The sequence below is a fragment of the Halomonas sp. SL1 genome (assembly GCF_003030865.2).
GTDB classification, from domain to species: Bacteria; Pseudomonadota; Gammaproteobacteria; order Pseudomonadales; family Halomonadaceae; genus Halomonas; species Halomonas halophila.
This window is the reverse complement of sequence record NZ_PYUQ02000013.1, coordinates 112213-162385: the sequence shown is the minus strand read 5'-3', so window position 1 is coordinate 162385 and position 50173 is coordinate 112213. Positions and strand designations below refer to the sequence as shown.

At 68.3% G+C, this 50173-nt stretch carries 43 protein-coding genes (1 of these 43 cut by a window edge); 17 read left to right on the top strand and 26 right to left on the bottom strand.

Annotated elements, in window-relative coordinates; translation table 11 throughout:
* Window positions 1-281: 281 nt before the first annotated feature.
* The 5 genes from prpF to C9J49_RS08585 all read right to left on the bottom strand — a co-directional run bounded on the left by prpF (window position 282) and on the right by C9J49_RS08585 (window position 7128).
* Window positions 282-1451, bottom strand: a complete 1170-nt coding sequence (gene prpF / locus C9J49_RS08605; RefSeq protein WP_107182462.1) for a 2-methylaconitate cis-trans isomerase PrpF — start codon at window positions 1449-1451, stop codon at window positions 282-284.
* Window positions 1448-4084 carry a Fe/S-dependent 2-methylisocitrate dehydratase AcnD gene (gene acnD, locus C9J49_RS08600; protein ID WP_107182461.1) on the bottom strand — a complete coding sequence of 879 codons (2637 nt, stop codon included), beginning with the start codon at window positions 4082-4084 and terminating at the stop codon, window positions 1448-1450. The genes prpF and acnD overlap by 4 nt, the downstream gene beginning before the upstream one ends.
* A gap of 188 nt (window positions 4085-4272) precedes the next feature.
* On the bottom strand, window positions 4273-5400 hold the full coding sequence (gene prpC, locus C9J49_RS08595; protein ID WP_107182553.1) for a 2-methylcitrate synthase: 1128 nt from the start codon (window positions 5398-5400) through the stop codon (window positions 4273-4275).
* A gap of 85 nt (window positions 5401-5485) precedes the next feature.
* Window positions 5486-6388: a methylisocitrate lyase gene (gene prpB / locus C9J49_RS08590; protein ID WP_107182552.1), complete on the bottom strand. Its 903-nt coding sequence runs from the start codon at window positions 6386-6388 to the stop codon at window positions 5486-5488.
* A complete protein-coding gene (locus C9J49_RS08585) occupies window positions 6385-7128 on the bottom strand; it encodes a GntR family transcriptional regulator (RefSeq protein WP_035598806.1) in 744 nt (247 codons plus the stop codon). Before C9J49_RS08585 ends, prpB begins: the two co-directional genes overlap by 4 nt.
* A gap of 225 nt (window positions 7129-7353) precedes the next feature.
* Here C9J49_RS08585 and pabB point away from each other — a divergent pair, with 225 nt between their 5' ends.
* The gene (gene pabB, locus C9J49_RS08580; protein ID WP_107182551.1) at window positions 7354-8709 is read left to right on the top strand and encodes an aminodeoxychorismate synthase component I; all 1356 of its coding nucleotides are present in this window, start codon (window positions 7354-7356) and stop codon (window positions 8707-8709) included.
* 171 nt (window positions 8710-8880) lie between these two features.
* Window positions 8881-9501 carry a phosphoadenosine phosphosulfate reductase family protein gene (locus C9J49_RS08575; RefSeq protein WP_035598813.1) on the top strand — a complete coding sequence of 207 codons (621 nt, stop codon included), beginning with the start codon at window positions 8881-8883 and terminating at the stop codon, window positions 9499-9501.
* Between the two features lie 87 nt (window positions 9502-9588).
* Here the strand turns inward: C9J49_RS08575 and cysB are convergent, their stop codons facing one another.
* On the bottom strand, window positions 9589-10560 hold the full coding sequence (gene cysB / locus C9J49_RS08570) for an HTH-type transcriptional regulator CysB (protein ID WP_035598816.1): 972 nt from the start codon (window positions 10558-10560) through the stop codon (window positions 9589-9591).
* 240 nt (window positions 10561-10800) lie between these two features.
* On the opposite strand from cysB, the gene trxA reads away from it, so the two are divergent.
* Window positions 10801-11124: a thioredoxin gene (gene trxA / locus C9J49_RS08565; RefSeq protein ID WP_035598819.1), complete on the top strand. Its 324-nt coding sequence runs from the start codon at window positions 10801-10803 to the stop codon at window positions 11122-11124.
* A gap of 68 nt (window positions 11125-11192) precedes the next feature.
* On the opposite strand, the gene C9J49_RS08560 is transcribed toward trxA, so the two are convergent.
* The gene (locus C9J49_RS08560; RefSeq protein WP_046077969.1) at window positions 11193-12305 is read right to left on the bottom strand and encodes an AI-2E family transporter; all 1113 of its coding nucleotides are present in this window, start codon (window positions 12303-12305) and stop codon (window positions 11193-11195) included.
* A 171-nt stretch (window positions 12306-12476) separates the two neighbouring features.
* On the opposite strand from C9J49_RS08560, the gene C9J49_RS08555 reads away from it, so the two are divergent.
* Window positions 12477-13286: an SIMPL domain-containing protein gene (locus C9J49_RS08555; RefSeq protein WP_111382302.1), complete on the top strand. Its 810-nt coding sequence runs from the start codon at window positions 12477-12479 to the stop codon at window positions 13284-13286.
* Between the two features lie 211 nt (window positions 13287-13497).
* Here the strand turns inward: C9J49_RS08555 and serS are convergent, their stop codons facing one another.
* Window positions 13498-14775 (bottom strand): serine--tRNA ligase, encoded by a 1278-nt coding sequence (gene serS, locus C9J49_RS08550; protein WP_046077971.1) that lies wholly within the window; start codon window positions 14773-14775, stop codon window positions 13498-13500.
* A 169-nt stretch (window positions 14776-14944) separates the two neighbouring features.
* On the opposite strand from serS, the gene C9J49_RS08545 reads away from it, so the two are divergent.
* From C9J49_RS08545 to C9J49_RS08535, 3 genes are all read left to right on the top strand, one after another.
* Window positions 14945-18211 carry an FAD-binding and (Fe-S)-binding domain-containing protein gene (locus tag C9J49_RS08545; protein ID WP_046077972.1) on the top strand — a complete coding sequence of 1089 codons (3267 nt, stop codon included), beginning with the start codon at window positions 14945-14947 and terminating at the stop codon, window positions 18209-18211.
* A gap of 37 nt (window positions 18212-18248) precedes the next feature.
* Window positions 18249-18449: a DUF2905 domain-containing protein gene (locus C9J49_RS08540; RefSeq protein ID WP_107181590.1), complete on the top strand. Its 201-nt coding sequence runs from the start codon at window positions 18249-18251 to the stop codon at window positions 18447-18449.
* 103 nt (window positions 18450-18552) lie between these two features.
* Complete coding sequence (locus C9J49_RS08535; protein ID WP_035598834.1) at window positions 18553-20379, top strand: sodium:proton antiporter; 1827 nt, start codon at window positions 18553-18555, stop codon at window positions 20377-20379.
* Between the two features lie 77 nt (window positions 20380-20456).
* Here the strand turns inward: C9J49_RS08535 and eat are convergent, their stop codons facing one another.
* The 3 genes from eat to C9J49_RS08520 form a co-directional block, all read right to left on the bottom strand.
* Complete coding sequence (gene eat, locus C9J49_RS08530; RefSeq protein ID WP_046077974.1) at window positions 20457-21908, bottom strand: ethanolamine permease; 1452 nt, start codon at window positions 21906-21908, stop codon at window positions 20457-20459.
* A gap of 91 nt (window positions 21909-21999) precedes the next feature.
* The gene (eutC, locus tag C9J49_RS08525; RefSeq protein WP_107181589.1) at window positions 22000-22824 is read right to left on the bottom strand and encodes an ethanolamine ammonia-lyase subunit EutC; all 825 of its coding nucleotides are present in this window, start codon (window positions 22822-22824) and stop codon (window positions 22000-22002) included.
* The gene (locus C9J49_RS08520) at window positions 22821-24230 is read right to left on the bottom strand and encodes an ethanolamine ammonia-lyase subunit EutB (protein WP_046077976.1); all 1410 of its coding nucleotides are present in this window, start codon (window positions 24228-24230) and stop codon (window positions 22821-22823) included. The genes eutC and C9J49_RS08520 overlap by 4 nt, the downstream gene beginning before the upstream one ends.
* Before the next feature lie 189 nt (window positions 24231-24419).
* Between C9J49_RS08520 and C9J49_RS08515 the strand changes: the two genes are divergently transcribed.
* Entirely contained in the window at window positions 24420-25376 is a 957-nt protein-coding gene (locus tag C9J49_RS08515; protein ID WP_309250820.1) for a helix-turn-helix domain-containing protein, read from the top strand.
* A gap of 75 nt (window positions 25377-25451) precedes the next feature.
* On the opposite strand, the gene trpC is transcribed toward C9J49_RS08515, so the two are convergent.
* The 5 genes from trpC to C9J49_RS08490 form a co-directional block, all read right to left on the bottom strand.
* Complete coding sequence (gene trpC, locus C9J49_RS08510) at window positions 25452-26258, bottom strand: indole-3-glycerol phosphate synthase TrpC (RefSeq protein ID WP_046077978.1); 807 nt, start codon at window positions 26256-26258, stop codon at window positions 25452-25454.
* A gap of 37 nt (window positions 26259-26295) precedes the next feature.
* Window positions 26296-27315: an anthranilate phosphoribosyltransferase gene (gene trpD / locus C9J49_RS08505; protein WP_046077979.1), complete on the bottom strand. Its 1020-nt coding sequence runs from the start codon at window positions 27313-27315 to the stop codon at window positions 26296-26298.
* Between the two features lie 32 nt (window positions 27316-27347).
* Window positions 27348-27932, bottom strand: a complete 585-nt coding sequence (locus tag C9J49_RS08500; protein ID WP_046077980.1) for an aminodeoxychorismate/anthranilate synthase component II — start codon at window positions 27930-27932, stop codon at window positions 27348-27350.
* A 306-nt stretch (window positions 27933-28238) separates the two neighbouring features.
* Window positions 28239-29726 carry an anthranilate synthase component I gene (gene trpE / locus C9J49_RS08495; RefSeq protein WP_046077985.1) on the bottom strand — a complete coding sequence of 496 codons (1488 nt, stop codon included), beginning with the start codon at window positions 29724-29726 and terminating at the stop codon, window positions 28239-28241.
* Between the two features lie 218 nt (window positions 29727-29944).
* On the bottom strand, window positions 29945-30640 hold the full coding sequence (locus tag C9J49_RS08490) for a phosphoglycolate phosphatase (protein ID WP_107181588.1): 696 nt from the start codon (window positions 30638-30640) through the stop codon (window positions 29945-29947).
* A gap of 290 nt (window positions 30641-30930) precedes the next feature.
* Here C9J49_RS08490 and C9J49_RS08485 point away from each other — a divergent pair, with 290 nt between their 5' ends.
* Entirely contained in the window at window positions 30931-32226 is a 1296-nt protein-coding gene (locus C9J49_RS08485; protein WP_107181587.1) for an NAD(P)/FAD-dependent oxidoreductase, read from the top strand.
* A 239-nt stretch (window positions 32227-32465) separates the two neighbouring features.
* Here the strand turns inward: C9J49_RS08485 and C9J49_RS08480 are convergent, their stop codons facing one another.
* From C9J49_RS08480 to rpe, 3 genes are all read right to left on the bottom strand, one after another.
* On the bottom strand, window positions 32466-33311 hold the full coding sequence (locus tag C9J49_RS08480) for a mechanosensitive ion channel family protein (RefSeq protein ID WP_107181586.1): 846 nt from the start codon (window positions 33309-33311) through the stop codon (window positions 32466-32468).
* Between the two features lie 70 nt (window positions 33312-33381).
* A complete protein-coding gene (locus C9J49_RS08475) occupies window positions 33382-33678 on the bottom strand; it encodes a GIY-YIG nuclease family protein (RefSeq protein ID WP_107181585.1) in 297 nt (98 codons plus the stop codon).
* Window positions 33679-33680: 2 nt separating this feature from the next.
* The gene (gene rpe, locus C9J49_RS08470) at window positions 33681-34379 is read right to left on the bottom strand and encodes a ribulose-phosphate 3-epimerase (protein WP_016853796.1); all 699 of its coding nucleotides are present in this window, start codon (window positions 34377-34379) and stop codon (window positions 33681-33683) included.
* A gap of 186 nt (window positions 34380-34565) precedes the next feature.
* Between rpe and ggt the strand changes: the two genes are divergently transcribed.
* Window positions 34566-36341, top strand: a complete 1776-nt coding sequence (ggt, locus tag C9J49_RS08465) for a gamma-glutamyltransferase (protein WP_181454267.1) — start codon at window positions 34566-34568, stop codon at window positions 36339-36341.
* A gap of 303 nt (window positions 36342-36644) precedes the next feature.
* Window positions 36645-37235 (top strand): YajG family lipoprotein, encoded by a 591-nt coding sequence (locus C9J49_RS08460; protein WP_046078965.1) that lies wholly within the window; start codon window positions 36645-36647, stop codon window positions 37233-37235.
* 71 nt (window positions 37236-37306) lie between these two features.
* On the opposite strand, the gene C9J49_RS08455 is transcribed toward C9J49_RS08460, so the two are convergent.
* Both C9J49_RS08455 and C9J49_RS08450 read right to left on the bottom strand, forming a co-directional pair.
* On the bottom strand, window positions 37307-37948 hold the full coding sequence (locus C9J49_RS08455; protein WP_107181584.1) for a thiopurine S-methyltransferase: 642 nt from the start codon (window positions 37946-37948) through the stop codon (window positions 37307-37309).
* A 9-nt stretch (window positions 37949-37957) separates the two neighbouring features.
* A complete protein-coding gene (locus C9J49_RS08450) occupies window positions 37958-38599 on the bottom strand; it encodes a TIGR04211 family SH3 domain-containing protein (RefSeq protein WP_035598875.1) in 642 nt (213 codons plus the stop codon).
* 395 nt (window positions 38600-38994) lie between these two features.
* Here C9J49_RS08450 and miaB point away from each other — a divergent pair, with 395 nt between their 5' ends.
* From miaB to lnt, 5 genes are all read left to right on the top strand, one after another.
* The gene (miaB, locus tag C9J49_RS08445; protein WP_046078961.1) at window positions 38995-40338 is read left to right on the top strand and encodes a tRNA (N6-isopentenyl adenosine(37)-C2)-methylthiotransferase MiaB; all 1344 of its coding nucleotides are present in this window, start codon (window positions 38995-38997) and stop codon (window positions 40336-40338) included.
* Window positions 40339-40588: 250 nt separating this feature from the next.
* Window positions 40589-41677, top strand: a complete 1089-nt coding sequence (locus tag C9J49_RS08440) for a PhoH family protein (protein WP_046078960.1) — start codon at window positions 40589-40591, stop codon at window positions 41675-41677.
* Complete coding sequence (gene ybeY, locus C9J49_RS08435; RefSeq protein ID WP_046078959.1) at window positions 41674-42186, top strand: rRNA maturation RNase YbeY; 513 nt, start codon at window positions 41674-41676, stop codon at window positions 42184-42186. Before C9J49_RS08440 ends, ybeY begins: the two co-directional genes overlap by 4 nt.
* A complete protein-coding gene (locus C9J49_RS08430; RefSeq protein ID WP_035598886.1) occupies window positions 42183-43052 on the top strand; it encodes an HlyC/CorC family transporter in 870 nt (289 codons plus the stop codon). The genes ybeY and C9J49_RS08430 overlap by 4 nt, the downstream gene beginning before the upstream one ends.
* 50 nt (window positions 43053-43102) lie before the next feature.
* Window positions 43103-44560, top strand: a complete 1458-nt coding sequence (lnt, locus tag C9J49_RS08425) for an apolipoprotein N-acyltransferase (RefSeq protein WP_107181583.1) — start codon at window positions 43103-43105, stop codon at window positions 44558-44560.
* Window positions 44561-44750: 190 nt separating this feature from the next.
* Here lnt and phaC read toward each other — a convergent pair whose 3' ends face one another.
* The 5 genes from phaC to prmB form a co-directional block, all read right to left on the bottom strand.
* Window positions 44751-46580, bottom strand: a complete 1830-nt coding sequence (gene phaC, locus C9J49_RS08420) for a class I poly(R)-hydroxyalkanoic acid synthase (RefSeq protein ID WP_107181582.1) — start codon at window positions 46578-46580, stop codon at window positions 44751-44753.
* Window positions 46581-46666: 86 nt separating this feature from the next.
* Window positions 46667-47128, bottom strand: coding sequence for a phasin family protein (locus C9J49_RS08415; protein WP_107181581.1), 462 nt, complete (start codon window positions 47126-47128; stop codon window positions 46667-46669).
* 132 nt (window positions 47129-47260) lie between these two features.
* Entirely contained in the window at window positions 47261-47659 is a 399-nt protein-coding gene (locus C9J49_RS08410; RefSeq protein ID WP_107181580.1) for a DUF6489 family protein, read from the bottom strand.
* A 55-nt stretch (window positions 47660-47714) separates the two neighbouring features.
* Complete coding sequence (aroC, locus tag C9J49_RS08405) at window positions 47715-48800, bottom strand: chorismate synthase (RefSeq protein WP_107181579.1); 1086 nt, start codon at window positions 48798-48800, stop codon at window positions 47715-47717.
* Window positions 48801-48819: 19 nt separating this feature from the next.
* Window positions 48820-49776, bottom strand: coding sequence for a 50S ribosomal protein L3 N(5)-glutamine methyltransferase (prmB, locus tag C9J49_RS08400; protein WP_046078952.1), 957 nt, complete (start codon window positions 49774-49776; stop codon window positions 48820-48822).
* A gap of 190 nt (window positions 49777-49966) precedes the next feature.
* Between prmB and C9J49_RS08395 the strand changes: the two genes are divergently transcribed.
* On the top strand, window positions 49967-50173 hold the beginning of the coding sequence (locus C9J49_RS08395; protein WP_107181578.1) for a Smr/MutS family protein. The gene runs 369 nt beyond the window's last position; 207 of the gene's 576 nt are visible here — the first part of the coding sequence; its start codon is at window positions 49967-49969; the stop codon falls past the right edge of the window.

The window sequence follows — 50173 nt, the reverse complement described above, 5'->3', positions numbered from 1 at the left end:
CCGATCGAGCCCTCAGCGGGCTACCGTAGCGAGTGGCGGGCATTTTACCGATTCCGCTGACCCTGTCAATCGAGCGATTTCGACATCCGTCGAAAAACCTCAAGAAAAACAAGCGCTTCTGCCACTCATCACCGCCTGCAACGTTGCCCGTCGCCGGCAGCGGATGCGTACTCTACGGATTCTCCCGGGTCGACGCAAGACTTATCTTAAAATATAGTCCAGCCCACCCTGCAGACCAAGACGATGCCCATGCCGTTTCGGCATCGCCTTGGCTCACCGCTCTAGAAGCTATCCTCTGGCACTCGAACGAATCCTTCCATCAGCACGCGCGCGCTGCGGCTCATGGTGGCCTTGAGCGCCGTCCAGCCACTGCCCGCCTGACGTGCCTCGGCGCCCACCCGCAGCGTGCCGGAGGGATGGCCGAAGCATACCGAGGTACGCTCGCCGCCGCCGGCGGCGAGATTCACCAGGGTGCCCGGCACCGCCGCCGCACTGGCGATGGCCACCGCGGCGGTCCCCATCATGGCGTGATGCAGCTTGCCCATGGACATCGCCCGCACCAGCAGGTCGATATCCTCCGCGGATACGGCCTTGCCGCTGGAGGCGACATAGTCGGCCGGCGGCGCCACGAAAGCCACCTTGGGCGTATGCTGACGCTGCGCCGCTTCCTCGGGTCGGGCGATCAGCCCCATGCGCAACGCGCCCTGGGTGCGGATCGCCTCGAGGCGCGCCAGCGCCTCGGCGTCATTGTTGATCGCCTCCTGCAGCTCGGTGCCGGTATAGCCGATGGCCGCCGCCTCGACGAAGACGGTAGGAATGCCGGCGTCGATCAGGGTCGCCTGCAACGTGCCGATACCCGGCACCTCGAACTCGTCGACCACGTTGCCGGTGGGAAACATGGCGCCCTCCCCGTCCGCGGGATCCATGAAGTCCACCGCCACCTCGGCGGCCGGGAAGGTGACGCCATCGAGTTCGAAGTCGCCGGTCTCCTGGACCTCGCCGCCCCGCATCGGCACGTGGCCAACGAGGGTCTTGCCGATGTTGGCCTGCCAGATGTGCACCTCGGCGATGCCGTCTCGCGGCAGGCGCTCGGGATCGACAAGGCCGCTGGCGATGGCGAAGGGCCCCACGGCCGACGAGAGATTGCCGCAGTTGCCACTCCAGTCGACGAAGGGCGCGTCGATGGACACCTGGCCGAACAGGTAGTCGACGTCGTGATCGGGACGCTCGCTCTTCGACAGGATCACCGTCTTGCTGGTGCTCGAGGTCGCCCCGCCCATGCCGTCGATCTGCTTGCCATAGGGATCGGGGCTGCCGATCACGCGCAGCAGCAGCGCATCGCGTGCCACTCCGGGCACTCGAGCGGCCTCGGGCAGGTCGTCCAGGCGGAAGAACACGCCCTTGCTGGTGCCGCCACGCATATAGGTGGCGGGAATGCGAATCTGGGTCATGCGTGGGTCGCCTCCTCGCTCTCTTCCCCTTCCAGGAAGTCCTCGGCGAAGCGCTGCAGCACGCCGCCGGCCTTGTAAATGGAGACTTCCTCGGCGGTATCCAGGCGGCAGATCACCGGCACGCGCTCGCTCTCTTCCGTACGCTCGCCAGCGGCACGATGAATCACCAGCGTCAGCGTCGCGCCCGGCGCGGGTTCGCCCTCCACGTCATAGGTCTCGGTGCCGTCGAGCGACAGCGTATGACGGGTGGTGCCGGGCTCGAACTGCAGCGGCATCACGCCCATGCCGATGAGATTGGTGCGGTGAATGCGCTCGAAGCCCTCGGCGACGATCGCCTCCACGCCGGCGAGCGCCACGCCCTTGGCCGCCCAGTCCCGCGACGAGCCCTGGCCATAGTCGGCGCCGGCGATGATGATCAGCGGCTGGCGACGTGCCATGTAGGCCTCGATGGCCTCCCACATGCGGGTGACCTTCCCTTCCGGCTCGATCCGCGCCAGCGAGCCCTGGATCACCTCGCCCGCTTCGTCGCGCACCATCTCGTTGAACAGCTTGGGATTCGCCAGCGTCGCACGTTGGGCGGTGAGATGGTCACCGCGGTGGGTGGCGTAGGAATTGAAGTCCTCTTCCGGCAGGCCCATCTTCGTCAGGTACTCGCCGGCGGCACTGTCGGCCATGATGGCGTTGGACGGCGACAGATGATCGGTGGTGATGTTGTCCGGCAGTATCGCCAGCGGCCGCATGCCCTTGAGCCCACGCTCGGCCGCCATGGTGCCTTCCCAGTAGGGCGGCCGGCGGATATAGGTACTCTGCGGGCGCCAGTCATAGAGCGGGCTCTCGGCGGCTTCCACCGCGTCGAGATCGAACATCGGGATATAGACCTCGCGGAACTGCTCCGGCTTGACGTACTCGCCGACGATGGCGTCGATCTCCTCGTCCGAGGGCCACAGGTCCTTGAGGGTGATCGGCTGGCCGTCGGGATCGAAGCCCAGCGCGTCCTGCTCGATATCGAAGCGCACCGTCCCGGCGATGGCGTAGGCCACCACCAGCGGCGGCGAGGCCAGGAAGGCCTGCTTGGCATAGGGATGAATGCGCCCGTCGAAGTTGCGGTTGCCAGACAGTACGGCAGTGGAATAGAGATCGCGGTCGATGATCTCCTGCTGGATCTTCGGGTCCAGGGCCCCGGACATGCCGTTACAGGTGGTGCAGGCGTAGGCGACGATGCCGAAGCCGAGCCTCTCCAGCTCGGGCAGCAGACCGGCCTCTTCCAGGTAGAGGCGCGCGACCTTGGACCCCGGCGCGAAGGACGACTTCACCCAGGGCTTGCGCACGAGGCCCAGCGCGTTGGCCTTCTTCGCCAGCAGGCCGGCGGCCACCACGTTGCGCGGATTCGACGTGTTGGTGCAGCTGGTGATGGCGGCGATGATCACCGCGCCATCGGGCATCTTGCCCTCCTTCTCCTCTTCCTGTGCCTTGTCATAGTCGACGGCAATGCCGCGGTCGTGCAGCGCGCTGGTCGGCAGACGACGGTGCGGATTGGACGGCCCGGCCAGGTTGCGCTCGACGCTGGAGAGGTCGAACTCCAGCACCCGCTCGTACTCGGCGCCGGCCAGGTCATCGGCCCACAGGCCGGCGGTCCTGGCGTACTCCTCGACCAGCGCCACCTGCTCCGGCTCGCGGCCGGTCAGCCTGAGATAGTCGAGGGTCTGATCGTCGATGTAGAACATCGCCGCCGAGGCCCCGTATTCCGGCGTCATGTTGGAGATGGTGGCACGGTCGCCGATGGTCAGGCTCGCCGCGCCCTCACCGAAGAACTCCAGATAGGCCCCCACCACCCGCTCGTTGCGCAGGAACTCGGTGATCGCCAGCACGATGTCGGTGGCGGTGATGCCGGGCTTGCGCTGGCCGGTCAGCCGCACGCCGACGATATCGGGCAGGCGCATCATCGAGGGGCGACCCAACATGACGGTCTCGGCCTCGAGGCCGCCGACGCCGATGGCGATCACCCCCAGGCAGTCGATATGCGGGGTGTGACTGTCGGTGCCGACGCAGGTATCCGGAAAGGCCACGCCGTCGCGTGCCTGTACCACCGGCGACATCTTCTCCAGGTTGATCTGGTGCATGATGCCGTTGCCGGCGGGGATAACGTCGACGTTCTCGAAGGCGGTGCGCGTCCAGTCGATGAAGTCGAAGCGATCCTCGTTGCGGCGATCCTCCACCGCCCGGTTCTGCTCGAAGGCATCCTTCTCGAAGCCGGCATGCTCCACGGCCAGGGAGTGGTCGACGATCAGCTGGGTCGGCACCACCGGATTGACCTTGGCCGGGTCGCCGCCGCGCTCGGCGATGGCGTCACGCAGCCCGGCCAGGTCGACCAGCGCCGTCTGGCCGAGGATGTCGTGACAGACCACCCGGGCCGGATACCAGGGAAAGTCCAGATCGCGCTTGCCGTCGATGATCTGCTCGAGGGCGGCGTCGCGCAGGCCCGGCTCGCAGCGGCGCACCAGCTGCTCGGCCAGCACCCGGGCGGTGTAGGTCAGGGTGTCATAGGCGCCGGGGCGAATCGCCTCGACCGCCTCGCGGGTATCGAAGTAGTCCAGCCCGGTGCCGGGCAGGGGCTTGCGGTAATCGGTATTCATGGCGTGGCCACCCTCGGATCGGGTCGTGGACAGGAAAAGACGCGCCGGAAGCAGCAGTGAAGCCGGGGACAAGGCGAAGCGAGGGTCCTACGCCATGGATGGCGTCGGTAGCGCCCAGGGATGGGTTCACAGCGCCCTCGCGCAGACTTGTCCCCGGCGAAGCTCATGCCGGGCATCGAACTGGAGCGTCAGTCTCGCTCCTCGATCGGCACCCACTCGCTGTCTTCCGGCCCGGTGTAGTCGGCGCTCGGGCGGATGATGCGGTTGTTCTCGCGCTGCTCGAAGACGTGGGCACACCAGCCGGTCACCCGCGAGCAGACGAAGATCGGGGTGAACAGCTTGGTGGGGATGTCCATGAAGTGATAGGCGCTGGCGTGGAAGAAGTCGGCGTTGCAGAACAGCTTCTTCTCGCGCCACATCACCGCCTCGACGCGCTCGGAGACCGGATAGAGCACGCTGTCGCCCACGTCCTCGGCCAGCTGCTTCGACCATTTCTTGATGATGGCGTTGCGCGGGTCGGACTCGCGGTAGATGGCATGCCCGAAACCCATGATCTTGTCCTTCCGCTCCAGCATGCCGAGGATCTCGCGCTCGGCCTCCTCCGGCGACTGCCAGTGCTCGATCATTGCCATGGCGGCCTCGTTGGCGCCGCCGTGCAGCGGGCCACGCAGCGAACCGATGGCCCCGGTCACGCAGGAATGCATGTCAGAGAGCGTCGAGGCGCAGACCCGCGCGGTGAAGGTCGAGGCATTGAACTCGTGCTCGGCATAGAGGATCAGCGAGACGTTCATCACCCGGGCGTGCAGCTCGGAGGCCGGCTCGCCGCGCAGCAGGTGCAGGAAGTGCCCGCCCACGGACGCGTCGTCGGTCTCGGTCTCGATACGCACGCCGTCGTGGCTGAAGCGATACCAGTAGCAGATGATCGAGGGCAGGGCCGCCAGCAGGCGGTCGGCGACGTCCTGCTGCTGGTCGAAGCTCTCCTCGGTCTCGAGGTTGCCGAGCATGGAGGCGCCGGTGCGCATCACGTCCATGGGGTGGGCGTCGGCCGGAATCTGCTCGAGCACGGTCTTCAGCGCCGGCGGCAGGCCGCGCAGGCCCTTGAGCTTGGCGATGTAGCCGTCAAGCTCGGCCCGGTTCGGCAACTTGCCCTTGAGCAGCAGGTAGGCCACTTCCTCGAAGCGTGCCTTGTCGGCGAGCTCGCTGATGTCGAAGCCACGATAGGTCAGGCCGGCACCGCTCTTGCCGACGGTGCACAGGGCGGTGGAGCCGGCGCTCTGGCCGCGCAGGCCGGCGCCGCCGATCGGTTTGTCTGCCATGGTGTCTCTCCTCTTGCTGCGTAAGCTTGGCGTGGTCTTGTTGTTCGAAGTCGGCTCAAGAGACGCGGACGCGCCCTCGCCCCTGCTATGCCGAGTCGTTCTCTGCAGACGCGTTCTCTGCAAACAGGGCATCGAGCTTGCGCTCGAAGTCGTGGTAATTGAGGAAATCGTAGAGCTCCTCGCGGGTCTGCATCTGGTCCACCACGTCGCGCTGATGGCCCTGTTCGTGAATGCTCTGATAGACCCTGAGCGCCGCGGCGTTCATGGCGCGGAAGGCCGACAGCGGATAGAGCACCATGCGACAGCCGACCTCGGCGAGCTCCTGCTGGTTGAACAGCGGGGTGGCGCCGAATTCGGTGATGTTGGCCAGTATCGGCGCGTCGAGGCGCTCGCAGAAGGCGCGGTAATCGTCCAGCGTGTGCACGGCCTCGGCGAAGATGGCGTCGGCGCCGGCCTCCAGACAGGCGTTGGCACGCTCGATGGCGGCCTCCAGCCCTTCCTTCTGGAAGGCGTCAGTGCGGGCGATCAGGTAGAAGTCCGGATCGAGGCGCGCGTCGGCGGCGGCCTTGATACGGTCGACCATCTCCTGCTGGGAGACGATGGCCTTGTTGGGCCGGTGCCCGCAACGCTTCTGGGCCACCTGATCCTCCAGATGCACGGCGGCGACGCCGGCACGCTGCATCTCCTTGATCGTACGGGCGATGTTGAAGGCCCCGCCCCAGCCGGTATCGATGTCCACCAGCAGCGGCCGATCGGTGGCGCCGCAGATGCGGTGGGCGTCCTCGACCACGTCGTTCATGGTGGTCATGCCGAGATCCGGCAGGCCGAAGGAGGCGTTGGCCACGCCGCCGCCGGACAGGTAGATCGCCGGATGGCCGACGCGTTCGGCCATCATCGCGGTGTAGGCATTGACGGTGCCGACGATCGGCAGCGGCCGACTGGCCTCGAGGGCGGCGCGGAAACGGGCGCCGGGCGTCGCTTGTGTCATGGGTTTCTCCGGTCGGTGGCGGCGGCCTGGGAAGCGGCCGACTGTTCCTGTTCGAGGACGGCGGCGTAGCGCTCGACGACGTTCTCCCGCGAGGCGCTGACGTGGCGCCGCATCAACAGCTCGGCGAGCTCGGCGTCGCCGGCCTCGATGGCATCGACGATGCGGTGGTGCTCGACGAAGGCCCGCTGTGGACGCGAGCCGCTGGCGCTGAACTGGGTGCGATACAGCCGCACCAGGTAGTAGAGGTCATCGCACAGCATGCCCATCAGCATCCTGTTGTGGCTGCCCTGAACGATGCGGTAGTGGAAGTCCAGATCGCCCTCGCGCTGGTAGTAGGCCTCGCCGCGGCTCAGGTCGCTCTGGCGCTCGTGAAGCGCCAGCACCTCGCGCAGCCCGGCGATCTCCTCGGGCGTCATGTGTTCGGCGGCGATCCGCGCCGCCATGCTCTCCAGCGCCTCGCGCACGTCGAACAGCTCAAGCAGTTCCTGGATGGAGAGCTTCACCACCCGAGCCCCTACATGCGGGACGCGTTCGATCAGGCGGTGCGCCTCGAGGCGACGCATCGCCTCGCGCAGCGGCCCGCGGGAGATGCCATAGGCCCGCGACAGTCCCGGCTCGGTAATCTTGCTACCGGGCGGCAGCTCGCCACGCACGATGGCATCCTGCAACTGCTGGAAGACCCGCTCCGCCAGGGTGCGGACCTCGGGAACGTTGGCCGGTGATGTCTGGGCGTTGGTCATGGTAATTGTCGACAATCAAGGGATGTAAGCACTCTAGCCAGTGCCGTCTCAGGGGTCAATACGCCTCATGATCGCACTTATCCCCCTTTGGTTGTAAACAACCTGACGGAACGGCCCGTCGAGCGGCGGCCTCCACGGCGCCCCGTCGACGCTCGGCCGCGCGGTGACGGGACAAAGCCCTTCTTGGCGCCTAGAATGTGCCGCCTGACGAGGGAAACCGCATCGATGACATCACCACTCGAGATCACCCCCTACCCCTATCGGGACTCGCCCCTGGACGCCTTCGCCGCCCTGCGCCACCGGCCCCACGCCGTGCTGCTCGACAGTGGCCGTCCGGCCGCACCGGGCGGCCGCTACGACATCCTCTCCTGCGACCCGCTTAGCGTACTGGAGGTCGACGCCGAGGGCCGCAGCCACGTCGATGATGCGCCCGCGGACCTGTCGCCCTTCGAGGCCCAGCGCGCGCTGCTCGAGCGGCTGCCCCGGGACGTGCCCGACAGCGAGCTGCCCTTCCTCGGCGGACTGATCGGTTATTGGAGCTACGACCTCGGCCGCTGCCTGGAGCCGATTCCCGGCCGCGCCCAGCCCGCGGCCGAGCTGCCGGCGGCTCGGGTCGGCCTCTACGACTGGGCGCTGATCCAGGATCACGAGCGCTGCGAGGCCTGGCTGGTCGCCACGCCGGAACGCCGCGCCCAGGCGCTGGGCTGGCTCGACGCGACGGCCGATCGCCAGGATGACGACGCGTTCCGCCTGACCGGCGACTTCACGGCGGCGATGAACCGGGACGACTATCTGGCACGCTTCGATGCCGTGCAGCGCTACATCCGCGCCGGCGACTGCTACCAGATCAACCTCGCCCAACGACTCAGCGCGCCCTACGAAGGCGACCTGTGGACGGCCTATCGCCGCCTGCGTCGGGCCACGCCCACGCCCTTCTCCGGCTTCCTCGAATGGGGAGAGCAGGCGATCCTGTCGATGTCGCCTGAGCGCTTCCTGCACTGCGCCGAGGGCCGAGTGGAAACGCGCCCGATCAAGGGCACCCGGCCGCGCGGCGCCACGCCGGAAGAGGACCGCCGTCTGGCGGAGGAACTCACGACGAGCGTCAAGGATCGCGCCGAGAACGTGATGATCGTCGACCTGCTGCGCAACGACCTGGGACGGGTATGCCGCCCCGGCACGGTGCGAGTGCCCCAGCTGTGCGGGCTGGAAAGCTATGCCAACGTCCATCACCTGGTCAGCGTGGTGATCGGCGAGCTGGCCGAGCAGCACTCGCCCCTGGCGCTGCTGGCCGCCGCCTTCCCCGGCGGCTCGATCACCGGCGCCCCCAAGGTACGCGCCATGCAGATCATCGACGAGCTGGAGCCCTCGGCGCGCAGCGCCTACTGCGGCAGCCTCGGCTACGTCGACGTGCGCGGCCACATGGACACTTCCATCGCCATCCGCACCGCCGTGGCCGACCGCGGCCGGCTGCACCTGTGGGGCGGCGGCGGCCTGGTGGCGGACTCCGAGGGCGAAGCGGAATACACCGAGACCCTGGACAAGATCCGCCACCTGATGGCGGCGCTGAGCGATCCGGCCTGACCGCGCCCGGACACTCCGCGGCCACGCCGGTCGAACAGTCCGTCATGGAATAAGAAAAAAACGCTTTTAATTCTTAGCGGAATAAATATCCAAGCAATCGGTATTGGGGCCGCTCATGGCGGCTCTGCTAGGGTAGCGTCATCGAGAACACCATCATTCTTGGAGGCGCTCATGGAGCCGCAACTCGACGCCATCAACCGCGACCTGGGCCAGGACCCCGAAGCCCTGGTCCGCTGGGCCCTGGAACAGGGCGCCCGACCGATCGTCACCACCAACTTCCGTCCCTTCGAGGCGGTGATCCTGCACATGGTCAGCCAGGTGCGGCCGGACATTCCGGTGGTGTGGATGGACCACGGCTACAACACCGAGGCCACCTACCGCTTCGCCGACGCCGTGGTGAAACAGCTCGGCCTCAACCTGGTCAGCTACATCCCGCGTCGCACCCGGGCGCACCGCGAGGCCGTCGAGGGCCCCATGCCGGGCATCGACGACCCGCGCCACGCGGCCTTCACCGAGGAGGTCAAGCTCGAGCCCTTCAATCGCGCCCTGAGCGAGATGGCCCCGGACGTCTGGTTCACCGCGCTGCGCGCCGAGGACACCCCGGAACGCGCCAAGATGGATCCGGTCAGCCGCAACGCCGACGGCCTGCTGAAGGTCGCCCCGCTGCTGCACTGGAGCGCCCGCGACATGTACCAGTACCTGGAAGCCCACGGCCTGCCCAACGAGTTCGACTACTTCGACCCCACCAAGGTGGAAGAGAAGCGCGAGTGCGGCCTGCACCTGCAGCATTGAGCCGACGCTGAAACGCAAGACGCCGGCGCCCGTCCTCTGGACGGGCGCCGGCGTTCTCTTTCCGTGTACGGGCCGGGCCGCCCCGGGTCAGCGCACCGGCAGCACGATGTCGTCGAACAGCGCCTGCTCGTGGCGCGGCCCGGCGGCCAGGGCCGCATCGACCAGTGCCCGGTCCAGGTGATCGGCGAAGCCCTGCAGGAAGTCGTACATGAAGCTGCGCATGAAGGTGCCGCGGCGGATGGCGATCTTGGTGGTGGAGCTCTCGAACAGATGGCTGGCATCCAGCGCCACCAGGTCGTCGTCGAGTTCCGGATCCACCGCCATGTGGGCGACGATGCCCACGCCCATGCCGAGGCGCACGTAGGTCTTGATGACGTCGGCATCGGCGGCCGTCAGCACCACGTTGGGCGTGAGCCCTTCGGCGCGGAAGGCATCATCGAGCTGCGAGCGCCCGGTGAAGCCGAACACGTAGGTCACCAACGGGTGCTCGGCCAGCGCCTCCAGGGTCAACGACTCCAGCGAGGCCAGCGGATGCCCCTTGGGCACCAGCAGGCAACGGTTCCAGCGATAGCAAGGCAGCAGCACCAGGTCGTTGAACAGCTCCAGGGATTCGGTGCAGATGGCGAAGTCGGCCTGTCCCTCGCTGACCATCTGGGCGATCTGCTTGGGCGTGCCCTGCTGCATGTGCAGGGCGACGTCGGGATACCGGCGGGTGAACTCGCGAATCACCGGCGGCAGCGCGTAGCGCGCCTGGGTATGAGTGGTGGCGATGGACAGGCTGCCACGCCGCTCGTCGCTATGCTCCTGGGCGACGTGCTTGATATTCTCGGTGAGGCGCAGCACCTGGCCGGCCAGGTCGATGATCGCCTGCCCCGCCGGCGTGACCCGGGTCAGGTGCTTGCCGCTACGGGCGAAGATCTCCACGCCCAGCTCGTCCTCCAGCAGGCGAATCTGCTTGGAGATGCCCGGCTGCGAGGTATAGAGGCTCTGGGCGGTGGCTGAGACGTTGAGGTTGTGACGCGAGACTTCCCAGATGTATTTCAGCTGCTGGAGCTTCATGCGCGCGTCTCCCCCTGGCTCATCCGGCCTTTAAAAGACCAATGCGAAATAAGAATATCATCCATAATTACTTTATAGCATAGCAAGCCGGGCGACACACGCCCGTCGACGTGGCGAGGTTCCGATACGCGAGATTTGCCAGCATCCTAACCGACCGCTAACATCGAGCCACCTAGCATGCCTGAGAGCATGCCCAGACCATCCGCGCACGATGCGCTACGTAGTAATTGGAGAATCCCCATGGCCAACAACGTCGATGTCACCAATGCCAACTTCGAGCAGGAAGTCCTCAACGCCGAGACCCCGGTGCTGCTGAAGTTCTGGGCGCCCTGGTGCGGCCCCTGCAAGGTCATGGCACCGGTGGTCGACGAGGTCGCCGAAGAACGCGACGGCAGCCTCAAGATCGTCAGCATCAACGTGGATGACGCCCCGGAGATCGCCGCCGAACAGGGCGTGCGCGGCGTGCCCACCGTGATGCTGTTCAAGTCCGGCGCCAAGGTCGCCTCCCTGGTCGGCGCCCAGTCCAAGTCACAGCTGACCCAGTTCATCGATCAGAACGCCTGATCGATCGACGCAAGGCTGCGGTCTCCACGACGTCCCGGCTCCGGCCGGGGCGTCGTCGTTTCGGAGAGTCAGTCGGCGCTCGTCTTCCCCTTCACCTTGTCGCGCTCGGAGGGCGGGCGATTGGCCGTCTCGAGGGGCGCGCTGCCCGAGCCCAGCAGATGGGCGATCCAGCGTGTCTGGGGATGGCTGTCCAGCGCGATCTTCAGGGTCATGGTCAACACCACCGACAGCAACATGCCCACCGCCCCGAAGATCCAGCCCCACACCACCAGCGACAGGAAGGCGACGAAGGTCGAGAGCCCCAGCGCCCGCCCCATGACCCGCGGCTCGACCAGGTTGCCGAGCACGAAGTTCACGCCCAGGTAAGCACCGCTCAGCATCACCGCCTTGAACATACCGCCGTCCGGCGACACCAACAGCAGCAGCACCGGCGGCACCGCGGCGATGGCCGAGCCGATGTTGGGGATATAGTTGAGGGCGAAGGCCAGCACCGCCCACAGCAGCGGGAACTCGACCCCGATCAGCTTGCAGGCCAGCCAGATCAGCGCCCCGGTGGCCAGGCTGATGACCGTCTTCACCGCCAGGTAGCGCTTCAGCGTCATGCTGAATTCCTGGAACCGGCGCAGACTCGGCGCCGGGTTGACCAGCGCCCGAGACACCTTGTCGCGGAAGTTCAGCGTCTCGAACAGCAGGAACATCACCAGCAGCGCCACCACCACGCTCTGCATCATCAGATTGCCGACCTGACCGAGCAGCGCCGGAATCCAGTCGCCGAGCTGCTGGGCATCCACCAGCTCGGCCAGCCGGTCGGTGTCGATGGCCAACCCCAGGCTGGCGAGGCCGTCGAGCAGGCTCAGGTAGTACTGATTGAGCTTCTCCTCTATGCCCGGCAGGGCATCGACGAAGGTGCCGACGCTGTTGACCAGCAGCAGGCCCAGCAGCGACAGCAGTCCACCGATCACCACCAGCGTCAGCCACACCGAGAGCCGCAGCCCGAGCCCCAGGCGATTCAGCCAGTGAACCGGTCCGGTGCACACCACCGCGATGAACACCGACAGCAGCAAGGGCACCAGCAGGCTGGAGCCGACCCGCATCCCGGCGACGATCACCACCAGGGCGGCCAGCGCCAGCGTCAGGTTAAGGGGTATGCTGCTCGGGGTATCGTTCTCGGGTGCCGCCATGCCGCCCACTCCGCCATAGAAAAGACCGCCATCATGACGCCTGGCGCCTCGGCGCACAACGCGGCGGAAAGCCGTCAACGTGCAAGCTCTAAGGAAACCGCCGACACCAAGGAACCCGGGCAATGCTGACGGCTCAAAGCGAACGAACCCATCGCCGATAAGGAAAGTCTCATGCGCCACGTTCGTCGCACCGTCCGCGGTCTCCCCCCTGCCCGCCTCTCGGGCGGCCTGCTCGCCCTGGCCCTCGCCACCCTGCCGATGACCGCCGCCGCCAATGGCCAGCCCGCGCCGCGTCGCCTCGACGTCCAGGCCCGCGCCGAAGTCGAGGCGGTGCCGGACCAGGCCACGCTCAGCTCCCGGCTGTGGGAGCGCACCCCGGCCATCGCCCAGCGCGACGCCAGCGGCGGCGATGCCCTGGCGCTGAGCCAGGCTCGCAGCCGGCTCGAGGAGCGCGCCGCCACGCTGATCCAGGCGCTCGAGGCGGCCGGCGTCGATCGCGATGCCATCAGCGCCGGCTCGCTACGCGTGCAGCCCGAGATGATTCGCGAATCCAGCGGCCCCGACGGCGAGACCGAGACGCTCTCGCGCACCCGCCTCGAACGCCCCATGGAAGTCGAGATCCACGAACTCGACCGGCTGCCGACGATTCTCGACGCCCTCACCGAGGCCGGCGTCGACGCCCTCGACGGCGTCACCTACGACCTCGCCGATCGCGACGCGGCCACCGACGAGGCCCTGAACCAGGCCCTTCAGCGTGCGAAGCACAAGGCCGAGCTGATGGCCGGCACCCTCGACGTCGAGCTGGGCGACGTGCTGTCGGTCAGCGAGAACCAGGCGCCGGTGTTCCAGCCGCGGATGATGGCGATGAGCGCCGATGCGCGGGAAAGCGGCGGCGCCACCGAGTATCGCCCCGGCACTCTCTCCATCGACGCCGCGGTCAGCGTCAGCTGGGAGATCGAGGGGCCACAGGGTGAGGAGTAAGGGGTAAAGCTGCAAGCTGCAAGCTGCAAGCTGCAAGCTGCAAGCTGCAAGCCAGCAGCGTGAATCGTCCGCCGCAAAAGAAAACCCCGAAGGTGGAAGCCTTCGGGGTTTTCTTGTAGCTCGGCGCTTGTAGCTCGGCGCTTGTAGCTCGGCGCTTGTAGCTCGGCGCTTGTAGCTCGGCGCTTGTAGCTCGGCGCCTGCCGCTCGAGGCTTAGACGTTGATCGTCTCGACGCCGCCCATGTAGGGCCGCAGCGCCTCGGGCACCGTGATCGAGCCGTCGGCGTTCTGATGGTTCTCCATTACCGCGATCAGGCAGCGGCCCACGGCCAGGCCGGAGCCGTTGAGGGTGTGCAGCAGCCGCGGCTTCTTCTCGTCGGGATGACGGAAGCGGGCCTGCATGCGACGGGCCTGGAAGTCCTCGCAGTTGGAGACCGAGGAAATCTCGCGGTAGGTGTCCTGGCTCGGCAGCCAGACTTCCAGGTCGTAGGTCTTGGCGGCGCCGAAGCCCATGTCGCCGGTGCACAGGGTCACCACGCGGTACGGCAGCTCCAGCGCCTGCAGCAGCGCCTCGGCGTGGCCGCGCATCTCCTCCAGGGTGTCGTAGCTGGTCTCGGGCTCGACCAGCTGCACCATCTCGACCTTGTCGAACTGGTGCTGGCGGATCATGCCACGGGTATCGCGGCCGTGGGAGCCGGCCTCGCTGCGAAAGCACGGCGTGTGCGCGGTCAGGCGCATCGGCAGCCGCTTGTGCTCGAGGATCTCGTCGCGGGCGAAGTTGGTCAGCGGCACCTCGGCGGTGGGGATCAGGCGATAGCCGCGCTCGTCCTCCAGGCGGAACAGGTCCTCGCCGAACTTGGGCAGCTGGCCGGTCCCGTACAGCGAGTCGTCGTTGACCATGTAGGGGACGTAGCACTCCTCGTAGCCGTGCTCGAGGGTCTGCTTGTCGAGCATGAACTGCGTGAGCGCACGGTGCAGGCGGGCGATGGTGCCGCGCATCACCGCGAAGCGGGCGCCGGTCAGCTTGGAGGCCAGATCGAAGTCGAGCTGGCCGGTCCGGGCGCCCAGGTCCACGTGGTCGCGGACCTCGAAATCGAAGCTGCGCGGCGTGCCCCAGCGGTGCAGCTCGACGTTGTCGTCCTCGCTCGCGCCCTGGGGCACGCTCTCGTGGGGCAGGTTCGGCAGGCCGCTGATCTGCTCGTCCCACACGGCCTGCAGCTCGGCCAGGCGCGCCTTGGCGGCGTCCAGGCGCTCGCCCAGGTCGCTGACCTCGTCGAGCAGCGGCTGAATGTCCTCGCCGGCGGCCTTGGCCTTGCCGATCGCCTTGGACCGGGTGTTGCGCTCGTTCTGCAGGCGCTCGGTCTCGGCCTGGAGCTCCCGGCGCCGGGATTCGAGGTCGGCGAGACGAGCGGTGTCGAGGGCAAAGCCCCGGGTGGCCAGTCGTTGGGCGACCATCTCGAGGTCGCCGCGCAGCAGTTTGGGATCGAGCATGGAATCCGGTCCGTCGCAGTCGGTGAAATCAACAAACGCAAGGCGGCCATTGTAGGCAAAAGCCCGCCCCGGCGCCACGCGCCAGGATGCGTGTTGCGGCCCGTCGCGGTACAGTAGGGTTTCCTTCTCCCCCTGCCCCGCGCGGCAGCGACAGCGACCGAAAAACGCCATGATCGCCAGACTGGACACCGGGCGCCTCAGCGCCTCCGACCGTTCCAACGCCCCCTACCTGCACTTTCTCGAGGCCCTCGCGGACGCCGGCTTCGAGGGCGAGATCGCCCCCGACTACGCCAACCGCACGGTGCTGGCCACCGACAATTCGATCTACCAGCGCCTGCCCCAGGCGGTCATCTATCCGAAGAATGCCACCGACCTGGAGCGCCTGGCCCGGCTGGCCGCCCGCGACGAGTTTCGCCGGGTGGCACTCGCCCCGCGCGGCGGCGGCACCGGCACCAACGGCCAGTCGCTGACCGACGGCCTGGTGGTCGACGTCTCGAAGCACATGACCGCCATCCTCGACATCGACGTCGAGGCCCGCCGGGTGCGCGTCCAGGCCGGCGTGGTCAAGGACCAGCTCAACGCCGCGCTCAAGCCCCACGGGCTGTTCTTTGCCCCGGAGCTCTCCACCTCCAACCGCGCCACCCTCGGTGGCATGATCGCCACCGATGCCAGCGGCCAGGGCAGCTGCGAGTACGGCAAGACCCGCAACCACGTGCTCGAACTCGACAGCGTGCTGCTCGGCGGCGAGCGCCTGGTCACCCGCCCGGTGGACGACGACGAACTCGAGGCGCTGTGCCAGCGCGACGACGCCGTGGGCCGGGTGCACCGCATGGCCCGCGAGATCATCGACACCGAGCGCGAACGCATCCGCGAGACCTTCCCGCCGCTCAACCGCTGCCTGACCGGCTACGACCTGGCGCACCTGCGCACCGAGGACGGCAAGTTCGATCTCAACAGCGTGCTGTGCGGCGCCGAGGGCTCGCTGGCCTTCACCAGCGAGGCGGTGCTCAACGTGCTGCCGATCCCGAAGCATTCGACCCTGGTCAACGTGCGCTACGCCGGCTTCATGGACGCCCTGCGCGACGCTCGGGCCCTGATGTCCAGCAGTCGCTCTTCACCAGAGCAGCCGCAGGCGCGCCCCACCTCCATCGAGACGGTGGACGACAAGGTGCTGGGCCTGGCCCAGCAGGACTTCGTGTGGGACAGCGTCGGCGAGTTCTTTCCTGACACCGGCGACACGCCGACCCACGGCATCAACCTGGTCGAGTTCAACGACGACGATCCCGAGCGTCTGGCCGCGCGGGTCGCGTCTTTCTGCGCGCACCTCGCCGAGGACGACAGCGTCATCCGGCTGGGCTACACCCAGGCCGTGGGCCGCGAAGCGATCACCCGGGTCTACGGCATGCGCAAGCGCGCCGTGGGCCTGCTCGGCAACGTCCAGGGCGAGAAGCGCCCGCTGCCCTTCGTCGAGGACACCGCGGTGCCGCCTGAGCATCTGGCCGACTACATCGCCGAGTTCCGCGCCCTGCTCGACGCCCACGGCCTGGCCTACGGCATGTTCGGCCACGTCGACGCCGGCGTGCTGCACGTGCGCCCGGCGCTGGACATGAAGGACCCGGCCCAGGAAGCGATGATCCGCGAGATCTCCGACGAGGTCGCCGCGCTGACCCAGAAGTACGGCGGCCTGCTGTGGGGCGAGCACGGCAAGGGTGTGCGCTCGGAATACGCGCCGGCCTTCTTTGGCCCGCTCTACCCGAGCCTGCAGCGGCTCAAGGGCGCCTTCGACCCGCATAACCAGCTCAACCCGGGCAAGATCGCGACGCCGCTCGCTCTTTCCAAGCCGCCCGAAGATGCGGCGCTCGCTAACCCGCCCGAAGACGCGGCGCCATCTATCCCGCCCGAAGACGCGGGTAGGGCCCAGGCTTCCGCTTCCGAGCCGACAACGCCGAGCGACGACGAGCAGGCCGTGAAGTGGGTCGACCCGGACCTGCTGGCCATCGACGGCGTGCCGACCCGCGGCCAGCATGACCGCCGCATCGACGAACGGGTCTGGCAGGCCCACGGCGACGCCGTCTACTGCAACGGCAACGGCGCCTGCTACAACTACGATCCCGACGACGCCATGTGCCCGTCGTGGAAGGCCACCCGCCAGCGCATCCACTCGCCCAAGGGCCGCGCCAGCCTGATGCGCGAATGGCTGCGCCTGCAGGGCGAGGCCGGCGTCGACGTGCTCGAGGCCTCGCGCGACGCCCGACGCGGCGGCGCCTTGGGCGCGCTCAAGGCCTTCCCCGGCAAGCTGAAGAACACCCTGGCCAAACGCCGCGGCGAGGACGACTTCTCCCACGAGGTCTACGACGCCATGGCGGGCTGCCTGGCCTGCAAGTCCTGCGCCGGCCAGTGCCCGGTGAAGGTCAGCGTGCCGACCTTCCGCTCACAGTTCCTCGAGGTCTATCACGGCCGCTATCTGCGTCCGCCCCGCGACTACCTGATCGGCGGGCTGGAGTTCATGATGCCGGCGCTGTCCCGCATCGCGCCGCTCTACAACGCCGCCCTGGACAGCCGCTGGGTCAGCCGCCTGCTGGCCGGTCCCGTGGGCATGGTCGACAGCCCCAAGCTGTCCCGGGCGCGCCTGGACAAGCAGCTCACGGCCTGGGGCGTGGCGCCGGCCACGCCGACCACCCTCGGCCGGCTCACCGAGACGCAGAAGGCCAACAGCGTGGTGCTGGTGCAGGACGCCTTCACCAGTCACTTCGAGTCCCGGCTTGTGATGGACGTGGTCGAGCTGCTCGAGCGCCTCGACGTGCGGGTGTTCGTCGCGCCCTTCTCACCCAACGGCAAGCCGCTGCACGTGCAGGGCTTCCTCGGCGCCTTCGAGCGCACCGCCGAGAAGCAGGCCGAGCGCCTGCGGACGCTGGCCGAGTTCGGGGTGCCGCTGGTCGGCATCGACCCGGCGATGACCCTGACCTACCGCCAGGAGTACGTGAAGGCGCTGGGCGCCGACGCCGTGCCCGAGGTACAGCTGCTGCCCGAATGGCTGAGTGAGCGGCTGGCCGAGCGAGCGCCCGAGCTGGCACCGCAGGGCGCCAGCCTCGACGATCCCGGCTACCGGCTGCTCGCCCATTGCACCGAGAAGACCAACGCCCCGGGCACGCCCAAGGCCTGGCAGCGGCTGTTCGCCGCCTTCGGCCTCGAGCTCGAGGTGGTCGCCACCGGCTGCTGCGGCATGTCCGGCACCTACGGTCACGAGGCACGCAACCTCGAGACCTCGAAGACCATCTACGCCCAGTCCTGGCAGCCGAAGGTCGAGGACCCGGCCAACGCCGGCCGGCTGCTGGCCAGCGGCTACTCCTGCCGCAGCCAGGCCAAGCGCCTCTCGGATGCCGCCCTGCCCCATCCGCTGCAGGGGCTTCTGAGCGCCATCAGGCGGGCCACCTGAAGGCGGCCTTCACTCCACCCGGCCCGGAGGCGAGACCATGTCACGCACGCTGATCGTCATCGGCCTGCTGCTGTTCGCCGCCGGGCTGCTGTGGCCCTGGCTCGGTCGGCTGCCCCTGGGGCAGCTGCCGGGCGATATCCTGATCCGCCGCGGCCACACCACCTTCTACGTTCCCCTCACCAGCATGCTGCTGATCAGCGCCATACTGACGCTGCTGCTGTGGCTTTTCCGACGTTGACGCGTTATCGACGTTATTCATCGCTTCCATCGATTGCATGTCGGGGCCGGCGACGCTAGGCTGCGCGCCCTTTAACCCAACCCTGACGAGAGAGCGAACGACCATGGAGCATGCCGGTTTCGACCTGGCGATGATCGGCCTGCTGGCGCTGATCTGCCAATGGCTCGCCTGGCAGCTGAAGCTGCCCGCCATCCTGACGCTGCTGGTTGCCGGCATCGCCGCCGGCCCGGTCACGGGTCTGCTGAACCCCGATGCGCTGTTCGGCGACCTGCTGTTCCCGCTGGTCTCGCTGGCGGTGGCGGTGATCCTGTTCGAGGGCAGCCTGACGCTGAACTTCCGCGAGCTCGGCGGCCACGGACGCACGGTGCGCCGGCTGGTGACCTGGGGCGCGCTGATCACCGGCGTCATCGCCACCGTGGCCGCCCGGCTGCTGCTGGACCTCTCCTGGGAGATGGCCAGCGTGCTGGGGGCGCTGCTGGTGGTCACCGGCCCCACCGTGATCCTGCCGATGCTGCAGACGCTGCGCGCCCGCGAGCACCTGACCCAGATCCTGCGCTGGGAAGGCATCCTGATCGATCCCATGGGCGCCATCGGCGCGGTGCTGGTCTACGAGTTCGTGGCCCTGGGCGCCGGCGGCGAGGCGGCCACCCAGACGTTGATGGTGTTCGCCCAGACGGCGCTGATCGGCTTCGGCCTCGGCATCGCCGGCGGCTGGTGCTGGGGCCTGGTGCTTCGGCAGCACTGGCTGCCCCACCAGCTGCACAGCTTCGGCACCCTGATGCTGATGCTGACGCTGTTCACCGTCTCCAACCAGCTGTTCCACGAGTCGGGGCTGCTCACGGTGACGGTGATGGGTGTATGGATGGCCAACATGCGCGGCGTACCGACCCGCCCCATCATCGAGTTCAAGGAAACCCTCTCGGTGCTGCTGATCTCGGGGCTCTTCCTGCTGCTCGCCGCGCGGCTCACCGTGGAGCAGCTGGCGCTGCTGAGCTGGCCGACCTGGATCTTCCTGCTGGTGCTGGTGGGCGTCGCCCGGCCGCTGTCGGTCTGGCTGTGCACCCTGGGCAGCAACCTGGCATGGCGCGAGAAGGCGCTGCTGGCGTTCATCTCGCCGCGCGGCATCGTGGCCGCCGCGGTGGCCTCGCTGTTCGCCCTGCGCCTCGAGGAGGAAGGCATGCCCGGGGCCGAGATGCTGGTGCCGGTGACCTTCCTGGTGATCATCAGCACCGTGGTCAGCCAGAGCCTGCTGTCGCGCCCCCTGGCCCGCTGGCTGGGCGTGCAGCGCCCCTCACCCAACGGCGTGCTGATCATCGGCGCCAACGCCGTGGCACGCCAGCTGGCCTGCAAGCTACGCGACGCCGGCGTCAGCGTGGTACTGGCCGACAGCAGCTGGGACGCCATCCAGCTGGCCCGCAACGAAGGCCTGACCACCTACTACGGCGACCCGCTCTCCGAGCACGCCGCCCAGCACCTGGAGCTCAGCGGCATCGGCTACCTGCTGCCGCTCTCGCCGTACCGGGAGCTCAACGACCTGGCGGCGCTGCACTTCGAGCACCTGCTGGGCCGCGATCGGGTCTTCCGCCTGGCGGTGGACGAGGGCCGTCGTGGCAACCGCCCCCAGGGCCAGGCGCTGGATCATCTGCCGCTGCTGTTCGGCCGCGACGTCACCTTCGCCAAGCTGTCGCGCCTGGTGGCGGAAGGTGGCGAAGTGCACCTGGAGCGCTGCGGCGAGAAATTCCGCATGGAACCGCTGCGGCAGGGACACGCCGGCCGCTGGCTGCCGATGATCTGCATCGGCCCCGCCGGACGGCTGCGCCTGGCGACGGCCGAGACCGGCCTGTCGCCCAAACGCGGCGACACCCTGATCAGCCTGGTCTACGCCGACTCGCCCAAGCACTCGCTGCAGACGGTCGCCAGCCCGATCTAGTCGCGCTCGTCGCCTGCACGGATGCAGCGGGGCCGCCCAGATGGGCGGCCCCGCTGCGTTATCGGCCGGCTTCAGACTTACCCTGCGGGGCTGGGCCTGGTGTCGGTCTCGGCATCGGTGCCGCCGCTGGCCTCGAGGCTCTCCTCGGCGTCCGCCACCAGCGCGAACTCCTCCTCGGCGGTCTTCGCCACCAGGGTGTTCCTGCTGTACAGGAAGAAGTAGGCCGCACCGAGTGCGAACAGCCCCAGGGTGTAGAGGAAGGCCCGCGGATCGAAGGCATACACGCCGGACAACGCCACCAGCGACAGCACCAGGGCCACGCCGGAGGTCAGGATGCCGCCGGGCGTCCTGTAGGGGCGCGCGAGCTCCGGGCGCTTCACGCGCAGCAGGATATGGCTCAGCGCCATCAGCGCGTAGGACACGGTGGCGCCGACCACGGCCATGCCCAGGATCAGGTCACCCTCGCCGCTCAGCGAGACCAGGAAACCGAACACGCCCGGCACCACCAGCGCCCAGGTCGGTGCCTTGCGGCGACTGGTCAGCGACAGCATCTTCGGCAGGTACCCGGCCCGGGACAGGGCGAAGACCAGGCGACTGTAGCCGTAGATGATCGAGAAGAAGGAGGCGACCAGCCCGGCCAGGCCCAGCACGTTGACCAGAGTGGCCAGCGTCGGATGATCGGCGGCCTTGAGCGCGTCGACCAGCGGCACGCCGCTCGCGCCGATGGCGCCGGCCCCGGCGGCCCCTGCCAGCAGCACCACCACCAGCACCGCCGTGACCAGCAGGAACAGCATCGCGCCGATGATGCCGCGGGGCACGTCACGGGCCGGGTTCTTGGCTTCCTCGGCGGCCAGCGGTACGCCCTCCACCGCCAGGAACAGCCACATGCCGAACGGCAGCGCGGCCCACACCCCCGCCCAGCCGAAGGGCAGGAAGGCGCTGGCGCCGGCGGCATCGCTGGGCGCGATGTCGAACAGGTTGCTGGCATCGAAGACGCCGAACAGTGCCAGGGCGGTGGCCAGGATGGCGAACACCGCCAGGCCACTGATCATCATCATCACCTTGAGCGCCTCGCCGGCGCCGGTCAGATGGATGCCGATGAACACCGCGTAGAACAGCGCGTAGATCGCGGGGCCGTTGAGCCCCAGCAGCTCCTCCACCGCGGCGCCGATGAAGATGACGATGGCCGCCGGCGCCAGGGCATATTCGATCAGCACCGCCAGGCCGGTCAGGTAGCCGCCGGCCGGGCCCATCGCCTGGCGGGCGAAGCTGTAGCCGCCGCCGGCGGCGGGAATCGCCGCCGACATCTCGGCCAGCGACAGCACCAGGGCGAAGTACATCAGGCCCATCAGGACGGCGGCGATGACGAAGCCGCCCCAGCCCGCCTCGGCGATGCCGAAGTTCCATCCGGCGAAGTCGCCGGAGATCACATAGGACACGCCGAGGCCGGCCAGCAGCAGCCAGCCGGCGCTGCCCTTCTTCAGCTGTCGTTTGGCCAGGTAGTCCTGGTCCAGGGTCGCGTCGTTCATCGGGTCACCTTTGCGCTGTTGTTATGAAATCGCGATGTGATGTCGGTCGTGAGGTTGCGGTGGAGCATGGCGGGTGCGACACCCGCCGGTGTCAGGAGGTCAGGAAGTTCTGGACGCTGCCCGAGGACGCGATGACGTCGTCCTGGGTACGATCCTTGAGCTGCACGCCGGACAGGCCCCTGGCCCGGGCCTCGCGCAGCAGGTACATCAGCCGGCGGCTGGCCTCGTCGAAGACGAAGCCCGCCGGACGCACGTTGGAGATGCAGTTGCGGGCGGCATCGTTGAGCCCGACCCGCGGCCCCCAGGTCAGGTAGAGGCCGAGGCTGTCCGGCGAGCTGAGCCCCGGACGCTCGCCGATCAGCACCAGCACGGCGCGGGCGTTGAGGCCCTCGCCGATCTCGTCGCCGATCGCCACCCGGCCCTGCTCGACCACCGTCAGCGGCGCCAGCGACCAGTCCTGGTCGTCCTCGGCCAGTGCCTGGGTCAGCGCCTCGAGGAAGGGCGGCGCGTTCTGCTGCACCGCCAGCGACGACAGCCCGTCGACCACGGCGATGGCCAGATCGACGGCGGGACGCGGCGCGTCGTCGGTCTCGGCCAGCCGCTCCCGGGAGGCCTCATCGAGGCGCCGACCCAGGTCCGGACGCTGCAGGTAGGTCTCGCGGTCGGCCGCCCGGCTGTGCAGGCGATGGATCGACTGACCGGTCTTCAGGCCGTCGAGGTCGCGGCACAGCGCCTCGACGTCCAGCGGCAGATGCACGGCATCCTGGGCGCGGGCATGGGCCAGCTGGAACTCCAGCGAACGCCGGGTGGGCAGGCTGGTGCCGGCGCGGCCGAGGCCGATGCGCGCGTCGGTGAACTCGCGCAGCCGATGCCAGGGGTTGTCGATGACGCCATGGGTGGGAGTCGCATCGCTCATCGCGCACCTCCCTCGGGCAGGCGGCTCAGCGGACGGGCGAAGGCGTCGGGCAGCCGGCCGCTGGGACGATGGCGGGCCACGTCCTCGAAGATCGCCATCTCGTCCAGCCAGCGTTCGAACTCCGGGGCCGGCGACAGGTCGAGCACCCGACGCGCATAGAGGGCGTCGTGGAAGGAGGTGGTCTGATAGTTGAGCATGATGTCGTCGGAACCGGGGATGCCCATGATGAAGGTGCAACCCGCCGCGCCCAGCAGGGTCAGCAGGTTGTCCATGTCGTTCTGGTCGGCATCGGCGTGGTTGGTGTAGCAGATGTCGCAGCCCATGGGCACGCCGAGCAGCTTGGCGCAGAAGTGATCCTCGAGGCCCGCGCGGATGATCTGCTTGCCGTCGAACAGGTACTCGGGGCCGATGAAGCCGACCACGGTGTTGACCAGCAGCGGCTCGAAGTGACGGGCCACGGCGTAGGCGCGGGCCTCACAGGTCTGCTGGTCGAGGCCGTGATGGGCGTTGGCGGACAGCGAGCTGCCCTGCCCGGTCTCGAAGTACATGACGTTGTCGCCCACGGTGCCACGCTGGAGGCTGCGGGCGGCGTCCCGCGCCTCGCCGAGGGTGGCGAGATCGAAGCCGAAGCTCTCGTTGGTGGCCTGGGTGCCGCCGATGGACTGGAACACCAGGTCCACGGGGGCGCCCTGCTCGATCGCCTCCAGGGTGTTGGTGACGTGGGTCAGCACGCAGGACTGGGTGGGAATCGAATACTTCTGGATCACCTCGTCCATCAGCGTCATCAGCTTGATGCTCTGGGCGACGTTGTCGGTGGCCGGGTTGATGCCGATCACCGCGTCGCCGTTGCCGTAGAGCAGGCCGTCGAGGATGCTGGCGGCGATGCCGGTGGCATCGTCGGTGGGGTGATTGGGCTGCAGCCGGGTGGAGAGCCGCCCCGGCAGGCCGATGGTGTTGCGAAAGGCGGTGGTCACCCGGCACTTGCGGGCGACGAGAATGAGGTCCTGGTTGCGCATGATCTTGCTCACCGCGGCGGCCATCTCCGGAGTGATGCCGGCGCGCGCCCGGGCGATCGCCTCGGGCGTGGCGAGATCGCTCAGCAGCCAGTTGCGGAAGTCGCCCACCGTCAGGTGTCGAATCGGCGCGAAGGCGGCGGCGGCGTGAGTATCGACGATCAGGCGGGTGATCTCGTCCTCGCCGTAGGGCACCAGATGGTCCTCGAGGAAGGTAGAGAGCGGCAGCTCCGCCAGCGCCATCTGGGCCACCACCCGCTCCTCGGCGGACTCGGCGATGACGCCGGCCAGCCGGTCGCCGGAACGCGCCGGCGTGGCCTTGGCCATCAGCTCGGCGAGACTCGCGAAGTGATAGCGCCGATTTCCCAGCGTATGGTGATAGGCCTTGGCCATGAGCGTCTCCTGGTCGAGCGTTCGGGCCGCCGCGAGGCGCCGGAACGGAACGAATGTTGCTTCATGAAAGGGTAACGAGGGCGCCAAGGCCGGCGTTATCGATTTCCGGCAAAAGCCAATAGTTCAATACCAACAACAACTTACCCCATAGAGCACCGTAAAGGGCCGGGGCAGAAGGAGTGACGCCGCGTGTCACAGACGATTCGAACCGCCGAGAGCGCACCAAGGAAGTGCATGTGGGAGGCCTGGGATGCCAACGAGCACGCCCACAACCTGACGGACTGGTCCCAGGAATACGACCAGTTCGGCCAGGGCGGCTTCTACGGCCGCATCGACGAGGTCCACCTGCCGGCGATGCAGGTGTTCAAGGAATACACCAGCCATGCGCTGGGCCAGCAGTGCAACGTCTGGCCCGACTCGCTGTGGCTCGGCATTCCGGTCGACGAACGCAGCTGCCGCATCAACGGTCACGAGGTCGGCGAGCGGGAGATCATGTGCCAGCCCGGCGACCGCGACTTCGAGCTGGTGACCCCGGACGGTTTCGGCATCTACGGGCTGGTGGTCGGCCGCGAATGGCTGGTCCGGGCGGGCGGCGAGGCGGCACGCCCGCTGCTGGACGCCGATCCGGAGCGGGTGATGCGCCTGAAGCTGCCACACCGGACGCGCCGGGCCACGACCTTCCTGATCGAGCGCCTACTGGGCCTGCAGGGCGAAGGGCTCGCCCCCCAGGTGCATCAGGACATCCTCGGCCTGGCGCTGCAGGAGATCCTCCACGAGGAGACGCCCAATACCGAGCGCCCGCCCAGCTACCGTCACCGCCGCCAGGTCGTGGACGGCATCCGCGACCATCTGGAGAGCGGTGCGGCGCTGCCGGTCAGCCTCGACGAGCTGTGCGAGATCGCCCACGTCAGCCAGCGCACCCTGCGCTACAGCTTCAGCAGCATCCTCGGCATCAGCCCCATCCAGTTCCTGCGTCTGACGCGGCTCAACCGGGTGCGCCGCCGCCTGTGCGAGCCAGACACCAAGACCACGGTGAGCCAGGCGGCGGCCGACTGGGGGTTCTACCACCTGGGGCAGTTCGCCCGGGACTACCGCCGGCTGTTCGGCGAATCCCCCTCCGCCACCCTGGTCCGGCACCGCCACTGACGCAGCGGCGCGCCCTGAAACCACGACGCCCCCGGCGATGAATCGCCGGGGGCGTCGTGCTGCGTCGAAGACGCGCTAGTAGAACAGGCGGCGCAGCGCCTCGCCGGGATCGTCCTCGCGCATGAAGGCCTCGCCCACCAGGAAGCCGTGGACGTCGTGCTCGCGCATGCGCAGCACGTCGTCGCGGCTGTGGATGCCGGACTCAGTGACCACGGTGACGCCGGCGGGAATCCGCGGCAGCAGGTCCAGGGTGGTCTCGAGGCGGGTCGCGAAGGAGTGCAGGTCGCGGTTGTTGATGCCGACCAGCGACAGGTCCAGCGCCAGGGCGCGCTCCAGCTCGGCGGCATCGTGGACCTCGACCAGCACGTCCATGCCGAGCTCGGTGGCCTGGCGGTGCAGGTCCGCCAGCCGGGCGTCGTCCAGGGCGGCGACGATCAGCAGGATGCAGTCGGCACCGATGGCCCGCGCCTCGCTGACCTGGTAGCCGTGGGTGATGAAGTCCTTGCGGATCACCGGCAGCGAGCAGGCCTCCCGGGCCTCGACCAGGAAGTCCTCATGCCCCTGGAAGAAGTCGGCATCGGTGAGCACCGACAGGCAGGCGGCACCGCCCGCGGCATAGCGGGGGGCGATTTCGGCCGGACGGAAATCCTCGCGGATCACGCCCTTGGAGGGCGACGCCTTCTTGACCTCGGCGATCACCGCCGGATCGCCGTCGCGAATGCGCGCGTCCAGGGCCGTCACGAAGCCGCGCGGCGCGGACTGCAGGCCAGCCAGGCGCAGCAGCTCGTCCTCGGACACGGCCTGGCGGCGCTCGGCGACCTCGGCGTCCTTGCGCGCCAGGATGCGGGTCAGGATGGTCGGAGTAGCGTTGGATGCGGTCATCGAAGAGTCCTGAGCGGATGAGTCCCTGAATGGGCGACTACTGGGCGAAGACGCGAGTGAAGTTGGCCAGTTCCCTGAGCTTCTCGCGGGCCAGCTGGCAGTCCTGGGCGTCCTGCGCCAGGGCCACGCCTTCCTTGAGGGTATCGGCGACGTCGGCGGCATACAGCGCCGCGCCGGCGTTGAGCGCCACGATGTCCGCCGCCGGACCCTCGCCGATCAGCGCCTGCTCCACCAGCCGCAGGCTGTCCTCGGCGGTCTTCACCTTGAGGGCGTCGAGGTCGTGGCGGGCGATGCCGAAGTCCTCGGGGGCGATGGTGTACTCGTGGATCTCGCCGTCCTTGAGCTCGGCGACCCGGGTCGGCGCGGCCAGCGAGATCTCGTCGAGGCCGTCCTCGGCGCAGACCACCAGCACGTGCTCGCTGCCCAGGCGCTTGAGCACCTCGGCCATCAGCGGCACCAGCTCGGCGGAATAAACGCCGAGCAGCTGGCGGCTGGCGCCGGCCGGGTTGGTCAGCGGGCCGAGGATATTGAACAGGGTACGCACGCCCATCTCGCGCCGCGCGGTGATGGCATGGCGCATGGCGGGATGGTGGTTGGGGGCGAACATGAAGCCGACGCCCACGTCCTCGATGCAGCGCGCCACCTGGTCGGCGTCCAGATCGAGGCCGATGCCGGCCACGGCGAACAGGTCGGCGCTGCCCGACGACGACGACACCCCGCGGTTGCCGTGCTTGGCCACGTGGGCGCCGGCGGCGGCGGCCACGAAGCTCGAGGCGGTGGACACGTTGAACAGGTTGGCGCCGTCACCGCCGGTGCCAACGATGTCGACCACGTTCTCGACGTGCAGCGTGACCGGCGACATCAGCTCGCGCATCACCTGGGCGGCAGCACTGATCTCCTCGGGGGTCTCGCCCTTCATCGCCATGCCCATCAGGAAGGCGGCGATCTGGGCGTCGCTGGCCTCCCCGGTCATGATGGCGGTCATCAGCGCATGGGTCTGGTCGAAGCTGAGGTTCTCGTGGCGCATCAGGGCACCAAGGGCTTCCCGCATCTGCATGGCCGTCGTCTCCTTGTGGCAGTGTCAGCGATTCAGCGACGCTTGAGAAAGTTGGCCAGAAGCTCGTGGCCCTGGCGGGTCAGGATCGATTCCGGATGGAACTGGACGCCCTCGATGTCGAGCTCGCGGTGGCGCATGCCCATGATCAGTCCCGGCGTCACGTCGTCCGCGTCGGTCCAGGAAGTGACCTCCAGGCACTCCGGCAGGCTGTCGCGATCCACCACCAGCGAATGATAGCGGGTCACCTCCAGCGGATCCTCGAGGCCCTCGAACACGCCCTGGCCCGTGTGGCGGATGCGCGAGGTCTTGCCGTGCATCACCTGCGGGGCGCGGCCTACCCGGCCGCCGAACACCTGGCCGATGGCCTGGTGGCCCAGGCAGATGCCGAGGATCGGCAAGCGACCGGCGAAGTGGCGGATCGCCTCCATGGAGATGCCCGCCTCGTTGGGCGTGCAGGGCCCCGGCGACACCACCAGGTGGCTCGGCGCCAGCGCCTCGATCTGCTCCAGGGTGATGGCATCGTTGCGATGGGTCACCACCTCGGCGCCGAGTTCGCCGAGGTACTGCACGACGTTGAAGGTGAAGCTGTCGTAGTTGTCGATCATCAGCACGGACATGGCGATAGGTCCTGATTTCCTTGGCTTGGATTCGTGATTCGGTGATTGTTACCCAGCATCTTGCCCGGGTCGGCGCGTCGGGCTGGCCAGCCGTGCAGGGATCGATAGACACAAAAATGCCGCCCTGACGGCGGCATTTTTTTCGGTCGCAAGCGTGCCGCCCCTTCGCTCAGGAGCGCCACCACGCCATCGGGCCGAATGTCTGATCTGGTACGTTCATGGTCGTCATAGTGCTCGCCGGCGGCCGGCCGTGTCAAGACGCCCGGGGCCCGCGGTGACGGGGCCTCGCGCGCACTCCGGCGGGACTTACTCGAGATTGTCCAGGCCCCGCTCGGCCATGGCCACGGCGCGGAACAGCGCGCGCCCCTTGTTCAGGGTCTCCTGCCACTCCATCTCGGGCACGGAATCGGCCACCACGCCGGCACCGGCCTGGACGTGCAGCTCGCCATCCTTGATCACCGCGGTGCGGATGGCGATGGCGGTGTCCATGTTGCCGTGCCAGGACAGATAGCCCACGGCCCCGGAGTAGACGCCGCGCTTGACCGGCTCCAGCTCGTCGATGATCTCCATGGCGCGGATCTTCGGCGCCCCGGAGAGCGTGCCCGCCGGGAAGGTCGCGCGCAGCGCGTCCATGGCGGTCAGCCCGGGCCGCAGCTTGCCGGTGACCTGGGACACGATGTGCATGACGTGGGAATAGCGCTCGACGGCCATGTTGTCGGTGACGGTCACCGAGCCGGTCTCGCAGATGCGGCCCACGTCGTTGCGCCCCAGGTCGATCAGCATCAGGTGCTCGGCGCATTCCTTGGGGTCATTCAGCAGATCGGCCTCGAGCGCCTGATCCTCGGCCTCGGTGCGGCCGCGCACGCGAGTGCCGGCGATCGGGCGTACGGTGACCTCGCCCTCCTCGAGGCGGGTCAGGATCTCCGGCGAGGAGCCCACCACCTGATGATCGCCCAGGTCGAAGTAGAACATGTAGGGCGAGGGGTTGAGGCTGCGCAGCGCGCGGTACAAGTCCAGCGGCGGCGCCTGATAGGGGATCGACATCCGCTGGGAGGGCACGCACTGCATGATGTCACCGGCCAGCACGTATTCCTTGATCGTCTCCACCGCCGACTTGAAGCCTTCCTCGGTGAAGCCGGAGGTGAAGTGCCCCTCCTCCACCGCCCGGCCGCCGGTGCCGGGGCTGTGGGCGTCCAGGACCGCGCCGCGCAGCCGTTCCTCGAGGCGCGCCAGGCGCGCCACGGCACCCTCGTAGGCCTCGGGCTCGGCCGGATCGGCGTGGGTCCATAGCGTCAGGCGGCCCGACAGGTTGTCGAACACCACCAGGTCGTTGCAGACCATCAGCAGGATGTCCGGCACGCCGAGAGGATCGGGCTTCTCCACCCCGCGCAGGCGCGGCTCGATGTAGCGGATGGTGTCGTAGCCGAAGTAGCCCACCAGCCCGCCGTCAAAGCGCGGCTGGTCGTCGAGGCGCGGTACCTTGAAGCGTGCCTGGAAGGTCTCGATCCAGGCCAGCGGGTCCTCGACCTCGGTCACGCCCTGGGTCTCGCCGTCGACGATGTGCGTGACCTGGAAGCCGCGCACCTCGATGCGTTCCTGGCACGGCAGGCCGATGATCGAGTAGCGCCCCCACTTCTCGCCGCCCTGCACGGACTCCAGCAGGAAGGTCCAGGGCGCGTCGGCGAGCTTGAGGTAGGTGGACAGCGGCGTGTCGAGATCGGCCAGCACCTCGCGGGTGACCGGAATGCGGTTGTAGCCGTCCTCGGCCAGGGACTGGAAGCGTTCGGGGGTCATCATGGGCCCGTATCCTCGATGAAGGGTGTGCGACGGTGAAGCGACGACGGTCGCCCCGGAAGGCGCCGTTTCAGGAAGCGAGCGTCACCATCGCCAGCCGCCGAGCAGGCCGGTAGCACGGTGAAGGCGGGGAAGGGTCGAGGATACGAAAAAGGCCAGCATGATGCGGGGTTCCATCGGCAATGGCGGAATCGTATATAACGAAAAATAATCAATTATTACATCGTTATAGCGCAATTCGATTTACAGTAAACGAGTTGTGCCAGCGATTCAACCGTGGCATCCGGCCCGCTGGCCGCCACCGGTTCACCGTGGTTATAGCCGTACGGCACGGCCAGGGTGCGAAAGCCCGCCGCCCTGCCCGCAGCGATGTCATGGCGCGAATCGCCGACCATCAGGCAGCGACCGGGGGCGACGCCGAAACGCTCGGCGACGTGGGTCAGCGGCAGCGGGTCGGGCTTGCGGCGCGGCAGGCTGTCGCCGCCCAGGCACAGCGAGAAATGCCCGGCGATGCCGGTGGCCTCGAGGATCGGCGCGATGAAGTCCTCGGGCTTGTTGGTCACCAGCACCAGCCGTTGACCGCTGGCGGTGAGTCCCTCCAGCGCCTCACGCACACCGGGATACAAACGGGTTCGCGCACAGGGCGCCTCGCCGTAGCGCGCCAGGAAGCCCTCATGGGCGGTATCCAGAAACGCCGTGGCCGGCGCCTCACCAAGGGCGTCGGTGAGCGCCCGCTCCACCAGCACGCGCGAGCCGTTGCCGACCCAGTCGCGCACCTTGTCCTCACCGGGAGCGGGCAGCGCCAGGTCACTCAGGGCGGCGTCCACCGCCGCGGCGAGATCGGGCACCGAGTCCACCAGGGTGCCGTCCAGGTCGAAGGCGACCAGGGTGATGCCTTCCAGGCAGGGGTGCATGGGCGAGCCTCTCCATGTCAGGGTTAGCGTGGCCCCGCGGCCGTCGAGCACCGGCCCGGGGCACTGAAAGTAATATTACGGAAAACATAGCGCCTTTTTCCTGTCGCCCATAGGCAGGCGAAGGTCGCAGCGTTATGCTGAAACCAGCCGTTGCCGACTACAGGGCATGCCCCCTACCTCGGCCGGACGCCGACGACGCCTGCCGTGACGCCCGACCGCCGTATCGAGGCGAGCCCTGACCCGGGCAACTCTTTGCCACGTCCCTTTTATGCATTCAGTCAGGAGACTCCATGACACTACCACGCATCGTGGTGGTCGGCGGAGGTGCGGGCGGACTCGAGCTGGTGACCCGGCTCGGCCGCAAGCTCGGCAAGCGCAAGCGTGCCGAGATCGTGCTCGTCGATCGCAACCCCACCCATATCTGGAAACCGCTGCTCCACGAGGTCGCCACCGGCGCGCTGGATTCCGGCCTCGATGAAATCTCCTATCAGGGCCATGCCCGCGCCAACGGCTATCGCTTCCAGCTGGGCACCCTCACCGACCTCGACCGCGACGGCCGGACCCTGACCCTGGCCCCGGTGCTGGACGACGACGGCGAGGAGGTGCTCCCCGCCCGCACCCTGCCGTATGACGAGCTGGTGCTCTCCCTGGGCAGCGTCAGCAACGATTTCGGCACCCCCGGCGTGGCCGAGCACTGCCACTTCCTCGACAGCCCCCACCAGGCCGAGCAGTTCCGCCAGGCCATGCTCAACGCCTTCCTGCGCTACAACGCGCCGCAGGAGCCCTCGGCGAAGATGGTCGTCGGCATCGTCGGCGCCGGCGCCACCGGCGTGGAGCTGGCCGCCGAGCTCTACGGCGCCTCCGAGATGCTCAACAGCTACGGCTTCACCACCCTGGACAGCGATCATCTCGAGGTCCACCTGATCGAGGCCGCCCCCAAGGTGCTGCCCGCCCTGCCCGAGCGCATCAGCGGCGCCGTGCACGACGAGCTGGAGCGTCTGGGCGTGAACGTGCACGTCGGCACCCGGGTCACCGAGGTGAACAACGAGGCCATCATCACCGCCGACGGCGAGCGCATCGACATCGACCTGGGCGTCTGGGCGGCCGGCATCAAGGCCCCGGCGCTGCTCTCCGAACTGGGGCTCTCCACCGAGCGCAACCATCGCCTCAAGGTCGACGCCACCCTGCAGAGCCTCGACGACGAACACGTCTTCGCCTTCGGCGACTGCGCCAGCTGCCCCCAGGCGGACGGCTCCACGGTGCCGCCGCGCGCCCAGGCGGCCCACCAGCAGGCCGACCGCCTGTACAGGAACCTGCTGGCGCGGCTGGACGGCAAGCCGCTCAAGCCCTTCGTGTTCCGCGACCGTGGCTCGCTGATCTCGCTGGCCCACTTCGACGCCATCGGCAGCCTGATGCGTGGCGCCTCGGCGCGCAGCCTGTTCATCGAGGGCCACCTGGCCAAGTTCTTCTACGCCTCGCTCTACCGCATGCACCAGCGGGCGATCCACGGCACGCTGAAGACCGGCCTGATGGTCGTCGTCGACGGCCTCAACAAGTTTCTCAAGCCGCGCCTCAAGCTTCACTGAGGGGAAACACCGATTGATTGCTGCGCTCGATATCTCGGCCGCCGGCGCTGTCGATGCGTCGAACCGTCGCCATCCTCATGTAGCAGGCTACACTCCGGTGGCTGCGCTTCGGCGGCGGCCGACCTCTCATCGCTCGCGACATCAATCAGCGCTTCCCTGAAACGGAGGGACTTCTTTCCAGCCAAACGACACGGGCCCCGGCAAATTGCCGGGGCCCGTGTCGTTTCCGAGCGTTAGACTCAGCGCTCGAGGCTCGCCTCGCCGTCCTTCTCGGGATGGTGATAGACGTGCACGTCGCGCTGCGGGAAGGGAATGCTGATGCCCTCGGCGTCGAAGCGGCGCTTGATCTCTTCGGTCATCTCCCAGTGGACACTCCAGTAGTCCGCGGCCTTGACCCAGGGGCGCACGATCCAGCTGACGGAGGAGTCGCCCATGGCGCTCATGCGGATGTTGGGCGCCGGGTCGGCCAGCACGCGAGAATCGTCGGCCACCACGCCTTCCAGCACCCGGCGCACGACGTCGATATCGTCGTCGTAGCCGACGCCGACCACCAGGTCCACCCGGCGGGTGTCGTGGCTGGAATAGTTGGTGATGGCACCGCTCATCATCTGGCCGTTGGGCACGATGATCTTGCGGTTGTCCGCGGTCCTCAGCTCGGTGGTGAAGATCTGCACGTCGTCGATGGTGCCGGCCACCCCGCCGGCCTCCACGTAGTCGCCGATCTTGTAGGGGCGGAAGATGATCACCAGTACGCCGGCGGCGAAGTTGGCCAGCGAGCCCTGCAGCGCCAGCCCCACCGCCAGGCCGGCGGCACCAATCACCGCGATCAGCGAGGTGGTCTGGATGCCGACCTGGCTGATCGCCGCCAGCACCACGAACACCATCAGCAGCGCGTAGAGAATGTTGCCCAGGAACTTGACCAGCAGCGGGTCGAGCTTGCCGCGCTGCATGGCCTTGATGCTGAGCGAATGCAGCAGCTTCACCACCCAGCGGCCGACCACGAAGATCGCCAGCGCCGCCACCAGATTGACGGCCAGATTCGTGCCCTGAAACTGCACGAAGTCGATGATTCCTTGAAGGTCCATAGGCTCTCCCTGTCGTGTTCGTGCCATGTCGGATGTCGCGCCGGCGCCCGGCCGGCACTATCGACACAGCCTAGGGGAAGGATTCCCCGCTTGCCTGAATGGCTCGCCGCTCGGCCAGCCAGCGGCGCTTGGCCGCGGCGGTGAGGCGCTTCATCGCCGCCTCGCGACGCAGCGCCTCGCCGTGTTCACCGATACATTCGTGATATACCAGATGCAACGGGCCCTTGCCACGCAGCGCCTTGGCGCCCCGCCCGCCGCGATGCTCGCCGAGGCGCCGTGTCACGTCGGTGGTGATGCCGGTGTAGAGGGCCCCAGCGGCCGTCTCGATCACATAGAGATGCCAGCGAGGAGCGGCCTCGTCCGTCACGCTCAGGCCTCGGCCAGGGCGCGGCGGAAGTCGGCGATGACGCCGTCGTAGCGGTTCGGGTCGGCCTCGTTGCGGGCCTTGAACACCGCCGAGCCGGCGACGAAGGTATCGGCCCCGGCGCGGGCGATCTCGGCGATGTTGTCGACCTTGACCCCGCCGTCGATCTCCAGGCGGATCGGGCGCCCCGAGGCATCGATACGCCGGCGCGCCTCGCGCAGCTTGTCGAGGGTGCCGGGAATGAACGACTGCCCGCCGAAGCCCGGGTTGACGCTCATCAGCAGCACCATGTCGACCTTGTCCATCACGTAGTCGAGATACGACAGCGGCGTGGCCGGGTTGAATACCAGGCCGGCCTTGCAGCCGCCGTCACGGATCAGCTGCAGCGAGCGGTCGATGTGCTCGGAGGCCTCGGGATGGAAGGTGATGTAGCTGGCGCCGGCATCGATGAAGTCGCCGATCAGCCGATCCACCGGCTTGACCATCAGGTGGGCATCGATGGGGGCGGTCACGCCGTGCTTGCGCAGCGCCTCGCAGACCATCGGGCCGATGGTCAGGTTGGGCACGTAGTGATTGTCCATGACGTCGAAGTGCACGATGTCGGCGCCGGAGGCGAGGACGTCGTCGACCTCCGCACCGAGGCGGGCGAAGTCGGCGGAGAGAATCGAGGGGGCTATCTGGAAGTCGGTCGTCGAATCGCTCATGGAAAGAGGGTCCTGTCGGGTCACGGTCATGTGGACGGCATTCTAACAGCATCCCGCGCCCGCGCCTGCCGCTTCTCCCCTTGCCGCCTCAGCTTGTACATCCTCTTCTTGCACCCTGTTCTTGCACCCCGGCCGCGGGCCTTCGATAGTGAAGGTTCCCCTTGCCCTCGAGACACGGAGACGTCCATGCGAATCCCCGCCCTGCCCCGTCGATCCCTGCCCCGCACCGCTTTGCCCCATCGATTTCTGCCCCGGGTCCTCGGCACCGGCGTGCTGGCCGCTGCGTTGCTGGCCCCACAGCTCGCCGTCGCCCAGTCCGCCATCCTCGAGGGCGAGCGCTTCCACCCCGAGGTCGGCGAGCGCGGCATGGTGGCGACCAGCCACTTCCTGGCCTCCGAGGTCGCCCATGACGTATTGGCCGAGGGCGGCAACGCCGTGGACGCCGCCGTTACCGCCGGCTTCGCCCTGGCGGTCACCCAGCCGCGCTCGGGCAACATCGGCGGCGGCGGCTTCATGCTGATCTCCGACGAGGACAGCGACGAGGTGATCGCCATCGACTACCGCGAGACCGCCCCGGCCGCCGCCACCGAGACCATGTTCCAGGACGAGGACGGCAACGCCGTCGCCGAATGGTCGCGCTTCACTCATCGCGCCGCCGGCGTGCCGGGCACCGTGGCCGGCCTGGCGCTGGCGCTCAAGGAATACGGCACCCTGAGCCTGGCCGAGGCGCTGGCCCCGGCGATCCGCCTGGCCGAGGACGGTTTCACGGTGCCCCAGCGCTTTGTCGACGGCGTGGCCGAGGCCGGCGAGCGGCTGACGAAGTGGGAGGCCACCGAAGCGATGTTCTACAAGGCAGACGGCAGCGCCTATGTAGTGGGCGAGACCTTCCGCCAGCCGGACCTGGCGGCGACGCTCAAGCGCATCGCCGAGCAGGGCGCGCGGGAATTCTACGAGGGCGAGACCGCCGAGCTGATCGTCGCCGAGATGCAGCGCCACGACGGCCTGATCACCCGCGAGGACCTGGCCGGCTACCAGCCAGAGATCCGCGAGCCCAGCCACGGCAGCTACCGCGGCTACGACGTCTACGCCATGAGCCCGCCCTCCTCCGGCGGCGTCCATATCGTGCAGATGCTCAATATCCTCGAGGCCTACGACATCGGCACCATGGGCTTCGGCGCCGCCGACACCATGCATGTGATGGCGGAAGCCATGAAGCGCGCCTACGCCGACCGGGCCGAGTACCTGGGCGACACCGACTTCGTCGACGTACCGCTCGAGGGTCTGACTTCCGAAAGCTACGCCGACGAGCTGCGTGCCCAGATCGCCATCGACCGCGCCACGCCCAGCGACGAGATCGCCGCCGGCGACCCGGCGCCCTATGAGTCCAACGAGACCACCCACTTCTCGATCGCCGACGACGACGGCCTGGCCGTTTCGAACACCTACACCATCAACTTCAGCTACGGCTCGGGCATCGCCGTGGACGGCGCGGGCTTCCTGCTCAACAACGAGATGGACGACTTCTCCGCCAAGCCCGGCGTGCCCAACGCCTACGGCCTGATCGGCGGCGAGGCCAACAGGATCGAGCCCGGCAAGCGCATGCTGTCGTCGATGACCCCGACCATCGTCAGGCGCGACGGCGAGAACTTCCTGATCACCGGCAGCCCCGGCGGCTCGCGGATCATCACCACCACCCTGCAGGTGCTGATGAACGTCATCGACCACGGCATGAACGTTCAGTCGGCGGTGAGCGCCCCACGCCTGCACCACCAGTGGCTGCCCGACGAGCTGCGCGTCGAGGCCGGTTTCAGCCCCGACACCCTGTCGCTGCTCGAGGCCCGCGGCCACACCATCAGCCAGCAGTCGGCCATGGGCGCCGCCCAGTCGATCGTGATCGACGACGGCCGCTTCTACGGCGGCGCCGACCCGCGCCGTTCCACCTCCTCGGCGATGGGGCTCTGAGAAAGGCGATGACGGCCGTAAAGTGGCAGGCCACACCGGGGAAAGATTACGCGAGGGCGCTGTAAACCCTTCCATGGGCGCTACTTTTGCCCTGCGGCGCTCTCACATCCTGCTTCGCTTGCAGGACAGGTGCTGGCCATCCCTGGGCCAGCCCGTTCGGCGAGAATCGCCTCACCCATGGCAAAAACCCCTCGCTCCAACTTTCCCCGGTGTTTCCAATCCCGCTGCGGAAAGCCTCATGCGTCGGCGCCGGCAAGAGAAGTCGCTATACTCGGGCCTTTGCGATCGACAAGGAGACCGCCCATGACGACTCGACGCCTTCTCGGCCTCGGCCTGGTACTGCTGGCCACCAGCTGGCTCGCCGGCTGCGCCGGTCCCCACTATCTGACGCCGGACCCCAAGCGCAGCGTCCAGGTGCCGGCCGCCGGGCAGGGCCAGGAGGTCAGCGTGACCGCCCGGGACACCCGCCAGGACGCGGTGATCGGCACCCGCTCCGGCAGCGCCGGCTCCACGGCGGTGGTGATCGTCGATCCGGGCGAGCTGACGCCGCGCCTGCAGGCCGAGGCCGAGCGCGCGGTGCGCGACATGGGCTTCCGGCCGGTCGGCGACACCGCACCGGGCCGGCCGAGCCTGACGCTGACCCTGAAGCGGCTCGACTACGGCCGCGGCGACGCCCCGCCGATGGTCGGCAGCGTGCGCCTGACGGCGGTGCTGGAGGCCAGGGCCGAGAACGACGGCACCACCTACACCGGCAGCTACACCGCGCGTCGCACCCAGCAATACGCGGTGAAGCCGGATCGCGAGGCCAACCAGGCGATGATCGAGGAGCTGCTCTCCGACGCCCTGGACCGCGCCTTCCGCGACCCGGAGCTGGCCGGCCTGCTGGCGCGCTGATCACGCCGCACTCGCCAAAACACAGGCCCGCCGGCGCGACGCCGACGGGCCTGTGTGGGTGAACGGCGCGATCAGCCGCCCTGGGGACCGCGACGCGTCAGCGACCAGACGCTCTCGCGGAAGCCGCTGCCCGGCTCGGGCTCGCCCTCTTCCAGGTGCACCACCTCGAAGTTGGCCGCAAACAGCTCGCGAATCTCGTCGGCGTCGACGCTGAAGGGCGGACCGCCCTCGTCGCCGGGGGCGCGGGTCAGGCCGATCAGCAGCCCCTGGCTGCCGGGGGGCAGCAGCTGGGCCAGGTGGAAGGCGTAGCGCTGGCGGGTCGCCTCGGGCAGCGCGATCAGCGCCGCCCGGTCATAGAAGGCGCCCAGCTCGGCGGCGGCCTCGATGTGGAAGTGGAAGAAGTCGCCGCGCCACAGCTCCACGTTGCCCTGGCGGCTGATGTCGAAGCCGTCGCCCCGATAACGGGAGACCTCCCCCTCGCCCTCCGCCAGAAACTGCTCGATGGCCTCGTCGGCCAGCTCGATGCCCAGCACCGGATAGCCTTCGCCGGCCAGCCAGCGCATGTCCAGGCTCTTGCCGCACAGCGGCACCAACACCTTGGTGCCGGGTGCCACGCTCAGCGTCGGCCAGTAACGCACCAGGGCCGGATGCGCCTCGTGGCGATGGAAGCCGATGCGTCCCTCGCGCCAGCGCGCGAGCCATTCGTTGTCCATGGCCGGGCCTCAGAACCAGCGGTCGCGCTTGCGGCGACGACGCGGCAGGTGCGGCACGATCAGGCCCACCAGCAGCCCGGCACCGGCCACCCCGCCGCCGTACATGAAGTAGCGCATCAGCAGGTCTTCCTCTTGGGTATCCAGGCGTGCCTGAAGCTCGCGCACCCGTGCGCCGGCCTCCTCGCTCTCCGAGGCGAGCGCCTGATTGCGCCGCTCGAGTTCGGCGATGCGCTGCTCACGCACGTCGAGGGTCTCGGTGACCGAGGCCATGCGGCTCTCCCAGGTCTCGTTGATGCCGGAGAGCTCCTCGGACAGTTCTTCCACCCGCGCCTCCAGTTCGGGCAGCCGGACCTTGGCGCTGGGCTCGCCCTGCAGGTCGCTCGAGGGCACCCAGACCACGTCGCCGCTCTGGCTGCGCACGCGGCTGTAGTCGCCCTGGGTCTCGAGCAGCTCGACCGGGTCGCCGGCGGTCAGGGTACCGACGATGCGATAGCCGTCGGTGGGGCCGCTGCGCACGAAGGTGGTGAGGTCGCCGGACACCCAGCGTGCATCGGCGTTCTGAGCGTCGTCCTGCTGGGCCTGCACCGGCAGGGCCAGGGCCCCGAGCAGTGCGCCCAGCGTCATCAGTGTCTTGTATCGTTGCATCGTCATGCGTCGTCCTGGCTGTCCAAGGCTCTGTGTCCGCCGCTCGCGGCGATGGCGGTCGTGACCGGACCATCCCTGCCCGGTCCGCCGAGATGAGAGTGCGTCTCCGGATCATCCACAGCATCTGTGGACAAGTGCCGGGAAAACCGCTGGAAACCCGCGGCCAGGCGGCATGGCTGCCGATACGGCAACGTTTCGGTCATTTCCTGACCACCTCGCCGGCGCCTCCGAAGCCGCCAAGGGTACCACAGGCCCGCGCGCCGGGCGTTCCGGCACTCTGGCCCCGTCCCGACTGGGCGCGTATAATCTTCGCTCTCAATCGGACGGCCCTGCCGGCCGCCTCTCCTGCGAACGATTATCCACCGGTGCAACGTCGGGCCCAGGCGCCACGACCTATTCTTATGGCGAAGAAACTCTTCATCAAGACGCATGGCTGCCAGATGAACGAGTACGATTCCGCACGCATGGCGGATCTGCTCGGCGAATCCCACCAGCTGGAGCTCACCGACGACGAGCGCGATGCCGACGTCATCCTGCTCAACACCTGCTCGATCCGCGAGAAGGCCCAGGAGAAGGTCTTCCACCAGCTCGGCCGCTGGAAGAAGCTCAAGGACGCCAACCCGGATCTGGTCATCGGCGTGGGCGGCTGCGTCGCCAGCCAGGAAGGCGAGGCGCTGCGCAAGCGCGCGCCCCAGGTCGACATGGTCTTCGGCCCCCAGACCCTGCACCGGGTGCCGTCGATGCTCGACGCCCGCCAGGACAACCAGATCTCGGTGGTCGACGTGACCTTCCCCGAGGTGGAGAAGTTCGACCACCTGCCCAAGCCGAACTCCGATGGCGCCACCGCCTTCGTCTCGGTGATGGAAGGCTGCTCCAAGTACTGCACCTTCTGCGTGGTGCCCTACACCCGCGGCGAGGAGGTCTCGCGGCCCTTCGAGGCGGTGATGGACGAGGTCATCCACCTGGCCGACCAGGGCGTGCGCGAGATCAACCTGCTGGGCCAGAACGTCAACGCCTACCGCGGCGAGAACCAGCTCGGCGAGGAGATCGACCTGGCCGAACTGATCGCCTGCGTGGCGGCGGTGGAAGGCATCGACCGCATCCGCTTCACCACCTCGCATCCGGTGGAGTTCTCCGACAGCCTGATCGAGGCCTACGGCGAGATCCCGGAGCTGGTCAGCCACCTGCACCTGCCGGTGCAGGCCGGCTCCGACCGCATCCTGGCGGCCATGAAGCGCGGTCACACCGTCGAGGAGTATGTGGACAAGATGGAGCGCATCCGTGCGCTGCGTCCGGACATCAGCTTCTCCTCGGACTTCATCATCGGCTTCCCCGGCGAGACCGAGGAGGACTTCGCGAACACCATGGACCTGATCGGTCGCATCGGCTTCGACGTGTCCTTCAGCTTCGTCTACTCGGCCCGTCCCGGCACCCCGGCGGCCGGCCTCGAGGACGACACCCCGGAAGCGGTCAAGAAGCAGCGCCTGGCGATCCTGCAGGAGCGCATCAACCAGCAGGCCATGCAGATCAGCCGCCGCATGGTGGGCACCACCCAGCGCGTGCTGGTTACCGGCTTCTCGCCGAAGGACCCGGGCCAGCTGTCCGGCCGCACCGAGAACAACCGGGTGGTCAACTTCCGCGCGCCGAACCCCACCGAGCTGATCGGCTACTTCGTCGACGTGGAAATCACCGAGGCGCTGCCCAACTCGCTGCGCGGTGATCTGGCCTCGCCGGAGCGTTTCTGAAGCGGTTAGAGACAACCTGTTCATCCCGCACTCGGGGCTGATCCGGCGACAGGTCTACGAGGAGGCGCTATGAACCCATCCCTGGGCGCTACCGACGCCATCCCTGGCGTAGGACCTCCTCTGCGACCTGTCCCCGGCGCCCCTCGCCGGGGACAACCCACTTCGGCTTCCAGCCAACCCAACATTGCCCCAGTAAGCGCCGGGGCAGTAAGCTGACCCCGACATCCATCAACTCACGGACTCGCCCGTCTTGAGCCAGCCAGCAGCCTCCGCGGCCAACCGCGTCATCACCCTGAATCTCGAGCCCAACGATCCCCAGCGCCTGGCCAACCTCTGCGGCCAGCAGGACGAGCACCTCAAGCTGATCGAGGAACGCCTCGGCGTCACCCTGCGCAACCGGGGCAACGTCTTCCAGCTGGCCGGCCCCGGCCCCCGGGTCAAGGCCGCCTCCAACGTCGTCGAGCACCTCTATCGCGAGACCGAGGCCGGCGAGCTGACCCCGGACACCGTGCACCTCTTCCTGCAGGAATCCGGCCTCGAGGCCCTGGAGGAGGAAGAAGGCGGCAGCGGCGAGGCCGAAGTCCTGCTGCGCACGCCCAAGGCGCTGATCAAGCCCCGCGGGCTCAACCAGCAGAGCTATGTCTCGAGCATCCGCGACCACGACATCAACTTCGGCATCGGCCCGGCCGGCACCGGCAAGACCTACCTGGCCGTCGCCGCCGCAGTGGAAGCGCTGAACCAGCAGCAGGTGCGTCGCATCCTGCTGGTGCGTCCGGCGGTCGAGGCCGGCGAGAAGCTCGGCTTCCTGCCCGGCGACCTGGCGCAGAAGATCGACCCCTACCTGCGCCCGCTCTACGACGCCCTGTACGAGATGATCGGCTTCGAGCAGGTCGCCAAGCTGATCGAGCGCCAGGTGATCGAGATCGCCCCGCTGGCCTACATGCGCGGGCGCACCCTGAACAACGCCTTCATCATCCTCGACGAGAGCCAGAACACCACCCGCGAGCAGATGAAGATGTTCCTGACCCGCATCGGCTTCGGCTCCACCGCGGTGATCACCGGCGACATCACCCAGGTCGACCTGCCCCGCGGCCAGGCCTCCGGGCTGATCCAGGTGCTCGACGTGCTCGACGGCACCCCGGGCATCGGCGTGACCCACTTCGCCGCCAAGGACGTGGTCCGCCACCCGCTGGTACAGCGCATCATCGAGGCCTACGACCAGTTCGAAGCCGAGGAAGAGGCCCAGGCCCGCGCCAAGCGCGAGGCCCGCGAGCAGGAACGCGAAGCCATCCGCCTGGAGCGCCTCGAGCGACAGAACGGCCGCGAGGACGAGGAATGAGCCTGGCCGAGGTCGACCGCCAGCAGGCCATCGACGCCGAGGGCCTGCCCAGTCAGGCCGAGCTCGAGGCCTGGGTGGGCGCCGTGCTGGCCCGCCTGCCCGACGAGACCCGTCAAGAACTGACGGTGCGCTTCGTCGACGCCGACGAGAGTCAGGCGCTCAACCGCGACTACCGCGGCAAGGACAAGCCCACCAACGTGCTGTCCTTCCCCTTCGAGTGCCCGCCGGGCGTGCCGCTGCCGCTGCTCGGCGATCTAGTGATCTGCCACCCGGTGGTGACCGACGAGGCCCGCGATCAGGACAAGGCGCTCGGCGATCACTACGCTCATATGGTGGTTCACGGCACCCTGCATCTGATGGGCTACGACCATATCGAGGACGACGAGGCCGAGGTCATGGAAGCGCTGGAGCGGGACATCCTCGCCGGCCTCGGCATCGGCGACCCCTACCGGGCCTCGGGCCCGCCGCATCGCGATTCCGACCCCGATGACGAGAGAGCCGACGCATGAGCGAAGACCGATCGACCGGCCAGGGCAACAAGTCCTGGTTCGACAAGTTGTTCAGCGCCCTGTCCAGCGACAGCGACGAACCGAGCTCGCGGGACGAGCTGCTGGCCTTTCTGCGCCAGGCGGCGACCCGGCTCAAGCTCGAGCAGGACGCCATGATGATCATCGAGGGCGCCCTGAACATCAGCGATCAACAGGTCCGCGAGGTGCTGATCCCGCGCTCGCAGATCACCGCCATCGGCCTCGACCAGCCCCTCGAGGAATACCTGCCGGTGATCCTCGAGACCGGCCACTCCCGCTATCCGGTGGTCGGCGAGAACCTCGACGAGGTGAAGGGCATCCTGCTGGTCAAGGACCTGCTGCCGCTGCTGCGCCAGGGCCAGGATAACGGCCATCCCTTCCAGCTCGAGGAGGTGCTGCGCCCGGCCATGTTCGTGCCGGAGTCCAAGCGCCTGAACAGCCTGCTCAAGGAATTCCGCGATACCCACAACCACATGGCCGTGGTGGTGGACGAGTATGGCGGCACCGCCGGCATCATCACCATCGAGGACATCCTCGAGGAGATCGTCGGCGACATCGAGGACGAGCACGACACCGACGAGGAAGAGGACATCCGCGCGCTCGGCGAGTCACGCTTCGCGATACGCGCCCTGACCCCCATCGAGGACTTCAACGAGCGCTTCGGCACGCGCTTCTCCGACGAGGAATTCGACACCCTCGGCGGCCTGGTCATGCAGCGTTTCGGCCACCTCCCCGGCCGCGGCGAGCACACCGAGATCGGTGGCTGGCGCTTCACGGTGCTCAACGCCGACAACCGACGCATCCGCCTGCTCGAGGCCGAGCCGGCCTCGGCGTCCGGCGAGGACTGATCCCGCCTCTCACCCTCTTTCCTCTGGCCATCTTCACCAAGGACGGTGCCATGACGCCCTCTCGCCTTCATCGGTTCCTCGGGCCCCTGGCGGCGATCGCCGCCGGCGTGCTCACCACCCTGTCCGCCGCCCCGTTTCAGCTCTGGTGGCTGGCCCCGGTGGCGGCCGGCCTGCTCTACGCCGGGCTGCCATCGCTCAATGCCCGTCAGGCCGCCTGGCGCGGCTGGTGCTACGGGCTCGGCCTGTTCGGCGCCGGTGCCTCCTGGGTCTATGTCTCGATCCACGACTACGGCTACACGGGGGTGCCGCTGGCGCTGGCGCTGACCGTGCTGTTCGTCGCCGCCCTGTCGCTGTTCTTCGCCGTCACCCTGGGCCTCTACCGGCGCCTGTGCGGGCCGCGGCTGTCGGTGCTGACCTTCGCCGGCGCCTGGGTGCTCGGCGAGGCGCTGCGCACCTGGCTGTTCACCGGCTTCCCGTGGCTGCTGCTGGGCAGCGGCCAGGTGGATTCCCCGCTGGCCCCCTGGGCGCCGGTCGGCGGCGTCTATCTGCTGTCGCTGATCGTGGCCCTCACCGGCGCGCTCGGCGTGTCGCTGCTGCGCCGGCGCTGGTGGGCCACCCTGCCGCTGGCCGTGCTGTGGCTCACGCCGCTGGCGCTGCCTGCCCAGTGGACGACGCCCGCCGGCGATCCGCTGCGCGTCGCCCTCCTGCAGGGCAACCTGCCCCAGCTGATCAAGTGGACGCCGGAGGGCCGGCGCCAGGCCGCTAACACCTATCTGTCGCTGACCGCCGAGCTGGACGAGGCCCCGGACCTGGTGATCTGGCCCGAGGCGGCGCTGCCGATGTTCGCCGACCAGGCCCGGCCGATCCTCGAGCGCGCCCAGACCCTGCTGCCGCCGGAGAGCACGCTGCTCACCGGCATTTTGACCCGCGAGGACGGCCGCTACTACAACGGCGTGCTCGACGTCGCCGACGGCGAGCGCTATCTCAAGCGCCATCTGGTGCCGTTCGGCGAGTACCTGCCGCTGGAAAGCCTGCTGCGCGGCGCCATCGCCTTCTTCGACCTGCCGATGCCGGCCATGACCCCCGGGCCGACCCGGCAGGCACCGCTGGTGGCGGCCGGCACCCGCATCGGCAATGCCATCTGCTACGAGATCATCTACGCCGATCTGGTCGCCGAACAGGCCAGGCGCTCGAACGTGATCCTCACGGTCTCCAACGACACCTGGTTCGGCGCCTCCATCGGTCCGCTGCAGCACCTGCAGATGGCTCGCCTGCGGGCGCTGGAGAACGGCCGGCCGGTGATCCGCGCGACCAGCAACGGCGTCACCGCGCTGATCGATGCCCAGGGCCGCGTGACCGAGCGGGCACCGCAGTTCGAGGTCGCCACGCTCACCGGCGAGGTCACGCCGATGGCCGGCCTGACACCTTTCTCGCATATCGGCAGCTGGCCGACCTGGCTGCTCGGCGCGCTGCTGGTGCTGCCGGGGCTGCGACGCCGGAAGTCGTAAGCTGGAAGCTGGAAGCTGGAAGCTGGAAGCTGGAAGCTGGAAGCTGGAACGCAGCGTAAAAAGAACCGCCCCCAGGCAAAGTACCTGGGGGCGGTTTTCTTCCAGCTTCCAGGCGCGAAGCGCCGCTCTTAACTCTTCTGGCGTCAGGCGAAGCCCGGTGCTTCCCGCCGCGAAGCGGCGCTCTTCCCGCTCAGGCCTGGTGCTCGCCCAGCACCTCGGGAATGGTCATCTTCACGTAGCGCCCGGGCGCCGGCTCGAGGATATCCAGCTCGCCGTCGCCGGGCTGGCGGGCCGGCACCATCTTCTCGGCGTCGGCGTAGCCGTTGTCGGTCATCCAGGCCTGCCAGTGCGGCCACCAGGAGCCCTCGTGGGCCTTGGCCCCTTCCAGCCACTCCTCCGGGGTCGGAGGGAGCTCGTCGTTGGTCCAGAAGCCGTACTTGTTCTTGTGCGGCGGGTTGACGATGCCGGCGATATGGCCGGACCCGCCCAGCACGAACGTGACCGGCCCCTTGGGCAGCAGCGCCCCGTGGTAGGTGCTGTTCCACTTGGCGATGTGGTCGTCGCGGGTGGAAACGAAGTAGCTCGGCACCGAGATCTTGCGCAGGTCGATCTTCACGCCATCGAGCTCGATGCCGCCGGGCTCGACCAGGCGGTTCTCGACGTAGAGGTGGCGCAGATACCAGCCGTGGGTCGCCGCCGGCAGGTTGGTGCCGTCGGTGTTCCAGTACAGCAGGTCGAAGGGGGCCGGAACGTCGCCCTTGAGGTAGTTGTTGATGTAGAAGGACCAGAAGAGGTCGTTCTCGCGCAGCAGGTTGAAGGAGTAGGCCATGATCCGGCCGTCCAGGTAACCGTCCCGCTCGAGCTTGGCCTCGATGCCGCTGAGCACCGGCTCGGCGAGGAAGACGCCGATCTCGCCGGGATCGCGAAAGTCCCACAGGCTGGTCATGTAGGTCGCCGACTTGACCTTGCGCCCGCGTCGGGTGCTGGTCAGGTAGGCCACCGTGGAGCCCGCCAGGGTGCCGCCGACGCAGTAGCTCAGCAGGTTGACCGACTTCTCGCCGGTGGCCTGCTCGATCGCCTCCATGGCGCTGATCGGGCCCAGCTGCATGTAGTCGGCCCAGGTCAGGTCGCCCTGCTCGGGGCCGGGGTTGCGCCAGGAGATCAGGAACACGGTGTGCCCCTGGTCCACCAGCCACTTGACCAGCGAGTTGTCCTGGCGCAGGTCGAGGATGTAGTACTTGTTGATCCAGGGCGGCACGATCAACAGCGGCGTCTTGTAGATCTGCTCGGTGCTCGGCGCATACTGGATCAGCTGGATCAGCTCGTTCTCGTACACCACCGAACCGGGCGTCACGGCGATGTTCTCCCCCACCGCGAAGGCGCTGCGGTCGGTCATGGTGACGTTGAGCCCCTCGGCGGAGTTCAGCAGGTCCTGGCGCAGCCGGGCCAGGCCCTCGACTAGGTTCTCGCCGCGGGTCTCGAGGGTGCGACGCATCACCTCGGGATTGGTGGTGACGAAGTTGGTCGGCGCCATGGCGTTGACCAGCTGGCGCGCATAGAAGGCCAGGTTGCGCTTCTGCTCGGCGGAGAGCCCGTCGAGCCGCTCGATCAGCTCCTCGACCCAGCGCGAGAACAGCAGGTACTGCTGCATGATGGCGAGATAGTGAGGATCGGTGGTCCAGGCCTCGTCCTGGAAGCGGCGGTCGCCCCTGGCAGGCATCACCAGCGGCTCCACCGCCTCGCCGGCCAGGGCGCGCATGCCGTTCTGCCACAGCTGGAACTGATCCTGCACCAGGCGTGACTGGGTCTCCCACAGCAGGGTCGGGTCCTGCATCAGCGACTCCGCCCCGGCCTGGAAGGCCTCGCGCATGTGCCCATAGACGGACTGGGCCGCATCGTCCGGCACCATCCGCGGAATCAGGTCCTCCAGGAGGGCCTGGTACTCCTCGCCGATCGCCTGGAACTGGGCTTGCCAGGCCTGCATGTCGGCCTGCGAGAATGCTTCACTCCCTGGCTGCATTGACACCTCCTGTCGCGCTGCCATGAACGCAGGACCACCGCCCCTGGTACCACGAGGCGGTGGCCATCACATGCCGGGTCGAACGGTCAGCTGGCGCTGCCGCCGCTGCGCTTGCGCGTCGCCTGGCTGGTGGACTTGGCCGGCGCCGGCTTCTCGGCGGCTTCGGACTTATCCGCCGTCGGCTTGGCGGCAGCGGCCGGCTTGGCTGCCTCGGCCGCCTGGCCGGATTCGGTGTAGAGCTGCTCGAGCTCGGCCTTGAACTGCAGGCTCATCTCGCCGAGCGTGCGGGCGTCCTCCAGCATCTGCTGAGAGAGCGCGTTCATCATCTCGGCCTGGCGGGTGCCGAAGTCGCGCAGGCTTTCGGCATCGGTGACCTCGGTGGCGTCGCGAAGGCGCTCGGTCCCCATCTGGCTGTAGCGCTTGAGAGACTCCATCTGATACTCGCTGACGCGCTCCATGTTCTGGAGCATCAGGGAATTCAGCTTGCGCATGGGCTCGAAGAACTGGCGAGTCTGTTCGTTGAAGGCATCGAACGTCTTGTCCTGCATGGTCACTCCTCCCGAAGGAATACTGACGAAAGCCGTGCTGCACTGCACAAAGACTAGTCTCGCACGCCTGTCGTTGCAAGCGCATGACAGGCGTCAAGCCCCGCAGGAAAAACGCGCGAGCCACGCGCGTGATCAGCCCTCGCGCTTGCTCCGGGAGCGGGCGCTGGCCGCCGAGGCGCCACCGCCCGAGCCGCCCTCGGCACCACCGCTCGTGTCACCTCCGGCGCTGCCGCCCTCCTCGCCGCCACGGTTTCCCGCGGCGGCCTTGCTGAGCATGTCGAGCATCATCTGCTGGTAGCTGCCGAAACTGGCCAGCCCCTGTGACAACCCCTGCTGGAAGCCGGGCTGCTGGAACATCGACTGCTGCAGGAAGGGCTGCATCAGGCTCATCGGGTCGTAGCCCTCGACGCCGGATTCCATCTGCTTCTGGATGCGCGCCAGCAGGTCCTGCTGGAAGGCCTCCACGTCGGGCAGGCCCAGGGCGCGGCGAAACTCGTCCGGGGTCAGGTCGAACTCGACGTTGATCTTCATATGACCGCCTTGTCGAAGATGGGTGGCTGTGCCGATCAGTGTAGCAGTCGCGGCCTCAGGACAGCCGCGGCGTGCTCACGCTGACGTCGGCGTTCTGGCCGCGATGGCGCAGCAGATGATCCAGCAGGGTCAGGGCCATCATCGCCTCGGCGATCGGCGTGGCGCGAATGCCCACGCAGGGATCGTGGCGCCCCTTGGTGACCACTTCCACCGGATTGCCCTCCAGGTCGATGGACTGCCCCGGCGTGGTGATGCTGGAGGTCGGCTTGAGCGCCAGATGCACAACGATCGCCTGGCCGCTGGAGATGCCGCCCAGCACGCCGCCGGCGTGGTTGGAGAGAAAGCCCTCCGGGGTCATCTCGTCGCGATGCTCGCTGCCGCGGCTAGCCACCGAGGCGAAGCCGTCGCCGATCTCCACGCCCTTGACCGCGTTGATGCTCATCAGCCCGTGGGCCAGCTCGGCGTCCAGTCGGTCGAACACCGGCTCGCCGAGCCCCGGCGGCACGCCTTCGGCGACCACCGAGACCTTGGCGCCCACCGAGTCCTGATCGCGGCGCAGCTGGTCCATGTAGGCCTCGAGTTCCGGCACCCGGTCCGGATCGGGGCAGAAGAAGGGATTCTGCTCGACGGCGTCCCACTGCTTGAAGTCGATGGCGATGGGGCCGAGCTGGCTCATGTAGCCGCGGATGGTGATGCCCTGGCTCGCCAGGTATTTCTTGGCGATGGCCCCGGCCGCCACGCGCATGGCGGTCTCGCGGGCGCTGGAGCGTCCACCGCCGCGATAGTCGCGGATGCCGTACTTGTGCTGGTAGGTGTAGTCGGCGTGGGCCGGGCGGAACTGGTCCTTGATCTTCGAGTAGTCCTTGGAGCGCTGGTCGGTGTTCTCGATCAGCAGGCCGATCGAGGTGCCGGTGGTCACGCCCTCGAAGACGCCGGACAGGATGCGCACCCGGTCCGCTTCCTGGCGCTGGGTGGTGTGACGCGACGAGCCGGGGCGGCGACGGTCGAGATCGCGCTGCAGATCCTCCTCGGTCAGCGGCAGGCCCGGCGGGCAGCCGTCGACGATGGCGCCGAGCGCCGGGCCGTGGCTCTCGCCGAAGGTGGTGACGGTGAACAACTTGCCGAAGGTATTGCCGGACATGGGCGTGCCTCTTGACTGCTCAGCTGAAGGACGCCGCATGGGCGTCGAGTTCCGCGGCGGTGAGGGCGAACACGCCCTGGCCGCCGCGCTCGAATTCCAGCCACAGGAAGGGCACTTCGGGGAAGGCGGCCTCCAGGTGGCGATCGGAGTTGCCGACCTCGACGATCAGCACGCCGTCGTCGGTCAGGTGGTCGCGGGCCTCGCGCAGGATGCGCCGCACGATATCCAGGCCGTCGTCGCCGGCGCCCAGCGCCAGGCCCGGCTCGTGACCGAACTCAGCGGGCATGGTGGCCAGGTCGCGCTCGTCCACGTAGGGCGGGTTGGAGACGATCAGGTCGTAGCGCTCGCCCTCGAGACCGGCGAACAGATCCGACTCGACGGCGCGCACCCGGTCGGCGACGTCATGGCGGGCGATGTTCTGCCGCGCCACGGTCAGCGCCTCGGAGCTGATGTCGGCCAGGTCGACCTCGCAGGTCGGCAGGTACAGGGCGGTGGCCAGGCCGATGCAGCCCGAGCCGGTGCACAGGTCGAGCACCCGGGCCGGTGGCTCCATCGGGAACCAGGCGCCGAAGCCGTGCTCGATCAGCTCGGCGATGGGCGAGCGCGGGATCAGCACCCGCTCGTCGACGCTGAACGGCAGGCCGGCGAAGAAGGCCTCGCCGAGCAGGTAAGGCAGCGGGCGACGGCTGGTGATGCGCTCGCGCACCAGGGCCACGATGCGCGCACGCTCCATGGGCAGCAGCCGCGCCTCCTGCACGCCGGGGTCGACGTTCCACGGCAGGTGCAGGGCGCCGAGCGTCAGCGCCACGGCCTCGTCCCAGGCGGAGTCGGTGCCGTGCCCGTAGTGCAGGCCGGCCAGGTGAAACTCGCTGGCGGTCCAGCGCAGGCAGTCCCTGAGTGTGATCAGCCCCTCGACGAGGGCCTCATCGGTGAGCGTCAGGGTCGAAGCGGACGAGGAAGCGGAAGGTTCGGCCACGAGACATCCTGTGGTTGACGGTGGGGAAATCGGCAAGGCCCTGATTGTACCCGCGGCGGCGGTTCACAGCCACGTCAGGGCCGGTATACTCGGATGGCTCGAGAGGCGCCTGCCCGGCAGAGCATCGCCTCGGACCGTGTCTCCGTCACCTCTTCCACCGCCATCGCCAGCCGACCTCCGAGAGAGCCCCATGAGCCGACGCCGCCACCGCCCCGACGACGACGAGATCAGCGCCTTCCGCCAGGCCCTGAGCGACGCCGGCGTGCGTCCGCTGAGCAGCAACCGTGCCGACCCGGGTCGCCCGCGACGCGCCGACGAGGCCGCCCGGGCGCGGCGCGAGGCCGCTACCTCGGCCGGCGAGGACGCCGCCAGCGGTCGCACCTCCGACGGCCGGGTG

Excerpts from the sequence above, each read along its gene's own strand:
- prpF (WP_107182462.1), bottom strand. The coding sequence starts at position 1,451 with ATGACCCAGATTCGCATTCCCGCCACCTATATGCGTGGCGGCACCAGC.
- acnD (WP_107182461.1), bottom strand. The coding sequence starts at position 4,084 with ATGAATACCGATTACCGCAAGCCCCTGCCCGGCACCGGGCTGGACTAC.
- prpC (WP_107182553.1), bottom strand. The coding sequence starts at position 5,400 with ATGGCAGACAAACCGATCGGCGGCGCCGGCCTGCGCGGCCAGAGCGCC.
- prpB (WP_107182552.1), bottom strand. The coding sequence starts at position 6,388 with ATGACACAAGCGACGCCCGGCGCCCGTTTCCGCGCCGCCCTCGAGGCC.
- C9J49_RS08585 (WP_035598806.1), bottom strand. The coding sequence starts at position 7,128 with ATGACCAACGCCCAGACATCACCGGCCAACGTTCCCGAGGTCCGCACC.
- pabB (WP_107182551.1), top strand. The coding sequence starts at position 7,354 with ATGACATCACCACTCGAGATCACCCCCTACCCCTATCGGGACTCGCCC.
- C9J49_RS08575 (WP_035598813.1), top strand. The coding sequence starts at position 8,881 with ATGGAGCCGCAACTCGACGCCATCAACCGCGACCTGGGCCAGGACCCC.
- cysB (WP_035598816.1), bottom strand. The coding sequence starts at position 10,560 with ATGAAGCTCCAGCAGCTGAAATACATCTGGGAAGTCTCGCGTCACAAC.
- trxA (WP_035598819.1), top strand. The coding sequence starts at position 10,801 with ATGGCCAACAACGTCGATGTCACCAATGCCAACTTCGAGCAGGAAGTC.
- C9J49_RS08560 (WP_046077969.1), bottom strand. The coding sequence starts at position 12,305 with ATGGCGGCACCCGAGAACGATACCCCGAGCAGCATACCCCTTAACCTG.
- C9J49_RS08555 (WP_111382302.1), top strand. The coding sequence starts at position 12,477 with ATGCGCCACGTTCGTCGCACCGTCCGCGGTCTCCCCCCTGCCCGCCTC.
- serS (WP_046077971.1), bottom strand. The coding sequence starts at position 14,775 with ATGCTCGATCCCAAACTGCTGCGCGGCGACCTCGAGATGGTCGCCCAA.
- C9J49_RS08545 (WP_046077972.1), top strand. The coding sequence starts at position 14,945 with ATGATCGCCAGACTGGACACCGGGCGCCTCAGCGCCTCCGACCGTTCC.
- C9J49_RS08540 (WP_107181590.1), top strand. The coding sequence starts at position 18,249 with ATGTCACGCACGCTGATCGTCATCGGCCTGCTGCTGTTCGCCGCCGGG.
- C9J49_RS08535 (WP_035598834.1), top strand. The coding sequence starts at position 18,553 with ATGGAGCATGCCGGTTTCGACCTGGCGATGATCGGCCTGCTGGCGCTG.
- eat (WP_046077974.1), bottom strand. The coding sequence starts at position 21,908 with ATGAACGACGCGACCCTGGACCAGGACTACCTGGCCAAACGACAGCTG.
- eutC (WP_107181589.1), bottom strand. The coding sequence starts at position 22,824 with ATGAGCGATGCGACTCCCACCCATGGCGTCATCGACAACCCCTGGCAT.
- C9J49_RS08520 (WP_046077976.1), bottom strand. The coding sequence starts at position 24,230 with ATGGCCAAGGCCTATCACCATACGCTGGGAAATCGGCGCTATCACTTC.
- trpC (WP_046077978.1), bottom strand. The coding sequence starts at position 26,258 with ATGACCGCATCCAACGCTACTCCGACCATCCTGACCCGCATCCTGGCG.
- trpD (WP_046077979.1), bottom strand. The coding sequence starts at position 27,315 with ATGCAGATGCGGGAAGCCCTTGGTGCCCTGATGCGCCACGAGAACCTC.
- C9J49_RS08500 (WP_046077980.1), bottom strand. The coding sequence starts at position 27,932 with ATGTCCGTGCTGATGATCGACAACTACGACAGCTTCACCTTCAACGTC.
- trpE (WP_046077985.1), bottom strand. The coding sequence starts at position 29,726 with ATGACCCCCGAACGCTTCCAGTCCCTGGCCGAGGACGGCTACAACCGC.
- C9J49_RS08490 (WP_107181588.1), bottom strand. The coding sequence starts at position 30,640 with ATGCACCCCTGCCTGGAAGGCATCACCCTGGTCGCCTTCGACCTGGAC.
- C9J49_RS08485 (WP_107181587.1), top strand. The coding sequence starts at position 30,931 with ATGACACTACCACGCATCGTGGTGGTCGGCGGAGGTGCGGGCGGACTC.
- C9J49_RS08480 (WP_107181586.1), bottom strand. The coding sequence starts at position 33,311 with ATGGACCTTCAAGGAATCATCGACTTCGTGCAGTTTCAGGGCACGAAT.
- rpe (WP_016853796.1), bottom strand. The coding sequence starts at position 34,379 with ATGAGCGATTCGACGACCGACTTCCAGATAGCCCCCTCGATTCTCTCC.
- ggt (WP_181454267.1), top strand. The coding sequence starts at position 34,566 with ATGCGAATCCCCGCCCTGCCCCGTCGATCCCTGCCCCGCACCGCTTTG.
- C9J49_RS08460 (WP_046078965.1), top strand. The coding sequence starts at position 36,645 with ATGACGACTCGACGCCTTCTCGGCCTCGGCCTGGTACTGCTGGCCACC.
- C9J49_RS08455 (WP_107181584.1), bottom strand. The coding sequence starts at position 37,948 with ATGGACAACGAATGGCTCGCGCGCTGGCGCGAGGGACGCATCGGCTTC.
- C9J49_RS08450 (WP_035598875.1), bottom strand. The coding sequence starts at position 38,599 with ATGACGATGCAACGATACAAGACACTGATGACGCTGGGCGCACTGCTC.
- miaB (WP_046078961.1), top strand. The coding sequence starts at position 38,995 with ATGGCGAAGAAACTCTTCATCAAGACGCATGGCTGCCAGATGAACGAG.
- ybeY (WP_046078959.1), top strand. The coding sequence starts at position 41,674 with ATGAGCCTGGCCGAGGTCGACCGCCAGCAGGCCATCGACGCCGAGGGC.
- C9J49_RS08430 (WP_035598886.1), top strand. The coding sequence starts at position 42,183 with ATGAGCGAAGACCGATCGACCGGCCAGGGCAACAAGTCCTGGTTCGAC.
- lnt (WP_107181583.1), top strand. The coding sequence starts at position 43,103 with ATGACGCCCTCTCGCCTTCATCGGTTCCTCGGGCCCCTGGCGGCGATC.
- phaC (WP_107181582.1), bottom strand. The coding sequence starts at position 46,580 with ATGCAGCCAGGGAGTGAAGCATTCTCGCAGGCCGACATGCAGGCCTGG.
- C9J49_RS08415 (WP_107181581.1), bottom strand. The coding sequence starts at position 47,128 with ATGCAGGACAAGACGTTCGATGCCTTCAACGAACAGACTCGCCAGTTC.
- C9J49_RS08410 (WP_107181580.1), bottom strand. The coding sequence starts at position 47,659 with ATGAAGATCAACGTCGAGTTCGACCTGACCCCGGACGAGTTTCGCCGC.
- aroC (WP_107181579.1), bottom strand. The coding sequence starts at position 48,800 with ATGTCCGGCAATACCTTCGGCAAGTTGTTCACCGTCACCACCTTCGGC.